General features: G+C 70.8%; 52 protein-coding genes (2 of these 52 running past the window's edge). 27 read left to right on the top strand and 25 right to left on the bottom strand.

Annotated elements, in window-relative coordinates; all coding sequences use genetic code 11:
* A protein-coding gene (locus tag QUC20_RS01905; protein ID WP_289330764.1) for an endo-1,4-beta-xylanase crosses the window boundary here: on the top strand, nt 1-1888 show its 3' portion. Its footprint begins 1700 nt before the window's first position; only the last 1888 of its 3588 coding nucleotides appear in the window; its start codon lies beyond the left edge, outside the window; the stop codon is at nt 1886-1888.
* A gap of 139 nt (nt 1889-2027) precedes the next feature.
* On the opposite strand, the gene QUC20_RS01900 is transcribed toward QUC20_RS01905, so the two are convergent.
* The gene (locus QUC20_RS01900; protein ID WP_120263613.1) at nt 2028-3416 is read right to left on the bottom strand and encodes a glycine--tRNA ligase; all 1389 of its coding nucleotides are present in this window, start codon (nt 3414-3416) and stop codon (nt 2028-2030) included.
* Nucleotides 3417-3556: 140 nt separating this feature from the next.
* On the opposite strand from QUC20_RS01900, the gene QUC20_RS01895 reads away from it, so the two are divergent.
* A complete protein-coding gene (locus tag QUC20_RS01895) occupies nt 3557-4963 on the top strand; it encodes an SPFH domain-containing protein (protein WP_289330763.1) in 1407 nt (468 codons plus the stop codon).
* A gap of 153 nt (nt 4964-5116) precedes the next feature.
* Complete coding sequence (locus QUC20_RS01890; protein ID WP_120263615.1) at nt 5117-5923, top strand: SDR family oxidoreductase; 807 nt, start codon at nt 5117-5119, stop codon at nt 5921-5923.
* 101 nt (nt 5924-6024) lie between these two features.
* Here QUC20_RS01890 and QUC20_RS01885 read toward each other — a convergent pair whose 3' ends face one another.
* Nucleotides 6025-6756: a GNAT family N-acetyltransferase gene (locus QUC20_RS01885; protein ID WP_183045313.1), complete on the bottom strand. Its 732-nt coding sequence runs from the start codon at nt 6754-6756 to the stop codon at nt 6025-6027.
* A gap of 75 nt (nt 6757-6831) precedes the next feature.
* Here QUC20_RS01885 and QUC20_RS01880 point away from each other — a divergent pair, with 75 nt between their 5' ends.
* The 6 genes from QUC20_RS01880 (at nt 6832) to purU (ending at nt 13145) form a co-directional block, all read left to right on the top strand.
* Complete coding sequence (locus QUC20_RS01880) at nt 6832-8229, top strand: MFS transporter (protein ID WP_120263616.1); 1398 nt, start codon at nt 6832-6834, stop codon at nt 8227-8229.
* A gap of 20 nt (nt 8230-8249) precedes the next feature.
* Nucleotides 8250-9743, top strand: coding sequence for a peptide MFS transporter (locus tag QUC20_RS01875; protein ID WP_289330762.1), 1494 nt, complete (start codon nt 8250-8252; stop codon nt 9741-9743).
* A 17-nt stretch (nt 9744-9760) separates the two neighbouring features.
* On the top strand, nt 9761-10030 hold the full coding sequence (locus QUC20_RS01870) for a hypothetical protein (protein ID WP_120263618.1): 270 nt from the start codon (nt 9761-9763) through the stop codon (nt 10028-10030).
* Nucleotides 10031-10132: 102 nt separating this feature from the next.
* Nucleotides 10133-11326 (top strand): cobalamin-independent methionine synthase II family protein, encoded by a 1194-nt coding sequence (locus tag QUC20_RS01865; RefSeq protein ID WP_289330761.1) that lies wholly within the window; start codon nt 10133-10135, stop codon nt 11324-11326.
* 168 nt (nt 11327-11494) lie between these two features.
* On the top strand, nt 11495-12130 hold the full coding sequence (locus QUC20_RS01860; protein ID WP_289330760.1) for an alpha/beta fold hydrolase: 636 nt from the start codon (nt 11495-11497) through the stop codon (nt 12128-12130).
* 142 nt (nt 12131-12272) lie between these two features.
* Entirely contained in the window at nt 12273-13145 is an 873-nt protein-coding gene (gene purU, locus QUC20_RS01855; RefSeq protein ID WP_094261075.1) for a formyltetrahydrofolate deformylase, read from the top strand.
* A 33-nt stretch (nt 13146-13178) separates the two neighbouring features.
* Here the strand turns inward: purU and QUC20_RS01850 are convergent, their stop codons facing one another.
* Genes QUC20_RS01850 through QUC20_RS01830 form a run of 5 tightly spaced genes read right to left on the bottom strand, consistent with a single transcriptional unit; the run spans nt 13179 to nt 19749 of the window.
* Nucleotides 13179-14051 carry a hypothetical protein gene (locus QUC20_RS01850; protein ID WP_289330759.1) on the bottom strand — a complete coding sequence of 291 codons (873 nt, stop codon included), beginning with the start codon at nt 14049-14051 and terminating at the stop codon, nt 13179-13181.
* 31 nt (nt 14052-14082) lie between these two features.
* Nucleotides 14083-14880 carry a MerR family transcriptional regulator gene (locus tag QUC20_RS01845; RefSeq protein ID WP_289330758.1) on the bottom strand — a complete coding sequence of 266 codons (798 nt, stop codon included), beginning with the start codon at nt 14878-14880 and terminating at the stop codon, nt 14083-14085.
* A 58-nt stretch (nt 14881-14938) separates the two neighbouring features.
* Nucleotides 14939-15862, bottom strand: coding sequence for a serine hydrolase (locus QUC20_RS01840; RefSeq protein WP_120263622.1), 924 nt, complete (start codon nt 15860-15862; stop codon nt 14939-14941).
* Between the two features lie 46 nt (nt 15863-15908).
* On the bottom strand, nt 15909-17906 hold the full coding sequence (locus QUC20_RS01835) for a M13 family metallopeptidase (RefSeq protein ID WP_183045315.1): 1998 nt from the start codon (nt 17904-17906) through the stop codon (nt 15909-15911).
* 46 nt (nt 17907-17952) lie between these two features.
* A complete protein-coding gene (locus QUC20_RS01830; RefSeq protein WP_289330756.1) occupies nt 17953-19749 on the bottom strand; it encodes a lipase family protein in 1797 nt (598 codons plus the stop codon).
* 127 nt (nt 19750-19876) lie between these two features.
* Between QUC20_RS01830 and QUC20_RS01825 the strand changes: the two genes are divergently transcribed.
* Nucleotides 19877-21193: an MATE family efflux transporter gene (locus QUC20_RS01825; protein WP_120263625.1), complete on the top strand. Its 1317-nt coding sequence runs from the start codon at nt 19877-19879 to the stop codon at nt 21191-21193.
* A 112-nt stretch (nt 21194-21305) separates the two neighbouring features.
* The gene (locus tag QUC20_RS01820; RefSeq protein WP_289330755.1) at nt 21306-21812 is read left to right on the top strand and encodes a hypothetical protein; all 507 of its coding nucleotides are present in this window, start codon (nt 21306-21308) and stop codon (nt 21810-21812) included.
* A gap of 16 nt (nt 21813-21828) precedes the next feature.
* On the opposite strand, the gene QUC20_RS01815 is transcribed toward QUC20_RS01820, so the two are convergent.
* Nucleotides 21829-22470 (bottom strand): TrmH family RNA methyltransferase, encoded by a 642-nt coding sequence (locus tag QUC20_RS01815; RefSeq protein ID WP_120263627.1) that lies wholly within the window; start codon nt 22468-22470, stop codon nt 21829-21831.
* Between the two features lie 38 nt (nt 22471-22508).
* On the opposite strand from QUC20_RS01815, the gene QUC20_RS01810 reads away from it, so the two are divergent.
* Nucleotides 22509-23147: a metal-dependent transcriptional regulator gene (locus QUC20_RS01810; protein WP_120263628.1), complete on the top strand. Its 639-nt coding sequence runs from the start codon at nt 22509-22511 to the stop codon at nt 23145-23147.
* Between the two features lie 15 nt (nt 23148-23162).
* Here the strand turns inward: QUC20_RS01810 and QUC20_RS01805 are convergent, their stop codons facing one another.
* Entirely contained in the window at nt 23163-24125 is a 963-nt protein-coding gene (locus QUC20_RS01805) for an SDR family NAD(P)-dependent oxidoreductase (RefSeq protein WP_120263629.1), read from the bottom strand.
* Nucleotides 24126-24167: 42 nt separating this feature from the next.
* Here QUC20_RS01805 and QUC20_RS01800 point away from each other — a divergent pair, with 42 nt between their 5' ends.
* Nucleotides 24168-24977, top strand: a complete 810-nt coding sequence (locus QUC20_RS01800) for an HAD-IIA family hydrolase (protein WP_120263630.1) — start codon at nt 24168-24170, stop codon at nt 24975-24977.
* A 109-nt stretch (nt 24978-25086) separates the two neighbouring features.
* Entirely contained in the window at nt 25087-25272 is a 186-nt protein-coding gene (locus QUC20_RS01795) for a hypothetical protein (protein ID WP_259455269.1), read from the top strand.
* Nucleotides 25273-25654: 382 nt separating this feature from the next.
* Here the strand turns inward: QUC20_RS01795 and QUC20_RS01790 are convergent, their stop codons facing one another.
* From QUC20_RS01790 to QUC20_RS01780, 3 genes are all read right to left on the bottom strand, one after another.
* Nucleotides 25655-26746, bottom strand: coding sequence for an alkene reductase (locus QUC20_RS01790; RefSeq protein WP_289330754.1), 1092 nt, complete (start codon nt 26744-26746; stop codon nt 25655-25657).
* Nucleotides 26747-26986: 240 nt separating this feature from the next.
* Complete coding sequence (gene pyrE, locus QUC20_RS01785) at nt 26987-27565, bottom strand: orotate phosphoribosyltransferase (protein ID WP_120263634.1); 579 nt, start codon at nt 27563-27565, stop codon at nt 26987-26989.
* A gap of 40 nt (nt 27566-27605) precedes the next feature.
* Entirely contained in the window at nt 27606-28100 is a 495-nt protein-coding gene (locus QUC20_RS01780) for a metallophosphoesterase family protein (protein WP_120263635.1), read from the bottom strand.
* A gap of 218 nt (nt 28101-28318) precedes the next feature.
* On the opposite strand from QUC20_RS01780, the gene QUC20_RS01775 reads away from it, so the two are divergent.
* The 3 genes from QUC20_RS01775 to QUC20_RS01765 are packed head-to-tail and all read left to right on the top strand — an operon-like array spanning nt 28319 to nt 31191.
* On the top strand, nt 28319-29158 hold the full coding sequence (locus QUC20_RS01775; protein ID WP_289330753.1) for an exodeoxyribonuclease III: 840 nt from the start codon (nt 28319-28321) through the stop codon (nt 29156-29158).
* A 57-nt stretch (nt 29159-29215) separates the two neighbouring features.
* Complete coding sequence (locus tag QUC20_RS01770; RefSeq protein ID WP_120263637.1) at nt 29216-30502, top strand: sensor histidine kinase; 1287 nt, start codon at nt 29216-29218, stop codon at nt 30500-30502.
* Nucleotides 30503-30552: 50 nt separating this feature from the next.
* Nucleotides 30553-31191 (top strand): response regulator, encoded by a 639-nt coding sequence (locus tag QUC20_RS01765; protein WP_120264432.1) that lies wholly within the window; start codon nt 30553-30555, stop codon nt 31189-31191.
* 8 nt (nt 31192-31199) lie between these two features.
* Here QUC20_RS01765 and QUC20_RS01760 read toward each other — a convergent pair whose 3' ends face one another.
* Both QUC20_RS01760 and QUC20_RS01755 read right to left on the bottom strand, forming a co-directional pair.
* Nucleotides 31200-32531 carry a hypothetical protein gene (locus QUC20_RS01760; RefSeq protein ID WP_289330752.1) on the bottom strand — a complete coding sequence of 444 codons (1332 nt, stop codon included), beginning with the start codon at nt 32529-32531 and terminating at the stop codon, nt 31200-31202.
* A gap of 73 nt (nt 32532-32604) precedes the next feature.
* Nucleotides 32605-34416, bottom strand: a complete 1812-nt coding sequence (locus QUC20_RS01755; RefSeq protein ID WP_289330751.1) for a glycoside hydrolase family 15 protein — start codon at nt 34414-34416, stop codon at nt 32605-32607.
* A gap of 129 nt (nt 34417-34545) precedes the next feature.
* On the opposite strand from QUC20_RS01755, the gene QUC20_RS01750 reads away from it, so the two are divergent.
* The 5 genes from QUC20_RS01750 to QUC20_RS01730 all read left to right on the top strand — a co-directional run bounded on the left by QUC20_RS01750 (nt 34546) and on the right by QUC20_RS01730 (nt 39504).
* Nucleotides 34546-35589, top strand: a complete 1044-nt coding sequence (locus tag QUC20_RS01750; RefSeq protein ID WP_220700904.1) for an ABC transporter substrate-binding protein — start codon at nt 34546-34548, stop codon at nt 35587-35589.
* The gene (locus QUC20_RS01745; RefSeq protein WP_289331548.1) at nt 35559-36617 is read left to right on the top strand and encodes a FecCD family ABC transporter permease; all 1059 of its coding nucleotides are present in this window, start codon (nt 35559-35561) and stop codon (nt 36615-36617) included. Before QUC20_RS01750 ends, QUC20_RS01745 begins: the two co-directional genes overlap by 31 nt.
* Nucleotides 36614-37378 (top strand): ABC transporter ATP-binding protein, encoded by a 765-nt coding sequence (locus tag QUC20_RS01740; protein WP_289330750.1) that lies wholly within the window; start codon nt 36614-36616, stop codon nt 37376-37378. The genes QUC20_RS01745 and QUC20_RS01740 overlap by 4 nt, the downstream gene beginning before the upstream one ends.
* 144 nt (nt 37379-37522) lie before the next feature.
* Nucleotides 37523-38419 carry an ABC transporter ATP-binding protein gene (locus QUC20_RS01735; protein ID WP_120263640.1) on the top strand — a complete coding sequence of 299 codons (897 nt, stop codon included), beginning with the start codon at nt 37523-37525 and terminating at the stop codon, nt 38417-38419.
* Nucleotides 38416-39504 carry an ABC transporter permease gene (locus QUC20_RS01730; RefSeq protein ID WP_289330749.1) on the top strand — a complete coding sequence of 363 codons (1089 nt, stop codon included), beginning with the start codon at nt 38416-38418 and terminating at the stop codon, nt 39502-39504. Before QUC20_RS01735 ends, QUC20_RS01730 begins: the two co-directional genes overlap by 4 nt.
* Before the next feature lie 44 nt (nt 39505-39548).
* Here the strand turns inward: QUC20_RS01730 and QUC20_RS01725 are convergent, their stop codons facing one another.
* Nucleotides 39549-39938: a VOC family protein gene (locus QUC20_RS01725; RefSeq protein ID WP_120263642.1), complete on the bottom strand. Its 390-nt coding sequence runs from the start codon at nt 39936-39938 to the stop codon at nt 39549-39551.
* Between the two features lie 135 nt (nt 39939-40073).
* On the opposite strand from QUC20_RS01725, the gene QUC20_RS01720 reads away from it, so the two are divergent.
* From QUC20_RS01720 to QUC20_RS01705, 4 genes are all read left to right on the top strand, one after another.
* A complete protein-coding gene (locus QUC20_RS01720) occupies nt 40074-40655 on the top strand; it encodes a nitroreductase family protein (protein WP_289330748.1) in 582 nt (193 codons plus the stop codon).
* A 159-nt stretch (nt 40656-40814) separates the two neighbouring features.
* Nucleotides 40815-42047: a type III polyketide synthase gene (locus tag QUC20_RS01715; RefSeq protein ID WP_289330747.1), complete on the top strand. Its 1233-nt coding sequence runs from the start codon at nt 40815-40817 to the stop codon at nt 42045-42047.
* The gene (locus QUC20_RS01710; RefSeq protein ID WP_289330746.1) at nt 42038-42736 is read left to right on the top strand and encodes a methyltransferase domain-containing protein; all 699 of its coding nucleotides are present in this window, start codon (nt 42038-42040) and stop codon (nt 42734-42736) included. Before QUC20_RS01715 ends, QUC20_RS01710 begins: the two co-directional genes overlap by 10 nt.
* The gene (locus tag QUC20_RS01705) at nt 42729-43886 is read left to right on the top strand and encodes an FAD-dependent oxidoreductase (protein WP_289330745.1); all 1158 of its coding nucleotides are present in this window, start codon (nt 42729-42731) and stop codon (nt 43884-43886) included. Before QUC20_RS01710 ends, QUC20_RS01705 begins: the two co-directional genes overlap by 8 nt.
* 4 nt (nt 43887-43890) lie before the next feature.
* Here the strand turns inward: QUC20_RS01705 and QUC20_RS01700 are convergent, their stop codons facing one another.
* From QUC20_RS01700 to QUC20_RS01680, 5 genes are all read right to left on the bottom strand, one after another.
* Nucleotides 43891-44715 (bottom strand): UbiA family prenyltransferase, encoded by an 825-nt coding sequence (locus QUC20_RS01700; protein WP_289330744.1) that lies wholly within the window; start codon nt 44713-44715, stop codon nt 43891-43893.
* A gap of 608 nt (nt 44716-45323) precedes the next feature.
* Nucleotides 45324-47549 (bottom strand): ATP-dependent Clp protease ATP-binding subunit, encoded by a 2226-nt coding sequence (locus QUC20_RS01695; RefSeq protein ID WP_289330743.1) that lies wholly within the window; start codon nt 47547-47549, stop codon nt 45324-45326.
* Nucleotides 47550-47613: 64 nt separating this feature from the next.
* On the bottom strand, nt 47614-48612 hold the full coding sequence (locus tag QUC20_RS01690) for a helix-turn-helix domain-containing protein (RefSeq protein ID WP_289330742.1): 999 nt from the start codon (nt 48610-48612) through the stop codon (nt 47614-47616).
* A gap of 261 nt (nt 48613-48873) precedes the next feature.
* Complete coding sequence (locus tag QUC20_RS01685) at nt 48874-49980, bottom strand: glycosyltransferase family 4 protein (RefSeq protein ID WP_289331547.1); 1107 nt, start codon at nt 49978-49980, stop codon at nt 48874-48876.
* A gap of 2 nt (nt 49981-49982) precedes the next feature.
* Nucleotides 49983-51131, bottom strand: coding sequence for a glycosyltransferase (locus QUC20_RS01680; RefSeq protein ID WP_396652162.1), 1149 nt, complete (start codon nt 51129-51131; stop codon nt 49983-49985).
* 243 nt (nt 51132-51374) lie between these two features.
* Here QUC20_RS01680 and QUC20_RS01675 point away from each other — a divergent pair, with 243 nt between their 5' ends.
* Nucleotides 51375-51968 (top strand): hypothetical protein, encoded by a 594-nt coding sequence (locus tag QUC20_RS01675; RefSeq protein ID WP_120263653.1) that lies wholly within the window; start codon nt 51375-51377, stop codon nt 51966-51968.
* Nucleotides 51969-52074: 106 nt separating this feature from the next.
* Here the strand turns inward: QUC20_RS01675 and QUC20_RS01670 are convergent, their stop codons facing one another.
* The 5 genes from QUC20_RS01670 to dnaK form a co-directional block, all read right to left on the bottom strand.
* The gene (locus QUC20_RS01670) at nt 52075-52959 is read right to left on the bottom strand and encodes a DUF559 domain-containing protein (protein ID WP_289330741.1); all 885 of its coding nucleotides are present in this window, start codon (nt 52957-52959) and stop codon (nt 52075-52077) included.
* A gap of 260 nt (nt 52960-53219) precedes the next feature.
* Nucleotides 53220-53669 (bottom strand): heat shock protein transcriptional repressor HspR, encoded by a 450-nt coding sequence (locus QUC20_RS01665; protein WP_289330740.1) that lies wholly within the window; start codon nt 53667-53669, stop codon nt 53220-53222.
* A gap of 93 nt (nt 53670-53762) precedes the next feature.
* Complete coding sequence (locus QUC20_RS01660) at nt 53763-54767, bottom strand: DnaJ C-terminal domain-containing protein (protein ID WP_120263655.1); 1005 nt, start codon at nt 54765-54767, stop codon at nt 53763-53765.
* Between the two features lie 11 nt (nt 54768-54778).
* Nucleotides 54779-55405, bottom strand: coding sequence for a nucleotide exchange factor GrpE (locus QUC20_RS01655; RefSeq protein WP_289330739.1), 627 nt, complete (start codon nt 55403-55405; stop codon nt 54779-54781).
* Nucleotides 55406-55407: 2 nt separating this feature from the next.
* Nucleotides 55408-57239 carry the 3' portion of a molecular chaperone DnaK gene (gene dnaK / locus QUC20_RS01650; RefSeq protein WP_120263657.1) on the bottom strand. 37 nt of this gene lie beyond the right edge of the window, so only the last 1832 of its 1869 coding nucleotides appear in the window; its start codon lies off the right edge, out of view — the gene reads right to left on this strand; it ends in the stop codon at nt 55408-55410.

Genomic DNA, 57239 nt, shown 5'->3' with positions numbered 1-57239 from the left:
GGCCCTCGTCGGCCGGATGCTGGACGCGGGCACGCCGCTCGACGGGGTGGGCCACCAGTTCCACGTCTCGATCAACACGCCCGTCAGCGCTCTCGCGAGCACGCTCGACCGCTTCGCCGGGCTCGGGCTCATGCAGGCGGTCACCGAGCTCGACGTCACGGTCAACCCGGCGACCACCGCGAACCTCGCGCGCCAGGGGTACTACTACCGCGACGCGTTCGACGTGTTCCGCGGGTACCACGCCGCGGCCCCGGCATCCGAAGGTCTCTACTCGGTCACCGTGTGGGGGCTGACCGACGCCCGCTCGTGGCGCTCGGAGCAGGCGCCCCTGCTGTTCGCGGGCGACCTGAGCGCGAAGTCGGCGTTCTTCGGTGCGATCGGCCAGGACGACGGCCTGCCGCCGCTCCTGACGACCGCCGATGTGTTCCGCGGCGACGTCGACCTCGACGGTGCGATCGTCGATGCTGCCGAGTGGCGCAATCTGCCGGAACACCCGCTCACCGGCGACGCCGGCGGCTTCCAGACGCGCTGGAGCGACGACCATCTCACGGTGCTCGTCCGCTCGAGCACGCGTCCGGAACGGATCGAGTTCACGTATCGGAACGAGCAGTCCGTCTTCGGAACCGATGGTGATCTCACGGGCCGGACGGTCGAGGTCGACGGCGCGTTCTACTCCGTCATCCAGCTGCCGCACGAGGCCCCGAGCGTGGGCGCGACGGCCGCGTTCGACGTCCGTGTCTTCGGCGCAGACGGACTCTCCGGCGCCTGGAACTCGGCGGGCGCGACCGGTCAGCTGACGTTCTACGAGGAGCTGTCGTACCTCGAGGTCCCGCGCGCCGAGGGGCTCACCGTCGACGCGGTCGTCGACGACGCGTGGGCGGCTGCCCCGCGGATCGAGACCGCCAAGCGCGTCGAGGGCGACGCGAGCGGCGCCACGGCGACGGTCCGCACGCTCTGGCGCGACAACGTCCTCTACACGCTGTTCGAGGTCGTCGATCCCGAGATCGACACAACGAACAGCGATCCCTGGAACCGCGACGGCGTCGAGATCTTCCTCGACCTCGGCAACACCAAGAGCGGCGCCTACGGACCCAACGACACGCAGATCCGCATCACCGTCGACGGCGACGTCACCTTCGGCACCGGCAACGAGGCCCTCCAGCGCTCACGGCTGCTGGAGAGCGCGACCGCGCGCACGGCCGACGGCTACATCGTCGAGGCGGCGATCGACCTCGTCGGTCAGTCGGGCGGGCAGAGCGACGTGCCGCTCGGCGGCGCCGGAACCTTCCAGGGGTTCGACGCGCAGGTCAACGACGCCCGCGGCGGCTCGCGCTTCGCCGTGCACACGTGGGCCGAGCCGACCGGCACCGGCTACCAGACCACCTCGCGGTGGGGTGTGATCCACCTCTCCGATTCGGTGACCACGCCCGGCGAGCCCGGCGGTCCTGGCGAGCCCGGGGAGCCCGGGGAGCCCGGGGAGCCCGACGCGTGGGCGACGGTCGACATCGGGGACGGTCGCGTCGCCCAGGGCGGATCGCTGCCCGTACGGGTCTCGGGCCTCGAGCCCCAGCAGCGGATCGGCGCCACGCTCTACAGCGATCCGATCGTCGTCAACGGCATCCCCGCGGCCGACGCGTCGGGCGAGGTGCGCTTCGCCGTCGCGATTCCCCGCGACCTCGAGATCGGAGAGCACACCCTCGTGGTCGCGTCGCCCGGGTTCGACGACATCCGCGTGGCCGTGACCGTCGTGAGCGGCGGGGCGGGCAGTGGCGCGGGCAGCCTCAGCGCGACCGGCGGCGAGCTGCCGTGGGGCGCCGCACTCGCGGCCGCCGTGCTCCTGACCGCGGGCGGCCTGTTCATGGCGCTGCGCCGACGCCGCACCCTCTGACGCGCGCGCCCGACCTCGGGCGCGAACATCGGAGAAAAGCGCGAACCTCGGAGCCCATCACACGATGGCTCCGAGGTTCGCGTCATTCTCCGCCGGACGACCGGGGTGGGAGGCGGGAGGCGGGATGCGGCGACCTGCGTCAGGCGCCGCGCAGGCGCTCGGCGAGGTAGCCCTCGAGCGCGTCGAGCGCGATGCGCTCCTGGGCCATCGTGTCGCGGTCGCGGACGGTGACGGCGCGATCGTCGAGCGAGTCGAAGTCGACGGTGACGCAGAACGGCGTACCGACCTCGTCCTGACGGCGGTAACGGCGCCCGATCGCGCCGGCGTCGTCGAAGTCGATGTTCCAGCCGCGGCCGCGGAGCGTGTCGGCGACCTCGCGCGCCAAGGGCGACAGGCGCTCGTTGCGGCTGAGCGGCAGCACGGCCACCTTCACGGGCGCCAGGCGCGGGTCGAGGCGCAGCACAGTGCGGGTGTCGACGCCGCCCTTCGCGTTCGGCACCTCCTCCTCGTCGTACGCGTCGACGAGGAAGGCCATCATCGCCCGCGTCAGACCGAACGACGGCTCGATGACGTACGGCGTGTACTTCTCGCCGGACGCCTGATCGAAGTAGGTCAGCGACTGACCGGATGCCTCGGAGTGGCTGCCCAGGTCGTAGTCGGTGCGGTTCGCGACACCCATGAGCTCGCCCCACTCCTTGCCGGGGAACCCGAAGCGGTACTCGACGTCGATCGTGCCGGCGGAGTAGTGGGCGCGGTCGTCCTCGGGCACATCGAATCGCCGCATGTTGTCGGCGTCGATGCCCAGCTCGATGAACCAGTTCCAGCACGCCTCGACCCAGTGCTCGAACCACTCCTGCGCTTCGGCGGGCGGCGTGAAGAACTCGATCTCCATCTGCTCGAACTCGCGGGTGCGGAAGATGAAGTTGCCGGGCGTGATCTCGTTGCGGAACGCCTTGCCGACCTGACCGATGCCGAACGGCGGCTTCTTACGGCTCGCGGTGAGCACGTTCGAGAAGTTCACGAAGATGCCCTGCGCGGTCTCGGGGCGCAGGAAGTACAGCCCGGTCTCGTCGTCGACGACGCCGAGGTAGGTCTTCACCAGGCCCGAGAACGACTTGGGCTCGGTGTACTGGCCCTTGGTGCCGCAGTTCGGGCACGGGACGTCGCCGAGGCCGTTCTCGGCCTTGCGGCCCTTGCGCGCCTCGAAGTCCTCGATGAGGGTGTCTTCGCGGAAGCGCTTGTGGCACTGCAGGCACTCGACCAGAGGGTCGGTGAACGTCGCGACGTGGCCGGAGGCCTCCCAGACGCGCTTGGGCAGGATGATCGACGAGTCGAGGCCGACCATGTCGCCGCGACCGCGAACGAACGTCTGCCACCACTGGCGGCGGATGTTCTCCTTGAGCTCCGTGCCGAGGGGGCCGTAGTCCCACGCGGAGCGCGAACCGCCGTAGATCTCCCCCGCCTGGAAGACGAACCCGCGATGGCGGGCAAGGGCGATGACTTTGTCGAGGCGGGACTGCTCGGCCACAGGTGGCTCCTCATGGTCGTTTTCGGGATGCGCCGGCGGCGCGGATGCCGCAGACAACGGCATCCTCGATTCTAGTCGCGCCGCGCACGTCGACCCCGATACGGTCGAAGCACACATCGTTACGTACGGGAAAGGTCAGCATGGAAGCTCTATTCGCCGGAGGCGCGCTCGTGATCGGCGGCATCGCCGTGGTCGCCGTCATCATCCTTCTGATCTTCCTGCTGATCATGGTGCGGGCCTGGTACAAGGTCGCCAAGGCCGACCAGGCGCTCGTCGTCGTCGGCCGCAATCAGAAGAACGCCGCGGGCGACTCGTCGCGCATCTCGATCATCACCGGCGGCGGCGCCCTCGTGAACCCGCTGACGCAGCGCGCCGAGATGATCTCGCTGCGTGCCCGGCAGATCAAGATGGAGCCGACGGCGCAGGCATCCAATGGCGTCACCGTCTCGGTGGCGGGCGTCGCCCTCGTGAAGATCGGCTCGGACCCCGAGTTCGTGCGCCGCGCGGCCGAGCGATTCCTGTCGCAGGACGGCGCGATCGAGCAGTTCACCACGGAGCAGCTCGAGGGCGCGCTCCGCGGCGTCGTCGCGACGCTGACGGTCGAGCAGCTCATGAAGGACCGTCAGAAGCTGTCGGACCAGATCGCCGAGGGAATCAAGAGCGACCTGCTCGCCCAGGGACTCATCCTCGACTCGTTCCAGATCCAGGGCATCACAGACAAGAACGGCTACATCGACGCCCTCGGCGCGACCGAGGTCGAGCGCGTGCGCCGCGAGGCCGACGTCGCCCGAATCAACGCTGCCCGCGAGGTGCGTGCCCGTCAGCTCGCGACCGACGAGGCGAACCTGATCGAGCAGACCGCGTACGACAAGAACTCCGCCGCCGCCTCCGCCGAGGTCGGCCGCGCACGCGCCGAGGCCGAGCAGGCCGAGGCCCTGGCCCGCGCCCAGCGCGAGCAGGACGTGCTGCTGCAGGCCGCCGAGAACCGGCAGGCCCAGCTCGACGCCGACATCAAGAAGGTCGCCGACGCTTCGCTCTACGAGCGTCAGCGCAAGGCCGACGCCGACGCGTACGCCGAGGTCAAGGCCGCCGAGGCCCGCGCGCAGATCGCCGCCCAGGAGGCCGAGGCCACGCGCCTGCGCGCACAGGCCGAGGCCGACGCCGTGCGCCTGGCCGGTGAAGCCCGCGCCGAGGCGATCGAGGCCGAGGCCGCCGCCATCGCGCAGAACCAGGAGGCGCTGCTCGCGCAGCGCGCGATCGAGGCCCTCGTGCCGCTGATGACCGAGTTCGCCCGCGGCTTCGACAAGGTCGGGTCCATCACGGTGCTCGGCGGCGACGGCGCATCGAGCCACATCGCTTCGGAGAGCGCGTCGAGCATGCGCGCCACCTTCGACGCCGTGCAGGCCACGACCGGCATCGACCTGCGTCAGATCATCCAGGGTCAGGCCACCGGCCGCGGCGTCGCCCAGGGCCTGCGCGCGGACGACGCGGCCGCGGCGCCGGCTCCGGCGACGGCGACGGCTCCGGAGGGCACCTCCGCGGAGTGACCCCGCGCTAACTCCTCAGATCCGACGACGCCCCGTCTCACCTCTCGCGAGATGACGGGGCGTCGTCGTTCGCGGGCTCGCAGATCCGAGGAGTTGCCGCGCGCCCTTGTCAACCGGGTGCGTCGCGGCGTCACGGGTTCGTAGCGTCGGGGCATGACGTTCACTCCTCGCCGTGCCATCGTGACCGCTTCCGACTCGGGGATCGGCCGCGCGACCGCCCTCGCCCTCGCCGACGCCGGCCTGGATGTCGGCGTCACGTGGCACTCCGACGAGGAGGGAGCGAACGAGACCGCCGAGGGCGTCCGAGCGCGCGGACGCAAAGCGGTCGTCGCGCAGTTCGACGCGACCGAGTTCGACAAGGTCCCCGGTGTCATCGAGCACCTCGCCGCGGAGCTCGGTGGCCTCGACGTCTTCGTCAACAACGCCGGCGGCGGCACCGGTGGCCCCGTGCTCGATCTCGACCTCGACGGCTGGCGGACGGTCGTCGCGCTGAACCTCGACGGCGCCTTCCTGGGAATGCAGACGGCCGCGAAGCTCATGGCGGATGCCGGCGACGGCGGGCGGATCATCGCGGTGACGAGCGTCCACGGCTCGCAGCCGCGCGTCGGCTCCGCCGCCTACGTCGCCTCCAAGCACGGGCTCGAGGGCCTCGTGAAGACGATGGCGCAGGAGCTCGGCCCCCGCGACATCACCGTCAACTCCGTCGCCCCCGGCGAGATCGCGACGCCCATCAACGACATGGAGGGCGACGAGGCAGAGAAGACCCACCGCCCCGGCATCCCGATCCCCCGCCCGGGCAAGCCCGAGGAGATCGCCGCGGTCGTCGCTTTCCTGGCATCGCCGGCGTCGTCGTACGTCACCGGCGCGACGTGGGTCGTCGACGGCGGGATGCTGCAGATGGGGCCGCAGGCCGGGTCGCACATGGAGTCCGACGACTGGCGCGACGCCGGCGCGGAGTAACCACGCCCACACACCCCGAGGTCCCACTTGGGCCGGTTATGCAGAGCTCATACCCGGCCCAAGTGGGACCTCGCTGGGTTTTCCGGGGTGGGGGCAGGGGGTTACGGGCGGACGAGGAGGTATCCGCGCTCGTCGTCGAAGCCGCCGACCGTGAGCCCGGCGGCGAAGTGCTCGAGGAACTGCGTGCGCACCCGGTCGCGCCAGGCGTCGGCCTCGTCCGGTGAGGCCGCCCGGATGGCATGGATGTCGTCGGGCACCTCGATCGTCGCGACGACCCGGTCATCGGACGGACGCTCCTGCGGCGGCGCGGCCAGGGGCCAGGTCACCATGAGCCGGTCGGTGACGTCGCCGCGGTTGATGCCGTCGTCCATGAGGCCGTACTGGTCGACGAGGTAGTCGCTGATGCGGGCTCCGAGCACCTGCAGGTTGAAGTGCGCGTTGCGCGCGAACAGCGGGTCGAACGTCCACGTGATGGTGCCGACCTCGCGGGCGAAGGCCCACGCACGCTGGTGCTGCTTGAGCACGCGTCCGAGCCCCTGCTGCTGGTACTCCGGCAGCACGCCGGTCACGTGCGAGTGCATCGACCGCGCACCGGGTTCGGCGAAGAAGGCCACCGATGCGCCGACCACCCGGTCGCCGTCGAAGAGACCGACGACGTAGTTGCCGGAGTACGCCAGCGCGCGCATGAGGTTCGTGGGCACCGAGTCGCGGTCGCCGCCCCACACCTCGCGCAGCACCGCGGCGCCGGCGAAGATGTCGGCGACGGTTTCGAGGGGGCGGATGTCGATCCCCGCGGGCACGTCGGCTGGGATCGGGGGAACGCTCTCGCTCATGAGCCCACCCTACGCCGCCGCGGATAGCCTGAAGGGATGGCATCGGGCGACGGCGGACGACGAAGACTCACCCGGATGCCGCGGCAGGGCGCGATCGTCGCCGTGCTCGCGATCGCGGGGCTGGCCTCGTCGTTCATGTTCACCCTGGTCGTGCCCATCCAGTCGAAGCTGCCCGAGCTGCTCGACGCGAGCCGCGAAGACACGGCGTGGGTCGTCACGGCCACCCTCCTCGCCGCCGCGGTCTTCACCCCTATCGCGGGTCGACTCGGCGACATGTACGGCAAACGCCGCATCGTGCTCGTGCTGCTCGGGCTGCTCATCGTCGGGTCGATCGTCGCGGCCCTGTCGACCGACATCATCGGCGTGATCGTCGGGCGCGCCCTGCAGGGCGCGGTGACGGGCGTCGTGCCGCTGGGCATCTCGATCATGCGCGACGTGCTGCACGAGAACCGGGTCGACGCGGCGATCGCGCTGATGTCGGCGACCCTCGGCGTCGGCGGCGCCGTCGGCATGCCCGTCAGCGCCCTCATCACCGAGACGAGCGACTGGCACGTGCTGTTCTGGATGTCGGCGGGCCTCGGGGTGGTCGTCCTCGTCCTCGTCGTGCTCGTGGTGCCTCCGAGCGTGCTGCGAACACCCGGTCGCTTCGACATCCTCGGGGCGATCGGGCTCGCGATCGGTCTGACCGGACTGCTCCTGGCGGTCTCGCGTGGCAACACGTGGGGCTGGACCTCGGCGGCGACCCTCGCCTGCGGCCTCGGCGGCGTCGTCGTGCTGCTCGTGTGGGGCTGGTTCGAGCTGCGGATCGCCGACCCCCTGCTCGACCTGCGCGTCGCCGCCCGCCCGGCGGTGCTGCTGACCAATCTCGCGTCGGTCGCGATCGGCTTCTCGCTCTTCGCCTCGAATGTGTCGTACCCGCAGATGCTGGAGCTGCCCGAGGCCGTCGGCGGCTTCGGGCTGACGCTGCTGCAGGCGAGCCTCATCATCATGCCGGCGGGCCTCGTGATGATGGTCCTCTCCCCCTTCTCGGGTCGACTCGCGCGCACGGTCGGCCCGCGGCTGCTGCTCGTCCTCGGCTCGGTCGCACTGATCCTCGCCTACGGCTTCTCGCTGCTGTGGGCCTCCGAGGTCTGGCACCTGCTCGTGGCGAACCTCCTCATCGGCGTCGGCATCGGCTTCGGCTACGCCGGCATGCCGATGCTGATCATGCGCTCGGTGCCGCCCACCGAGACCGGCGCGTCGAACGGACTGAACGCCCTGTTCCGCTCGCTCGGGACGAGCACGGCGGCCGCCCTCGTCGGCGCCGTACTCGCCGCGTTCTCGCTCGAACGCGACGGGGTGACGGTGCCGACCCCGACCGCCTTCCAGGTCTCGTTCGCGCTCGGTCTGGGCGCCGCCGTCATCGCACTCGCCGTCGCGCTGTGCATACCGCAACGGCGCGACCCGCACGAGACCCGTCCGTCGCTGCCCTGAGCGGCGTATCGTCGGCATCCATGAGCAACGAGGACGCAGCCTCCACCGCATCCCGTCATCGCGACGCCGACCACAGCAGGAACGACACCCGCTTCTTCGGGCAGCCGTGGGCGCTCACGCACATCTTCGGCGTCGAGCTGTGGGAGCGGTTCAGCTTCTACGGCATGCAGATCGTCCTGGTCTACTACCTCTACTTCTCGGTCTCCGACGGCGGGGCGGGCCTGCCGCAGGCGACGGCGGTCGGCATCGTCGGCGCGTACGGCGGAGCGGTGTACCTCTCGACGATCCTCGGCGCCTGGGTCGCCGACCGCCTGCTGGGCTCCGAGCGCGTGCTGTTCTTCAGCGCGATGATCATCGTCGCCGGTCACGTCGCTCTCGCCGTGCTTCCGGGGCTGCTGTCGGTCGCGGTCGGACTCGTCCTCGTCGCTCTCGGCTCGGGAGGACTGAAGGCCAACGCCACGGCGGTCGTCGGCACCCTCTACTCCGAGCACGACCCGCGGCGCGACGCCGGCTTCTCGCTGTTCTACCTCGGCATCAATCTCGGGGCCTTCGCGGGCCCGCTGCTCACCGGCTTCCTGCGCACGAGCCTCGGGTTCCACTGGGCCTTCGGCGCCGCCGCCGTCGGCATGACCATCGGCCTCGTCCAGTACGCGATCGGGCGCCGGTCTCTTCCCGAGGCGGCGCGCCGCGTTCCCAACCCGCTGCCGCGGTCGCGCTACCCGCTGGTCATCGGTGTCGCGGTCGCGGCCGTCGCGGCGATCGCACTGCTGGTCGCCCTGGGCGTCATCCGCGCCGACAACCTGTCGCTCGTCGTGGTCGTCGTCGTCATCGCCGCGACGATCGCCTACTTCAGCGTGATCATCTCGAGTGCCCGGATCACCGCGACCGAGCGGTCACGCGTGTTCGGCTTCATCCCGCTGTTCATCGTGAGTGTCGCCTTCTGGTCGCTGTACCAGCAGCAGTTCACCGTCATCCCGATCTACGCGGAGAAGCGGCTCGACCTGAACCTCTTCGGCTGGCAGATGCCGCCCGACTGGGTGCAGTCCATCAACCCGGTGTTCATCATCATCCTCTCGGGCGTCTTCGCGACACTGTGGACGAAGCTCGGCACACGGCAGCCCTCGACACCGATCAAGTTCGCCGCGGGCGTCGCCGTCATGGGTGTGGCCTTCCTGCTCTTCCTGCCGTTCGCCTCCGACGGACCGTCCGCGACACCGTTGCTCGGCATCGTCGGCATCCTGTTCGTCTTCACCGTCGCCGAGCTGCTGATCTCGCCCGTCGGGCTGTCCGCGGCCACGAAGCTCGCTCCGGCGCGGTTTCAGACGCAGATGGTCGCGCTGTTCTTCCTGTCGGTCTCGTTGGGAACGGCCATCTCGGGACTGCTCGCGCCCTTCTACGACCCTCAGAACGAGGTGCCGTACTTCTCGATCCTCGGCGCCATCGCGATCGTCCTGGGCATCGCGCTCGCGGCGGCCCGCAAGCCCGTGCTCGCGCTGATGCGCGGCGTGCGCTGACACGAGAGGATGGGGACATGTCTTCTTCCGCCGTGCGCCGTTCCAATCCCACCGCCTGGGCCGCCTTCTGGATCGGCCTGCTCGGGCTCATCCTGATGCCGATCCCTCTCTTCATCGGGCTCATCCTCGGCGGCGGGCTCTCGCTCGTCGCGGCCGTTCTGGTCGTCATCGCTCTCCTCAAGGGCCTCGCACGCAGCGGCACGGGCATCGCCCCCGTCGTCTTCGCCGCGATCTTCGTGCTGCTCACCTGGGGCGGCATCTCGCTCGGCGGCGGCATCGTCTGGTGACGCGTCCGACGGGCGGCTTCGTCACACGATGACGGACGGATGCCGGGCCGGCGCGGGCCCGGCGTTAGAGTCGCGGGCGCACCCGATGAGAAAGCGACGCTCATGACCGAGATCACCACCACCACCGCCGGCAGCCTCCCCCGCACGCAGGCCCTGATCGACGCGAACCGCGTGCGCTCCTTCGCCGACGACGGTTTCACCCTGACCTCGACCCCCGAGTTCGACGAGCTCACCGCACAGGCCGTCGCCGACGTGGTCGCGCGTCAGCGCGAAGCCGGAGTGACACAGGTGGGCGACGGCGAGTTCGGAAAGGCGATGTCGAACGCCATGGACTACGGCGCATGGTGGTCGTACTCGTTCCAGCGCGCGAGCGGCCTGTCGCTGACCGAGGTCAACGCGTTCAACGAACCGCCCGTGCGGTCGGAGCCGGGTCGCATCCGTCTGACCTCGTTCCTCGACCGGCGCGACCGGCAGCTCTTCCCCGCCGTGTACGCCGAGGCCGTCGAAGCGGGCGCGACCGCGACGGCGTTCCCCACCACGACCGGACCGATCGCCTACCGCGGGCACGCGGCCGTGGCATCCGACATCGCCAACCTGAAGGCGACGCTGCGCGAGGGCGAGCAGGGATTCCTCACCGCCATCGCACCCGGATCGGCATCGCGCGTTCGCAACGAGTACTACGCCACCGATGAAGAGCACATCTTCGCGTGGGCCGAGGCGCTGCGAGAGGAGTACAAGGCGATCACCGACGCCGGGCTCATCGTGCAGCTCGACGACCCCTCGCTCGCCGAGAACTTCGACCAGATCAATCCGGAACCCGCCGTCGCCGACTACCAGGCGTTCACGCGTATCCGCGTCGAGGCGATCAACCACGCCATCGCAGGGCTCCCGAAGGAGCTCGTGCGCCTGCACCTGTGCTGGGGCTCGTGGCACGGACCCCACACCACCGATGTCGCACTCGCCGACATCCTGCCCGTCGTGATGGAGGCGAACGTCGGCTCGATCTCGTTCGAGGCCGGCAACGTCCGGCACGAGCACGAGTCGGCAGTCTGGGCCTCGGCTGCCGTCCCCGACGACCTCGTGCTCGTGCCCGGCGTCGTCAGCCACGCCACGAACGTCGTCGAGCACCCCGAGCTCGTCGCGCAGCGCATCGAGCGTTTCGCCGGCATCGTCGGAGCCGACCGGGTCATCGCCTCGACCGACTGCGGCCTCGGCGGCCGCATCCACCCCGACATCGCCTGGGCCAAGCTCGCCTCGCTCGGCGAGGGCGCCCGCATCGCCGGCTCGCGCCTCTGACTCGTCTTCGCACGGGCGTCGCGTCCGGGATGCAAGCAATCGCGGCCGACACCCCGGGTCGCGGCATCCGCCGTCGGGGTGTCGGCCGCGATCCCTGGCATCCGCGCCCGCGGGCGTTCAGCGGATTCGACTAGCGTGAAAGACCGCAGGACACCGCGAGAGGGAGCCATGACCGATACACAGCCGCAGATCTTCGAGCCCGAGGGCCGCGCCATCCCCTACGTCGAGGATGCCGGCAGCGAGCCCGTCCTGGTGCTGATCCCGGGGTACAGCAATGTCGCCGCGCTCGGGACGCTCGCCCACGTGCTGGCCGAAGAGGACTTCCGCATCCTGCGGGTCGGCTACCGCACGGCGCAGACCGAGGGCGTGACCCTCCACGACCTGGCGCAGGATGTCGTCGACGTCATGGACCACGTCGGGCTCGGTGACGCCTGGATCGGCGGTCACGCCTTCGGCGGCGCCGTCGCGCGCACGGTGTCGATCGACCACACCGACCGCGTCGACGGCGTGCTGCTGCTCGGCGCTGAGGGTGACGAGCCCCGCACCGACCTCGAGCCGCTGCAGGCGGCGGCTGCGGCCTCGGTCTCGGCGGAGGAATGGCGCGCCCTCGCCCCCACGGTCCCGGTCATGCTCATCCAGGGCGCCGACGACGACGTGCTGCCGCCCGCGAACGGCGAACGCCTGCAAGCGGCCGCTCCCGGCCTGGTGAGCCTCGTGACCCTCGAGGGCGGCGGACACCTCTTCCCGGCGACGCACGCCGGCGAGGCCGCCTTCGTCATCGAGGACTACCTCGACGTCGACTGAACCCGCCTCCACTTCCCCCCAACCCCCACCCTCCGTCGACTCGCCACGAATCGCGGATGCCGCCCCGCCGCATCCGCGGAATCTGGCGAGTCGACGGCCTGAACGTGCCGGGAGCGCCCGTCGGACAGGGCAGAATCGAAGGATGACCGACTCCGCGCTGCACCCCGCCCACGCCTGCCTCATCGTGCACGGGCAGGACCAGCCGGGCATCATCGCCGCCCTGTCGGCGATGGTCACCCGCGTGGGCGGCAACATCGTCGCGTTCGACCAGTACTCCGACGACCCGACGGGCGGCGCCTACTTCTGCCGCGTGGTGTTCCACCGGCCGAACTTCGCGGTCGACCGGCCGTCGATCGAAGCGGAGATCGGCGAAACCCTCGCAGGGTTCGATCTGCAGTGGTCGCTCACCGACCAGTCCGTTCCCAAGCGCATGGCGATCCTGTCGTCGAAGCAGGACCACTGCCTGCTCGACCTGCTCTGGCGGCACCGCCGCGGCGACCTGCCCGTCACGGTGCCGATGGTCGTGTCGAACCACACGACCTCGGCCGAGGACGTGCGGTCGTTCAACGTGCCGTTCTTCCACGTGCCCTCGACGCCCGGCCCCGACAAGTCGGCGTCCGAGGCCGAGATCCTGAAGCTGCTCGTCGGCAACGTCGACTTCGTCGTCCTCGCCCGCTACATGCAGATCCTGTCGTCGGACTTCCTCGAGAAGCTCGGCGTGCCCGTGATCAACATCCACCACTCGTTCCTTCCCGCCTTCATCGGCGCCGAGCCGTACAAGAAGGCCAAGGAACGCGGCGTCAAGCTCATCGGCGCGACGAGCCACTACGTCACGACCGACCTGGACGAGGGGCCGATCATCGAGCAGGACACGATCCGCGTGACTCACGCCGACACCGCGGCCGAGCTCGCCCGCCGCGGCGCTGACGTCGAGCGCCAGGTGCTCTCGCGCGCGGTGCTGTGGCACGCGCAGGACCGCGTCATCCGACACGGCAACCACACGATCGTCTTCTGACCGCGGGCGGGGTCTCAGCTCGCGGGCGGGGTCTCAGCTCGCGGGCTGCACCGGCTCGAAGTCGTCGGGCCCCGTCGCACCCGTCGGCGAGAGGAAGATGCGCGTCGTGTCACCGGGATCGGCGGGGTCGAACACCAGCGGACGCGTGTCGCCGACCGCCGGCACCTCGCGCGGCGCGATGAGCACCATGGTCGTGACCCAGCGATCCGTGCCGACGGCGTCGGTGAACTTCGCCACCAGCGATGCGGTCATCCGCGACGCGTCGTGCGCGGGCAGGGGCGCCTCGACGATCTCCGCGTCGACGCGCGAGCCGGAGGCCAGAAGGCGCGAGATGACAGTGTTGTTGCGGCGGCGCGTCGCGAGGGCGCGCACGCGCGCGATGTAGCTGAGGACGGCGAGCAGCGCGAAGAGCCCGGGAAGCCACCACTGACCCGCGTACAGGATCCACTCGCCGACGCCCCAGGGCTCGTTGCCGCCGAACGTCGGGTCGACGGCGACGCCGACCGCGTCGGGCGCGAGCCACATCGTCGTCGCCACCCATGTGCCGATGGCCAGCCCGGCCAGGATGATCGTGAGCGGACCGATCGCCGCGTAGCCCTTCTCGCGTGCGCTGAACCGGTGGTTCCACTTGCCGTACTGTCCGATGCAGACGAGAAGCAGGAGGATGCCGACGGGCAGGCCCCATCCGCGGACGGCAACCGGGATGCCGGTGTCCCAGGTGCCGAACACGCTGTTGATGTTCACGGCCCGGAGCTGCTCGAAGATGCCGCCGATGGCGAAACCGACGACACCGGCGGCGGCGACCGAGAGGATGCCCCAGATCACCGTCGCGGCCAGGGCGGAGGTGGTCCCCCGATACTTGGCCTGTTCACGTCGTGCGGCTTCTCGGGGGTCCAGCAAACTCACTCCCCCAGGCTAGCGCGGCCCGCGCCGGGGTTCAGGACACGGGCTGCTGCAGATCGACGACCCACCGCTCGCCGTCGTAGGGCGTCTGCAGATACACCTCGCGGCACGCGCCGTCGAATCGCAGCCCGCGGCGCTCCGCCTCGGCGACGAGCGCCTGCCACGCGCTCTGGATGCCGGCCAGATCGGGCGCCTCGTAGCGGAGGGTGAGCGCCCGCGGTTCGGCCGCGACGACCGCCCGCTCGAGGCAGTCAGGCACCGGCGCGTCACCGATCTGCTCGGCCGCGGCGGCGATCATGCCGTCACCTGTTGTCGTGTAAACCGCGACGCCGGGGCCGACCCGCTGCGCGCCCGCGGCCTCGATGCGGTCGTTCACGCGCTGGAACATGACGCTGATCTCGTCTTCGATCTGCGCCATCTCGTCGATGCGGACCGAGAGCTGAGTGAGGGTCAGCTCGGGCAGCGCGGTCTCGATGAATGTGGACACGGGTATCTCCTTCTCGATCGATCGGAGTCTCGCCTCGACCTCGTTCAGCCGCCGACCGTCTGCGGCGATCTGGCCGCTCAGCTCGGCCCTCCGCTCCCGCAGGAGCGCGGCCACCGATGCCGACGACATACCGTCGTCGAGCAGTCGGCCGACCTGTTCGAGGGTGAAGCCGAGGTCCTTCAGCGCGATCAGCCGGTTGGCCCGATCGAGTTGCGACGCGGTGTACGAGCGGTAGCCCGAGGCCGGATCGACGCGATGCGGACGCAGCAGACCGAGCTGGTCGTAATGGCGCAGCATCCGCACCGATACGCCGGCCAGGCGGGCGAACTCTCCGATACTCAACATGGTGATCCCAGCCGACAGCCTGACACGGTGTGAGGGTCAAGCGCATGCCGGGATCGGATCAGAAGACGTACTCCATGAGGTCGAGGCCGAACGCCCGGAACGCCTCGTGAGCCCGCAGGCGGTCGCTCATCGACAGGTCGTCGAACCCGACCAGGAGCGCGTACGACACCCCGGCACGGGGGCCGGCGAGCACGCCCGCCTCGGTACGGATGCCGTCGGCCCGGCCGGTCTTGTTCACGAACAGCAGCTCGTGCTTGTCATCGTCGTGAGCGAAGGGGTCGAGCCCGGTCACCGACCCGACGAGCGAGAGATCGTGGTTCAGGCTCAGCCATTCCGAGACCTGAGCGCTCACGCCGGGTGAGACGACATCGGTGTTGACGAGGGCGGCGAACATCGCGGCCAGCTCGCGAGCCGTGCCGAGGGCGTAGTGCGGGGCATCGTCGGGCCCGCGGTCGTCGCGGAATCGGTCGAGCAGCGCCGTGCGCGGCATCCCCAGGCTCCCCAGCCGTGCCCGCACGGCGTCGAGACCGACCCGGCCGAGGAGAGCGTTGGCGGCGAGCGCGTCTCCTGTGGCAGCGGCGAGCACCGCGAGGTCGCCGAGCGGCAGCGCCGGGGCCATGAGGTGACGCCAGATACCCGCGACCGAGACGTCGTCGACACTCGACCGCTCGACGATCTCGAGCGGGTCGAGGGTCCCGGCGTCGAATCGTGCCGCCACCTCGATCAGCAGCGGGACGATGCCCATGCCCGCGACCGGCAGTGTGACGAAGTCGTCGCCCGCGAGAACGGGCGTGCCGCGATCGAGGTCGCTGACGCGCACCGACACCCGCGCGCCGGATGCGGCGAGGGCATCGAGTGCCTTCTCGGTCGATGCGAACCCCCGGCGCGGCGCACCGGAACGACGACGCGGTCGCGGACCGGTGCGCCGCTCCGCGCGCGAGCGGGCGGTCCCGGAGGAGGACTCGGATCCATCCACCGTCATGTTCTCGTCTCCGTCGGAGTAAGCCTGAGCGATTCGGTTCGGGTGATCACCAGATCGTGACGCGGCGCTCGGGGGCGAGCCAGAGCTCGTCTGCCTCGGTGACGCCGAATGCGTCGTAGAACGCATCGATGTTACGGACGATCTGGTTGCAGCGGAACTCGTTCGGTGCGTGCGGGTCGATCGTCAGCAGCCGGATGGTCTCGGCGTCACGACCCTTCTGCTGCCAGATCTGACCCCAACTGAGAAGAAGCCGTTGCACCCCCGTGAAACCATCGATCACCGGGCCGTCGGGGGCCTCGGCGAGCTCCTCCGCCGACATCGTGGCGGCGAGGTGCAGCCGGTACGCCTTCAGGGCGATGCCGAGGCCGCCCAGGTCGCCGATGTTCTCACCGATCGTGAGCGCGCCGTTGACGGTGTGCTCGTCACCGAGACCCCGCGGAACGAGCGCGTTGTACTGATCGATCAGTGCGCCCGTGCGCTCCTCGAAGGCGGCGCGGTCGGCGTCGGTCCACCAGTCGTTGAGCGCACCGGTGCCGTCGTACGCACTGCCCTGGTCGTCGAACCCGTGCCCGATCTCGTGTCCGATGACCGCGCCGATGCCGCCGTAGTTCGCCGCGGCGTCGCGCTCGGACGAGAAGAACGGCAACTGCAGGATGGCCGCGGGGAAGACGATCTCGTTCATCAGCGGGTTGTAGTAGGCGTTGACCGTCTGCGGAGTCATGTGCCACTCGTCGCGGTCGATCGGCTGGCCGAGCTTCGCCAGCTGACGCTCGTACTCCCACTCGGTCGAGCGCAGCACGTTGCCCAGGAGGTCGGTGGGGTCGATCTCGAGAGCCGAGTAGTCCTTCCACCGATCGGGGTAGCCGATCTTCGGCGTGAAGGCCGCGAGCTTCTCGAGCGCACGCTCACGGGTGGCCGGCGTCATCCATTCGAGCCCCGTGATCGACTGCCGGTACGCCTCGATGAGGTTCGCGACCAGCGCATCCATCTCGACCTTGGCCTGCGGCGGGAAGTGCCGCTCGACGTAGATCTCACCGATCGCCTCGCCCAAAGCGGCCTGCACGATGCTCACGCCGCGCTTCCAGCGCTCGCGGTTGACGGGCACGCCCGTGAGCTGCGTGCCGTAGAACGCGAAGTTCTCGGCGACGAAGGCGTCCGGCAGGAACGGTGCCGACGCCCGGACGACCTGCAACCGCAGCCAGGCCTTCCAGTCGTCGAGGTGCTCGTCGGTCAGCAGTGCGCCGAGCCCCGAGAGGAAGCTCGGCTGGTTGACGTTGATCTCGGCGAATCCGTCGCGGTGACGGGGCGCGAGGCCCTCGAGCCACGGGTCGAGGTCGACACCGGCGAGGGCTCGCACGTCGTCCCAGCTGTGCAGGTTGTAGGTCGCGACGGCGTCGCGGTTGCGGACGTTGTCCCAGTGGTGCGCGGCGAGCTCGGTCTCGAGCCTCGCGATGCGCTCGGCCTGACCGGCGGCGTCGTCGATGCCGGCGAGCTCGAGCATGCGCTCGGCGTAGCCGCGGAAAGCGGTGCGCGTCGCCTCGAAGCCGTCGAGGCGGTAGTAGCTCTCGTCGGGAAGCGAGAGGCCGCCCTGCACGAAGAACACGACATAGCGCTCGGGGTTGCCGGGGTCGGGCTCGATGAACGTGCCGATCATGCCCCCGATGCCCTCGCGCTCGAGCTCGCCGACGGTGCGCAGCAGCGCCGGAATCGAATCGATCGCGTCGACGCGTGCGAGCTGGGGGCGCAGCGGCTCGGCGCCGAGCTCGTCGATGCGCGCCGTGTCCATGAAGCTCGTGAACAGGTCGCCGATCTTGCGTCGGACCGTTCCCGGCTCAGCGGTCGTCGCCTCGTCGATGATCGCGCGGACGTCGCTCTCGGCCTGCTCGGCGATGAGGTGGAACGATCCCCAGCGCGCTTTGTCGTCGGGGATCTCGGTGCGCTCGAGCCAGCTGCCGTTGACGTGCCGGAACAGGTCGTCCTGCGGTCGGATCTCGGGGCTCAGTTCGGCGATGTCGATACCGGAGGGGAGGACGGGGTCGGTCATGGCACCCATGCTAGGCCGACCGGACGACACGAACTTCCGAGGGCATTCAGCGTTCCGTGGTGGTACATCCCTCGGCAACCGGGATACCGGCGAAACGGTCTCTCGTCCAGTCGAACAGCTCGTCGATGAGAGGCGACGGCCGCTCGACGACACCCGCGTGCTCGAACCCCGCGTAAGTGCGGAAGTCGACGTCCTGCCCGGCCGCGCACATCCGATCGACGAAGGCGGCCTGGGTCTGCACCGAGATGACGCTGTCGGCTCCGCCGTGCGCCAGCAGCACGGGTGCAGTGGAGTGCAGCGGCGCCGTGTTCTCGCGCAGATGGCGCCCGAGCACCCCGGATGCCGGCGAGCGCGAGAACAGCGCCGGATCGCGGCTCATCCCGAGCGCCGCGGCGACCGAGAGCACGATCGTCGGGTCGGACAGGCACCGCTCCGACATCTGACGCAGCACCGTCTCGGCGCCGGGCCGCACGTAGTCGCGGTACTCGATCTCGGGGTAGATCGCCGAGAACGAGGCGAACGCGTACGAAGCGAAGATGCTGCCGCCGGTCACGCTCGAGATGCCCTGCACGAGGGCGGCGGGGTCGCTCGCCGGGGCGAGGGCGGCTACGCCCCGCACCCAGACCTCGGGCGCGTACTCCCGGGCCACGGCACCCGTCCACAGCGCCGCCGCGCCGCCCTGCGAATGCCCCCACACGACCGTGCGCGCACCGAGGTCGGCCTCTTCGAGCTCGCGCGCCGCCCGCACCGCGTCGAGCGAGGCATGGGCGCTCGGCAGACCGACGAGGTACGGGTGCGGACCCTCGGTGCCGAGCCCGATGTAGTCGGTGCCGACGACGGCCCATCCCTCTTTGATCGCTCGCGGCAGCATGTAGAACGCGCCCGCCCACAGTCCGCGGGGCTGCAGCGACGGCGCACAGTGCTGCGCGAAGCCGGTGGTGCCGTGGTTCCAATCGATCACCGGCCACTGCCCATCGCCCTCGCGGGGCACTGCGACGATGGCGCTCGCGACGCGGACGTTCCCGTCGACGCCCGTCGTGGTGTACAGGATGCGCCACCCCTGGGCGCTCGCCGGGATGCCTGCCTCGAAGGGCTCGGCACGCACGAGGCGCCCGGGCTCGTCGGGCAGGTCGCGCGGCGCCGCGTAGAAGTCGTCGACGACGGTCGAGCCGTCGCGCAGCGGCGCCGTCACGATCGTCGTCGTGACGGCGAGGGCGACCGAGGCGATCGCGACGACCGTGCGCCCCCAGCGTCGGCGCGGCCGCCCGTCGGCCCCCGATCGCTCGGCGGCTCGATCGTCGCGACGACGTCGAAGCCTGGTCCAGAGATCGACGACGCCGCTCATGATGAGGCGGGCGCCGAACACGACGGCCGTCACGAGCAGGGTGATGTCGGGCCAGAACAGTGCTAGCGCGCCGAAGATGACCCCCGATGCCCCGAAGGCCGCGTCGGCGATGCGCGCGTCCCAGGTGCGGCCGCGCCCGAAGGCCGCGAGGACCCCGAGGATGCCGCCGCCGAGAAGCAGGATGCCGACGACGACGGCGACCACGCGCACGGTCAACCCCGGCGCGAGGAGGACGATCGCGCCGCCGAGCAGCCAGGCGACACCGGTCGCGGTGCGCCAGCGCGGCCGGTGCGACTCCCCCTCCCGGCCGGTGAGCTCGAGCAGGCCCGTCAGCGCCATCCCGCCGCCGATCAGCCAGGCGAGGACATCGAGTGCGGTCGTGGGACGGATGACGATGACGACGCCGAGCACGACGGCCGCCGCGGCCACGACGACACGGACCCACGTCGGCAGACGCGCGTGCAGGCGCGCGATCGCCAGGCGTTTGAGCAGCCGCATCCGGCGTCCTCCCCCTCCGGTCGATGATCAACGGTAACCGGGGAAGCGGTGGCGCTCGGCGCGCTCGACAGCGACCGGGCCGCTGTGCAAGACCGAGCCGCCGGCCTCGCGCCTCTAGGCTCGTCTCATGGCGCCCACGCTCAACCGCGAGATCCTGCGGCTGGCCGTTCCCGCCCTCGGCGCCCTCATCGCCGAGCCGATGTTCCTCATCGTCGACGCCGCACTCATCGGCCACCTCGGTGTCGTGCCGCTCGCGGCGCTGGGAATCGCGGGAGCGGTGCTGCAGACGATCGTGGGGCTGATGGTCTTCCTCGCCTACGCGACGACACCCGCGGTGGCCCGCCGTTTCGGCGCGGGTGACTCGACGAGCGCCGTGAGCGCGGGAATCGACGGGCTGTGGCTCGCGCTCGGCCTCGGCGCGGTGCTCGCCGCTGTGGGTTCTCTCGCGACCCCGTTGCTGGTGGGCATGTTCGGAGCGGGCGAGGCGGTGGCGACCGATGCCGAGACCTACCTGCGCCTGTCGATGTGGGGCCTTCCCGCGATGCTCATCGTCTTCGCCGCGACGGGACTGCTGCGCGGGATGCAGGACACCGTCACCCCTCTGTGGATCGCCGGCCTCGGGTTCGGCGCCAACGCGTTGCTGAACGTCGTGTTCATCTACGGCTTCGGCTGGGGCATCGCCGGGTCGGCCCTGGGCACCGTGATCGCCCAGTGGGGCATGGTCGGCGCCTACGTGGTCGTGATCGGGCGCCTCGCCCGCCGGCACTCGGCCTCGCTTCGACCGCGAGCCGACGGCATGCGCGGGTCGGCGCGTCTGGGCGGCTGGCTGTTCCTGCGCACGGTCTCGCTGCGCGCGGCCCTGCTGGCGACCGTCGCGGTCGCGACGGGGCTGGGAACGAGCGAGCTCGCCGGCTGGCAGGTCGCCTTCACGATCTTCTCGACCGCGGCCTTCGCGCTCGATGCCCTGGCGATCGCGGCGCAGGCGCTGATCGGGCGCGGACTCGGAGCCGGAGACGAGAGCTTCGTGCGGCGCGTCCTCGGGCGGACGGTCGCGTGGGGCGCATGGTTCGGGGTTCTCGTCGGAGGCCTGATCGCTGCCACGTCGGGAGTCATCGGGCTTCTGTTCACGGGAGATTCCGACGTCGCCGCGCTGGTCCAGCCGGCCCTGCTCGTCCTCGCCGTCGCCCAGCCCGTATGCGGCATCGTCTTCGTGCTCGACGGGGTGCTGATGGGTGCCGGCGATGCCCGCTATCTCGCCCTCGCGGGCGGACTCAACCTCGTTCCCTTCGTGCCCGCGCTGCTCGTGATCGGGGCTCTGCACCCGGAGGGCGCGGCGGGCCTGGCCTGGCTCGCGGCGGCATTCTTCGGCGTCTACATGATCGCCCGCCTGCTCACGCTCGGCTGGCGCGTGCGCCGCGGCGCGTGGCTTCACGTCACCGTCTGAATCCGCACCGTCTGAAGCCACACCGCCGGAACCCGTGGCGCCGGGGCGAACTGTGATCGGGGTGAAACCTCTCTCACGTGCGAACCTCAGCCTCGGCCCGTACCGTGGCGGCATGCCGAAGCTCACGTCCGTCGCAGCCGGCATCGCCGTGCTCGCGGTCGGGGTGCTCGCTTCCGGCTGCGCGCAGCGCACGCAACCGGTCGAGATCCCGGCTCCATCGGACGATACGCGCACGCTGCCCCGCCCCACCGCGAACGACGCCCAACGCTGGGCCGATGCCGTGATCCCCGAGAACGCGCTCGGCGGCGCCTCCTGGACCCAGCGCGAAACGGGCGTTCTCGAGCCCGGCGGCGAGCCGATCATCTCGGTATCGGCGGGCGAGGCGCCCGCCGTCGTGACGATCGCCTGCGTCACCGGTTCCGGCAGCCGGCTGAGCTACGCGGTCAGCGCCGGCGGCGAGACTCTCGAGAGCGGCGAGGTGACGTGCGCCGCGGTCGACGAGAACGCCGAGGCGCACCCCATCCGCGACGTTCCCGCCGACGCGACGGTCGAGCTCACCGCGTCGGCGACGGGACTCTTCGTCTACGCCGTCACTCCGGACCGGCACCCCGAAAGGTGACGGCGGCGGAGCGCGGTCAACGCGCCCAGCGCCGGCACCACTCGTACATGACGACGGCGCCCGCGGCCGACGCGTTGATCGACCGCGTCGAGCCGTACTGCGTTATCTCGACGACGACGGATGCCGCGGCCACGGCCTCGGCCGAAAGCCCCGGCCCCTCCTGACCGAACATCAGCACGGCCCGCTCGGGCAGATCCGCCCGGTCGACCGGCACCGACCCCGGAACGTTATCGACCGCCACGATCGGGAGGCCGTTCTCGCGAGCCCACGCCGCGAAGGACGCGACATCCTCGTGGTGGCGGACGTGCTGGTAGCGATCGGTCACCATCGCGCCGCGGCGATTCCACCGCCGACGTCCGACGATGTGCACCTCTGCTGCCCCGAAGGCGTTGGCGCTGCGCACGATCGACCCGATGTTCATGTCGTGCTGCCAGTTCTCGATCGCAACGTGGAACGGATGCCGGTGCTCGTCGAGGTCGGCCACGATCGCCTCGAGCCGCCAGTAGCGATAGCGGTCGACGACGTTGCGCCGGTCGCCGTCGGCGAGCAGCTGCGGGTCGTACCGGGGGTCGTCGGGCCACGCCTCCGGGCCGCCCGGCCACGGCCCCACACCCACCGGGAGCTGCGGTTCCGCGTCGTCGGAGTCGGGGCGGTTCACCGAGACAGGCTATCCCGCCGCCGCGGATAACCTGGAGTGTGCCCTCCCCCGCCGTCGACGACTATCTGAAGACGATCTACCACCACACCGAATGGCAGCCGTCGCCCATCACCCCGTCGCAGCTCGCGGCGATGCTCGGGCTCGCCCCGTCGACCGTCACCGAGATGGTGCGCAAGCTCGCCGCGCAGGACCTCGTGTCGCATCGCCCGTACGGCCCGGTGGCGCTGACCGAGACGGGCCGCCGGCGCGCGGCATCCATCATCCGCCGCCACCGACTCATCGAGACGTGGCTCGTCCGCGAGTTCGGGTACGCCTGGGACGAAGTGCATGACGAGGCCGAGGTGCTCGAGCACACCATCAGCGACCGGCTGCTCGCGGGCATCGCCGAACGGCTGGGTGATCCGCGATTCGACCCCCACGGCGACGCGATTCCCGACGCCGACGGCGAGGTGCATCGCGAACCCTTCGTGCTGCTCGCCGAGGCCACGATCGGCCACGAGGGCCGCATCCTCCGCGTGAGCGACCGCGACCCGGGGCTCCTGCGAGCGCTCGAGGAACGCGGCATCGACGTCGGCCACACCCTGATCGTCAGCGGGCGCGACAGCGTGCAGCTCGACGGCGGCGGCTCCGTCATGCTGCCGCCCGGCGCCGCCGCGGCCATCTGGGTCACCGCCTGAGACCGGCCGGCGCGATCAGTTCTTCGCGCGGGTGCGGCTCGCCTTGAGGTACGGCCAGGGCGTCCGGGTGGTGTGCTCGCAGTACGACCACAGCCGCGCGGCGATCTCCGGGTCGCGCGTGATGGCCGCGGGCGTCGCGACACGCGGCTCGCCGCGCAGCACGCCCGCCGGGCCGTAGAACTCGCCGCCGGCGGCATCCGGATCGACCAGAGCCCGCACGAGCGGCCAGGCACCCCGTTCCTTCGACTGCGTGACGGCGACCTGCAGGTTGTCGGTGAAGCGCGTCATGCGCGTGGGCTCGTTGATGCCCACGATGCCGCGGGTGCGTCCGCTCGTGGAGTAGCCGGGGTGGGCGACCAGGCTCTGCACGGGCACGCTCGCCGCCCGCAGGCGCTCATCGGCCTCGAGGCCGAGCGAGGTCGTCGCGACCTTCGACTGCACGTATGCGCGCCAGGGCGAGTAGTCGCTCTCGAGCTCGATGTCGGTCGGGTCGTACTTCCAGATCGAGGTCGACACCGACCCCACCCAGACCATGCGACCGCGGCCGGCGGCCAGGGCGATGAGCAGCTCACCGGCGAGCGCGTAGTGACCGAGCACGTTGGTGGCGAAGACCAGCTCATGACCGTCGGGCGTCGTGCGGCGCTGACGCGGCGGGTGCACGACCCCGGCGTTCAGGAGCAGGCCGTGCAGGGGTTTGCGCCCGCGCGCGGTCGCCGCCGCCGCCCGGACCGAACCCAGGTTGCTCGTGTCGAGCAGCAGCGTCTCGACCGAGCCCACCCCTTCGGGAAGCGCCCGGCCGACGGAGGCGCGCGCGGTCGCGAGGCGCTGCGGGCTGCGCCCGGTCATGATGACGTGGGCCCCGGCGGAGGCGAGCTGAAGCGTCGCGAAATAGCCGAGTCCCGCGTTGGAACCCGTGACGAGGTACCGCTTGCCCGACAGGTCGGGCAGCTTGCGGGGATTCCAGTCGTCGTGGGCCACGAGTGAAGACTACGGCCGGATCGCCACGGCTAGGCTGGGACCATGCGGACACGCGCCGATATCGAGTGCTGGCTCACGGACATGGACGGCGTTCTCGTCCACGAGAACCACCCCATCCCGGGGGCGGCGGAGCTGCTCGCGCAGTGGCGCGAGACGGGCACGCCGTTCCTCGTGCTGACCAACAACCCCTTCTTCACCCCCCGCGACCTCAGCGCGCGTCTCGCGCGGTCGGGGCTCGAGGTTCCGGAAGACCGCATCTGGACGTCGGCGCTCGCGACGGCCGACTTCCTGCGCTCGCAGCATCCGGGCGGCTCGGCGTTCGTGATCGGCGAGGCGGGGCTCACCACCGCCCTGCACGAGGCCGGATACATCATGACCGAGACCGACCCCGACTACGTCGTCGTGGGCGAGACCCGCAACTACTCGTTCGACGCCATCACGAAGGCGATCCGGTTCATCAACGCCGGAGCGCGGTTCATCATCACCAACCCGGATGCCACGGGCCCGACGCCCGAGGGCGTCGTCCCGGCGACCGGATCGTTCGCGGCCCTCATCTCGCATGCGACGGGCAAGAGCCCGTACGTCGTCGGCAAGCCGAATCCGATGATGTTCCGCTCGGCGATGAACCGCATCGGAGCGCACTCCGAGAACACCGGCATGATCGGCGACCGCATGGACACCGACGTCGTCGCGGGCATCGAGGCGGGCTTGCACACCGTGCTCGTGCGCACCGGGATCTCGGACGACGCCGAGATCGAGCGCTACCCGTTCCGTCCCGACGAGATCCTCGACTCCGTCGCCGACCTGCTCGACGCGGAGCCGTACGAGACCGAGGACCCGGGCATCCTGTGAACGAGTTCGAGCAGAACCTGCTGCTGATCAGCGTCGCACTCATGCTGACGACCACCCTCGTGGTCGTCATCGTGCAGCTCGTGCGGAGACGCGGCGGGGACGACGACTGATGTCGATCGTCCTGGCGCTCACCGGCCTCGCGGTGCTGCTCATCGCGCTCGTCATCTTCGTGCGCAACCAGCGGATCGGCACCGACGGCACCAACCGCGGGTCGACCCGGCGCGGCATCATCCTGCTGACGTTCTTCGGCCTGCTGCTGGGCCTCGCCTCGCAGCTGCCCGTCTTCCGGGGCTGAGCCCGGGGCGGTTCGGTCGAGGACCGCGGTCGCGGGTACCCGCTCTCGTCTGCCATCGGGCCGCAACCCGCGTCGGGCTCGGCGTGCCGATAGGCGTGCCGTGCCGATAGGCGTGCCGCCAACAGGCTCACAGCCATCGGATGCGGTCTCGGAGCGCGCGACGTCCCCTTCATCCTGTGGACGGAACAGAGACGACCGCCCGTGCGGCGTGGAGCCCGGCCGCCGGCCGGCCGCGCGCCGCACCGACATCGGCACCCACATCTGACCCGAGGCCCGGCCTTCCCGTTCCGCGCACAGGCTCAGCGGCATCCGGAAACTCCCGGGCCCGCAGGCCTCGCTGCTGAGCCTGCGCACGGGACGGGCAGGACGAGCCTGCGGCCGCTCAGACCGCGCCGGCGCGCACCTCGTCGAGGAACGGGTAGTCGATGTAGCCCTCAGCGGTCGACCCGTAGAACAGCTCGGGACGCGCCTCGTTGAGGTCGGCCCGCTGCTCCCACCGTGCCGCGAGGTCGGGGTTGGCGATGACGGGGCGGCCGACGGCGACGGCATCCGCCCAGTCGGCCGTCACGAGCGTCTCGGCCTCTTCGCGGGTCGTCGGCGACCCGAAGCCGGAGTTGAGGATGAAGGGGGCTCCGGCCGTGCGGCGGAGGTGCTGCACGAGCTCGCCCATCGGGTCGGCGCTCAGCACATCGACGAACGCGAGTCCGAGCGGGGCGAGCCCCTCGGCGACAGCGGCGTAGGTCGCGTGGGCATCGGCGTCGTCGTGCTCGAGCACGCCCTGGATGTTGTGCTGCGGCGACAGCCGGATGCCGGTGCGGTCCGCTCCCGCGGCGGCGGCCACGGCCCGCGTGACCTCGATCGCGAAGCGCGCACGGTTCTCGGGCGACCCGCCGTAGCGGTCTTCGCGCACGTTCGAGACGGGCGAGAGGAACTCGTGCACGAGGTATCCGTTCGCGCCGTGCACCTCGACACCGTCGAGCCCGGCCGCGCGGGCATTGCGCGCCGCCTGCGCGAACTGCTCGACGACCTCGGGGATCTCCGCCTCGGTCAGAGCGTGCGCGATCGGCATGTCGGCCTTGCCCTTCGGCGTGCGGGTCTGCCCGGGGGCCGCCAGTGCGCTCGGGCCCACCACCCGGTCGGCGCCGGTGATGTCGGGGTGCGACACGCGGCCGCCGTGCATCAGCTGCATGACGATCGTCCCGCCGGCCTCATGCACGGCCTCGGCGATGCGCCGCCAGCCCGCGATCTGCTCGTCGGTCTGAATGCCAGGCTGGCCGGGGTACGACTTGCCTTCGACGACGGGCCAGGTGCCCTCCGTGATGATGAGGCCCTGCCCCGCACGCTGGCGGTAGTACTCGACCATGACGTCGGTGGGGACGCCGTCCTCGCCCGCGCGGGTGCGGGTCAGCGGCGCCATCACGACGCGGTTCGAGAGGTTCAGGGCACCGAAGACGGCGGGCTCGTACAGGCTCATACCTGACCGCAACCGCCCCGACCCCGCGCGCTATTCCTCAGCGCGCTGGTTCGCGCACCGGTTCGCTTGGCAGCTCCCGCCCCGTCGCCCGGGCGGCACGCTGGTTCGCTTGGCAGCGCACGCCCCATCACCCGGTCGGAAGGGGCGGATGCTGCCAACACGAGCACGCAAAGGGGCGGATGCTGCCAACACGAGCACTGCGGAGCACGCGAAGCGTCGCGCGAAGCGCGGCGGAGCCGGCTACTGCGGCGCGAGACCCAGGTCGTCGAGGTCGATCGCGGCGAGCCACTGCAGGCCTGCTGCCTCGACCGCAGCCTGCGCGCCGGTCTTGCGGTCGACGATGACGGCCACCGCGACGGGCTCGGCGCCCTCGCGCCGCAGGGCCTCGACGGCCTTGAGCGCGGACTGTCCGGTGGTCGAGGTGTCTTCGACGACGACGACGCGCTTGCCCGCGACATCCGCCCCCTCGATCTGGCGGCCGCGACCGTGGTCCTTCGGCTCCTTGCGCACGACGAACGCATCGAGGGGATTCCCCGCGCGAACCGACTCGTGCATCACGGCGTTCGCGATCGGATCAGCGCCGAGCGTGAGCCCGCCGACGGCGACGACGCCGTCGATGTCGGAGATGAGGTCGAGCATGATGCGGCCGATCGCAGGCGCAGCACGGTGGTCGAGCGTCAACCGGCGCATGTCGACGTAGTACGTCGCCTTCTTGCCGCTCGAGAGGGTGAAGTCGCCGTGGAACACCGCCTCGTCCTTGATCAGCCGGATGAGGTCCTGGCGGTCGGCTTCGAGCTCGGGCGTGCCTGCGACGGTCATGCCCCCGATTCTACGAGCGGAGCGGCCTCACCCCCGCAGCTCAGACCACGACGAGGTCGACGTCGCGCAGCTCGCCCGCGTCGACCGTGAGCGTGATCAAGGTCTTGTGCGGCTGGCGGCGCCGGTCGGTCGGTGAGCCCGGGTTGAGCAGCCGGAGTCCGCGCGGGGTCGTCGTGTCCCACGGGATGTGGCTGTGACCGAAGACGAGCACGTCGTCATCGGGGTAGGCGGCATCCATCCGTCGCTCGCGACCCGTGGCGGCGCCGGTCTCGTGCACGACCGCGAACCGCACCCCTTCGATCGTGCGCCGAGCCACCTCGGGCAGCCGGGAACGCAGGTCGGCGCCGTCGTTGTTGCCCCACACGCCGAGCACCTCGCCGTGCCGTTCGAGCTCGTCGAGCACGGATGCCGCGACCCAATCGCCCGCGTGCACGATCAGGTCGGCTGCGTCGGCCGCCGCGAGCACCGCATCCGGCAGCATCCGCGCCCGTCCGGGGACGTGCGTGTCGGCGATGAGCAGCAGTCGTGTAGCCATGCCCCGACGGTATCCCCCGGATGCCGGATGCCGGATGCCGGATGCCGGGATGCCGGGATGCCGGGATGCAAGGGATCGTGCGGGACGCGCCGCGGCGAGAGCCTCCCCGCCGGGGTGTCGGCACGATCCCTTGCATCGCGGCACAGGGCACAGGGCACAGGGGACAGGGCACAGGGCACCGGGCGAGTGAGGTCCGGGGTGCCGAATAGGCTGGAGGCATGCGTCTTGCCACCTGGAACGTGAACTCGATCCGCGCTCGCGTCGACCGCATCGTCGGCTTCGCCGTGAACGAAGACATCGACGTCCTGGCGATGCAGGAGATCAAGTGCAAGCCCGAGCAGTTCCCGATGGAGCAGTTCGAGGCGGCCGGCTATCACGTCGAGCTCCACGGCCTGAACCAGTGGAACGGTGTCGCGATCGCCAGCCGTGAGCCGATGACCGACGTGCAGATCGGGTTCCCCGGCATGCCGGGCTTCCTGAAGGGCCACGAAGGCCCCGACGCGCCGCTGGAGGCGCGGGCCATCGCCGCGACGGTCGGCGGCGTCCGCGTCTGGAGCCTGTACGTCCCGAACGGCCGGTCGCTCGACGACCCGCACTACGTCTACAAGCTCCACTGGCTGCAAGCGCTCGAGCAGTACACCCGCGACACGCTCGCCGCCTCGCCGGGTCTGCCCCTGGCCCTCACCGGCGACTTCAACATCTGCCCGACGCCCGAGGATGTCGGCGACCCGACCCTCGTCGAGGGCGTCACGACCCACGTTTCTCCGGCCGAGCGCGCAGCGTTCCAGGCTCTGCTCGACGCCGGGCTCGCCGACACGGTCCGCCCGCTGGTTCCCACCGGATTCACCTACTGGGACTACAAGCAGCTGCGATTCCCCCGCAACGAGGGGCTGCGCATCGACTTCATCCTCGGCTCGCCGGCTTTCGCCGACGCCGTCACGGGTGCGGCGATCCACCGCGATCAGCGCAAGGGCGAGGCGCCGAGCGATCACGTGCCTGTCGTGGTCGACCTCGACCACGACGGCGACGACGATGACGACCGCCCGATGATCTTCTGACCGGCTCCCCCGCTCGGGGGATGCTACGGATCCCGGGCGGGCCGTAGCGTGGAAGGCATGTCCGTGGCCACCTCCGTTCCCGACGAGCGTCTCGCTCCGACTCCCGAGCAGCTGCGAAACGACCTCTGGCTCGCCGCTGCGCTGCTCGTGAGCGCGATCCTCAGCACCTGGCTCGGCAGTGTCGCGCGGGTATGGGGCGACGATTCGCCGCACCTCGGCTGGGGCCTGGTCTACTGCGCCGCACTCACGGTTCCGCTCGCGCTGCGCCGCCGTCTGCCCGAAGTCGCACTGATCGTGGTCGCGATCGTCTACTTCGTCGGCATGTCGGTGCACATCCCCGAGATGTACGTGGGCAGTATCGCGCTCTTCATCGCGATGTACTCGGTCGGCGCGTGGGTCGTGGACCGCCGGCGAGCCATGATCGTGCGCGTCGTGGTGATCATCGGCATGTTCTTCTGGCTGCTGGCGGCGATGTTCCAGGCGGCGAGCGAGCAGGGCAGCGACAGCGCCGCGGAGTTCTCGCTCTTCTCCCCCGTCGCGGCGATGATGATGCTGCAGTTCCTGTTCAACGTCGTGTTCTTCGCGGGCGCCTTCGCCTTCGGCGAGCGGGCCTACGCCGAGGCGCTCAGCCGCGAGGAGCTCGAACAGCGCACGCGCGAACTCGAGCGGGAGCGTGAGATCACCGCGGCTCAGGCGGTCGCGCTCGACCGCGTCCGCATCGCGCGCGAGCTGCACGATGTCGTCGCGCACCATGTCTCGGCAATGGGGGTCCAGGCCGGGGCCGCCCGCACCGTGCTCGACCGCGACCCCGACGCGGCGCGACGCGCGCTGACCGTCGTCGAGGAGTCGGCCCGGGCGTCATTGACCGAGCTGCGTCAGCTGCTCGAGACGCTGCGGACCCCGGATGCCGTTTCCCCGCACGACTCCACGCTGCGCCTCGATGCGATCGCCGAGCTCGTGCGGTACTCGGAGGAGAACGGGATGCCGACCACGTTCAGCGTCGTGGGAGAGCCCGTCGCGGCATCCGAGGTCGCTCAGGTGAACCTGTACCGCATCGCGCAGGAGGCGCTCACGAACGCCCGCCGCCACGGGGGGCCGGAGGCTCGCGCCGATGTCCGCCTGCGATTCGACGGCGACGAGATCGAGCTCGAGGTCGCCAACGACGGCCGCGTGCGGTTCGGAGCGACTCCGGGGCTCGGACTCGTGGGCATGCGCGAGCGCGCAGCCGCATCCGGCGGCTGGCTCGAGGCGGCGCCGCGGCCGCGCGGCGGGTTCCTCGTCCGAGCGCGGGTTCCCGTCGGTGCACGGTCGCCGGAGCCGAGCGTCGAGGGGGTTCTCGCGTGAACGACAGCGCCAAGTCAACCTCCGTGGTGCTCGTCGACGACCATGCCGTCATGCGGGCCGGCTTCCGCATGATCCTCGAAGCGAGCGGCGACATCGCCGTCGTCGGCGAGGCGGGCGACGGCGCCGAGGCGGTCGAGACGGTCGCCCGCCTGCAGCCCGACGTCGTCTTCATGGACGTCCAGATGCCGATCCTCGACGGGCTCGAGGCGACCCGTCGCATCGTCGCCGACCCTCGCAACTCCAGCGCGGTCGTCGTCGTGACCACCTTCGACCGCGACGACTACCTGTTCCAGGCGCTGCAGGCCGGCGCCAGCGGGTTCCTGCTGAAGAACGCCGGGCCCGAAGAGCTCACCGCAGCCGTGCGGGTGGCCGCCGCCGGCGATGCCCTCCTCGCTCCGGAAGTCACGCGCCGGGTCATCGAGCGCTTCGCAGGCGGCCCGACCGACCCGACGTCCACGGTTCGCGAGGCGCCCGCCGCACCGCCGTCTCCCGCCGACCACGGCCTGACCGAGCGCGAGGCCGAGGTGCTGCGGCTCCTCGCGCGGGCGCTCAGCAACGCCGAGATCGCCCGCGAGCTGTTCATCGGCGACGCGACGGTGAAGACGCACGTGTCGAACATCCTCATCAAGCTCGGCGCACGCGATCGGGTGGCGGCCGTGGTCCTCGCGCACCGCAACGGCTGGGCCTGACCGCCGCGTCAGGCGGGGTCGGACACGGGCGAGAGCGAGGGGCGCGGCAGCGGAACCGAGATGTTCCGCGCGGCGCGTGGCACCGCGACACGCCAGAGCGCCTGGATGCTCCAGACGAACAGGGCGACCAGAAGCACGTTGCGGGCGAGGAGCAGACTCGCCGCGAACGGATCTGCGTGGACGAGCGGCATGTAGAAGATCGGGAAGACGAGGGTCGTCAGGAAGCTCGTCACCGCCATCCACTTCGCCGGCGTCCGCCACCGATCGGGGTCGACGAGCAGGCCGACGACGACGATCGGAGCGAGCCACAGCATGTACTGCGGTGAGCCGACCTTGTTGAAGACGATCAACGCAGCCGTGAGGGCGAAAGCCCCCAGCACCACGAGGCGCCCCTCCGCGAGCTCGGCGCGCTGCGCGCCGGCCACCCACGTCATCCGGGCACGCACCAGCAGCAGGGCGATGGCGGCGAACGCCGCGATCATCAGCCACCCGACGACCTCACCGGCGGCCATCGCCCCGTGTCCGATCACCTCACGGGTCGCGAGCTCGTAGTTCTGCTGGATGCGTGCGCCGGGCATCTCCCAGATCGTCGCCCACACCCAGGGGGTCGCGACGGGCGCTTCGAGCTGCGGCGCGCGGGTTCCCTGGATGGTCAGGAAGCTGAAGAGGTTCGAGGCTCCCCCGGCGAGGACGACAGCGATCATGATGACGGCGCTCGCCGCGATGCCGCCCAGAGCGACCCACCAGCGGCTTCGGCACACCGCGACGACGGCCGCGGCGATGGCGGCGGGCCAGACCTTGATCCAGGTCGCCAACGCGATGAGCGCTCCGGCGACGACGGGACGTCGCGCCACCCAGACCAGACCGGCGATGGCGAGGGGCGCGGCGACCCCCTCCAGGCGCAGCATCGACACGGGCGCCAGGAGCAGGATGCTGAGCAGCCAGTACCACGCAGCCGGGTACGCGGAGCGCCGTTGCAGCCGGCCGCCGGCGATCGCGGCGAGCGCAAGCCAGTTGGCCCCCGCGAGCATGAGCAGCCAAAGGAGCTGATACAGGTAGGGGCCGAGTGCGATGGGGGCGACGATCGGCAGCAGCGCGCCGGCCGGGTACACCCATTCGAAATCGATGATGGGCCACGTGCCCTGCACGGCATCCTGCGCCCACTGCCGATACAGCGGCAGATCGCCTTCGGTGCCGCCGGCGATGATGAGCGGCAGGAGGGCCAGGATGTAAGCCGCGTGGAAGGCCACGAAACCGGTGACGAGACCTCGACGGGTCCGTCCGAAGGCCGCCAGCCGCTGGCGACGGGTCAGGCGGGGGGATGCCGGGAGAGACGTCACCCGGGCATCATAGGCCCCGCGCATATCCGCACGATGAACGATCTCGCGCCGTCCGTCGGCGGCCCGGTTCGGGTCAGCGGCGGTGCGCGGCGCGGCCGCCGTGGCCCGCCAGCGCATCGGCTGCACCGACGAGCGCGAGGTGCGAAAGCGCCTGAGGCGTGTTGCCCGCCTGCCGCCCGACCGTGACGTCGTACTCCTCGGAAAGCAGCCCGACGTCGTTCGCGAGCCCGCACAGCCGGTCCATGAGCCGCGTCGCGTCGTCGGTGCGGCCGGTCGCGGCGTACTGCTCGACGAGCCAGAACGAGCAGGCGAGGAAGGGGTGCTCGGTTCCGGCGAGGCCGTCGACTCCGGCTTCGGTGCGGTAGCGCATCACCAGACCCTCGCGCAGCAGGGTGCTCTCGATGCGTGCGACGGTCGCGAGCATGCGCGGATCGTCGGGAGCGCAGAATCCGACCGCCGGGAGCAGCAGCAGCGAGGCGTCGACCTCGTCGGTGCGGAAGTGCTGCGTGAAGTGACCGCCGGCGGCATCCACGCCCCGCTCGTCGATCTCGGCGCGCACGCGGTCGCGCAGGGTGCGCCACGTGGCGGGGTCGCCGGCGAGCCCGTGCTCCTCCACGGCGCGCACGCCGCGGTCGAGGGCTGCCCAGATCATCGCGCGCGAATGGGTGAACATCTGCGGCTCGCCGCGGATCTCCCAGATGCCGTGGTCGGGGCGATCGAGCCAGGCGACGACCTGATCGAGCAGCGCCCGTTGCAGCGCCCACGAGAACGAGGTCTCGGTGACACCAGCGAGGCGCGCGGCTTCGAGGGCGACCATCACCTCGCCGATGACGTCGGCCTGGTACTGGTCGACCGCACCGTTGCCGACGCGCACCGGCGCGGATCCCGCGTAGCCGGGCAGGCTCTCCAGCTCACGCTCGGGCAGGTCGCGCTCCCCGGCGATGCCGTACATGATCTGCACGTCGGCGGGATCGCCCGCCACCGCCCGCAGCAGCCAGTCGCGCCAGCGCGCGGCTGCCTCGAGGTACCCGTGCGAGATGTAGGCCTCGAGGGTGAGGGCGGCGTCACGCAACCACACGTACCGGTAGTCCCAGTTCCGCGAGCCGCCGAAGTCCTCCGGCAGCGAGGTCGTCGCGGCGGCCACGATGCCGCCCGTCTCGGCGTGGGTGAGGGCCCGCAGCACGAGCATGGAGCGCAGCACGCGGTCGCCCCACCGGCCGCCGTCGCGGATGCGCCGCGCCCAGGTCGTCCACCACGCGTGTGTGCGGTCCCGAGCGTCGTCGACGTCGAACGGCTGGGGGACGTCGCGGTACGACGGCTCCCACCGAAGCACCGAGTCGATCGTCCGCCCGGCTGTGACCCGGAAATCGCCGCGGTGCATGGTGTCGTCGGCGACGAGTCGGGGGCCGCGGAGCGTGACCGCATCGGGGCCGGCCACGGCGAGCAGAACACCCATCGGCAGGGCGTCGGAGGTGTTCGCGGCGCCGATCTGCCGCACCCAGGGCACGGCCCGCGCGTAGTCGAACCGCAACCGCACCTCGCTGACGAAGGCGACCTCTCCGGTGATGCCGACGACGCGGCGGACGACCGCATCGACACCGTCGAGGATCGGCATGAACTCGTGGACCTCTGCGACGCCGTCGGCGCACTCCCACCGGGTCACCAGGACGAACGTGTCGCCGTCGTATCGCCGCGTCGCGGTCGCGCCCGGGTCACGCGGCCGCAGGCTCCAGCATCCGTGCGAATGGTCGCCGAGCAGCGCCCCGAAGATCGAGCCCGAGTCGTAGCGGGGAAGACACAGCCAGTCGAGATCGCCCGTGTCGGAGACGAGGGCGGCGCTGCGGCAGTTGCTGAGGAGGGCGTAGCGCTCGATCGGTGCGGGCATCCTCGCATCTTCGCGCCCGGGCGGCCGATCCGCCAACACGGCGATTGGCGGTCGCTGGTTAGGCGAGGCTATCCTTCTGCCGTCCCCCGTGTCCCGAACCGGCGGATCCCCCGAACGAAAGAGTCACTCGTGCGTCATCGTCTCCTCGCCTGCCTCGCCGCCGTTCCGCTGGCCGCTCTCGTCCTCGCGGGATGCGGCGCGTCGGAGGTCGTCCCGGCCGGCGCGGCCGCCTCGGACGGGAACGGTGAGACGGCCTACCCCCTGACCATCGAGAACTGCGGTCGCACCATCACCGTCGACGCCGCACCTCAGCGCGTCGTCTCTCTGGATCAGAACTCGACCGAGATACTGCTCTCCCTCGGCCTCGAGGACCGGATCGCGGGCACAGCCTCGTGGACCGATCCGATCCTGCCGTCGCTGGCCGAGGCCGATGAGACGGTGCCGCGCCTGGCCGACAACGCTCCGACCTACGAGGTCGTCCTCGGCGCCGACCCCGACTTCGTCACCGCCTCGTTCGGACGCCACTTCAGCCAGGGCGGCGTCGCGACTCGCGACCGGTTCGACGAGACCGGGATCGGCAGCTACCTCTCGCCGACCGATTGCGACAACGGGGTCAGCATCAACGGAGGCGGCACCCGCACGACCGCGCTCACCGTCGACGCGCTCTACCAGGAGATCAGCGAGCTGGGTCGGATCTTCGATGTGTCCGATCGGGCCGAGAAGCTCGTCGACGATCTGCGGTCGCGGGCGGAGGCGGCGACCGCGGGCATCGACGCCTCGGGAGCGAGCGTGGCCTTCTGGTTCGCCGACACGAAGACCCCGTACGTCGCGGGCGGGCTCGGATCGGCGGAGCTGCTCGCCTCGACGACCGGGTTCACCAACGTCTACGACGACCTCGACGACGACTGGCCCGCCACGACGTGGGAGGACCTCGTCGACCGCGATCCGCAGGTGCTCGTCCTCGGCGACCTGCAGCGCGACCGGTTCCCCGGCGACCGGCTCGACGACAAGATCGCGTTCCTCGAATCCGATCCCCTGACCCGGACGATCGACGCGGTGCGCGGTCAGCGCTACATCGCACTTCACGGCGCCGAGCTGAACCCCTCGATCCGCTTCGTCGACGGCCTCGAGAAGATCAGGCGCTGGCTGGACGAGCACCGGGACGAGCTCTGAGCGCGCGCACCCGCGGCCCCCTCGCCACGGCGACGCTTCTCGTCGGCGGCATCCTGCTGCTCGTCGTCTCCGTCGGCGTCGCGATCACCCTCGGCCCGGCCGACATCCTGCTCGTCAACGTCCGCGACATCGTCACCAACCACCTCGGCCTGACCGACATCCCCGTCAAGGCAGCGAAGGACGCGATCGTCTGGGAGGAGCGGCTGCCGCGCGCGCTCGTCGCCGCGACATGCGGCGCGGGTCTCGGGCTCTGCGGCGTCATCATGCAGTCGCTCCTGCGGAACCCTCTCGCCGAGCCGTTCATCCTCGGCATCTCTTCGGGCGCCTCGACCGGCGCCGTCGCGATCGGCGTGCTCGGTCTCGGCGGTGCTGCCCTCGGCCTCTCCGGGGGCGCGTTCATCGGCGCGCTCGTCGCCTTCGCGGTCGTCCTCCTGCTCTCACGCCTCGCCGGGGGCGGCAACGACCGTGTCGTCCTGGCCGGTGTCGCGAGCACGCAGCTGTTCTCCGCGCTCACCTCGCTCGTGATCTTCGCGTTCGCCGACGCCGACGAGACGCGCGGGGTCATGTTCTGGCTGCTCGGATCGCTCGAGGGCATCCGCTGGGACGACGTCGTGCTGTGCGCCGTCGTCGTGGCTCTCGGCTCGGTGCTGTGCCTGCGCTACGCCTCGGCGCTCGACGCCTTCGTCTTCGGCGACGAGGTCGCGGCCTCCCTGGGCATCCACATCGCGCGCACGCGCGGCATCCTCCTCGTCACGACGGCGCTGATCACGGCCACACTGGTGAGCGTCGCCGGAGCGATCGGCTTCGTCGGACTCGTCCTGCCGCACATGGCGCGCCTGCTCGTCGGGTCGCGCCACGGGCGCCTCATCCCCACCACGATCGTCGCGGGTGCGGTCTTCATGGTGTGGGTGGATGCCGGCTCACGGGTCGCCTTCTCGCCGACTCCGCTGCCCGTCGGCGTCGGCACGGCCCTCGTGGGCGTACCCGTCTTCATCGCCCTGCTCGCCCGCCGGAGGAACCGCGCATGACCCTCGCCGCACGCGACCTGTCGTGGACGCGCTCGGGCACCCTCGTCGTCGACGGCGTCAGCGTGCGACCCGAGCCGGGGAAGACCCTCGGACTGCTCGGACCCAACGGCTCGGGCAAGTCTTCGCTCCTGCGGCTGCTGCACGGTCTGGTCCGGCCCGACGCCGGTCTCGTCACCCTCGACGATCAAGACCTCGCCTCGCTCGGCCGGCGTCACGTGGCGCGCGCCGTGGCCGCCGTGACGCAGCACGCCGATACGGAGGTCGACATCACCGTGCGCGAAGTCGTCCGCCTCGGCCGCATCCCCCACCGAACCGCGTTCGGGGGCGACCCTGCGGCCGATGACGCCGCGATCGCCCGCGCCCTCGAGCACGTCGGCCTCGCCGATCGGGCCGACCGACTGTGGCACACCCTCTCGGGCGGTGAGCGCCAGCGTGCGCAGATCGCCCGCGCGCTGGCGCAGGAGCCGCGGGAGCTGTTGCTCGACGAGCCCACCAATCACCTCGACATCCGTCATCAGCTCGAGCTGCTCGAGCTCGTCTGCGACCTGCCGGTGACGTGCATCGTCGCGATCCACGACCTGAATCTCGCCGCGATGTACTGCGACGCCGTCATGGTGCTGCGCTCGGGTCGGGTCGTCGCGGCCGGCTCCCCCGCCGATGTGCTGACCGCCGAGCTCATCGCCGACGTCTACGGCGTAGCGGCCGAGGTGCACCCGGACGCCCGTACGGGGCGTCCGGTCATCACCTTCCTGCGCCGCTGACCGAGCACGCTAGGGTGGCGCCCGCCCCGTCGCCCCGCGCGGCTCCCCCGCCGGGCGGGGCCCGTGCCGCCACGATCCGCCGTACGGGGGATCCGCGCACCCCCGGCCGCTCCCTAGCGTGGAGTCATCGGCTAAGGAGGCGGAATGCTCGAACTGAGCGGCATCACCAAGAACTACGGCACGCACCGCGTGCTCGACGACGTGGGTTTCCGGGTGCCCGACGGGCGCCTGACGGGTTTCGTCGGCGGCAACGGAGCCGGCAAGACCACGACGATGCGCATCATGCTCGGCGTGCTCTCGCGTGATCGCGGCGAGGTGACCCTCGACGGATCACCGGTGACCGCCGCCGACCGCCGCCGCTTCGGGTACATGCCCGAGGAGCGCGGGCTCTACCCCAAGATGAAGGTGCTCGAGCAGATCGTCTACCTGGCACGACTGCACGGTTTCTCGAAGGCGGATGCCACAACGCGCGCTCGCGCCCTTCTCGAGGAGCTCGGACTCGGCGAGCGCCTGAACGACAACATCGAGACGCTGTCGCTCGGCAACCAGCAGCGCGCGCAGATCGCCGCCGCCCTCGTGCACGATCCCGAGGTGCTCATCCTCGACGAGCCGTTCTCGGGCCTCGACCCCCTCGCCGTCGACGTCGTGGCCGATGTCCTGCAGACCCGCGCCGCGCAGGGCGTCGGTGTGCTGTTCTCGTCGCACCAGCTCGACGTGGTCGAACGCCTCTGCGACGACCTCGTCATCATCGCCCGCGGCACCATCCGCGCCGCCGGCACGCGCGACGGGCTGCGCCGCGAGCACCAGGGCCACCGCTACGAGCTCGTCTCGACCGGAGACGCCGGCTGGATCCGCACCGAGCCGGGTGTCGAGGTCGTCGAGTTCGACGGCGGCTACGCCCTGTTCGACGTCGATGCCGACGAGACCGCGCAGCGCGTGCTGCGCCGTGCCGTCGAGCACGGCGACGTCGCGAGCTTCACGCCGCGGCATCCGTCCCTCGCCCAGATCTTCACCGAAGTCATCCAGGAGGTCGCCCCGTGAGCGCCGCATCCCCCTCATTCGCCCAGAGCACCTGGCTGGTCGCCGAGCGCGAGATCAGCTCGAAGCTCCGCAGCAAGTCGTTCGTCATCTCGTTCGCCATCCTCTTCCTCGGAGCGCTCGCTCTCGTGATCTGGGGTGGCTTCTCGGCGGCGAACGACAGCGGCTCCCCTGTCGCCGTGACCCCCGACGCCGCCTCCTACGTCCAGAACGCCCCCGGGCTCGACGTGAAGGATGTCGCCGACCGTGCGGCCGCCGAGAGCGCGGTGCGCGACGGCGACGTCGACGCCGCGATCGTCGCTGACTCGTCGGCCCCCACCGGCTACGTCGTCATCGGCGACACGTCGGTGTCGAACAACATCCTGCTGTCGCTCGCGCAGCTGCCGAAGGTCGAGCTGCTCGACCCGTCCGGCGACGCCGGGTTCCTCGGCTACATCGTCGCGATCGGCTTCGGCGCGATCTTCTTCATCTCGGCGCAGACCTTCGGTGCGACGATCGCCCAGTCGGTCGTCGAGGAGAAGCAGACGCGCGTCGTCGAGCTGCTGATCTCGGCCGTGCCCGTCCGGGCGCTGCTCGCGGGGAAGGTGATCGGCAACACGGTGCTGGCGATGGGGCAGATCCTGATCCTCGCCGCGGTCGCCGTGATCGGTCTCACCGTGACCGATCAGACCGCGTTGCTCACCGGCATCGGGGCGCCCATCGCGTGGTTCGCGGTGTTCTTCCTGTTCGGCTTCGTCCTGCTCGCCGCTCTCTTCGCCGCCGCCGCCGCGATGGTCTCTCGTCAGGAGGACATCGGGGCGACCACGACGCCGCTCATCCTGCTGGTCATGGCGCCGTACTTCCTCGTGATCTTCGCCTGGAACAACCCGCTGATCCTCGGGATCATGTCGTACGTGCCGTTCTCCGCACCCGTCGGCATGCCGATGCGTCTCTTCTTGGGCGACGCGCTGTGGTGGGAGCCCCTGCTGTCACTGGTGATCCTCCTCGTGACCTGCGTCGGCGCGATCCTCGTCGGCGCGAAGATCTACGAGAACTCGCTGCTGCGGATGGGTGCCCGCGTCAAGCTCGGCGAGGCCCTGCGCCGCTGAACCGGCGCGGCGCCGCCGCGCCGTCGCATCGCCGTCCTCCGGTCTCAGGCCTGGAGGACGGCGATGACGTTCCCGGCGGGGTCGCGGAACCAGGCGATGTCGGGACCGCCGCCCCCGCCCCGGACGATACCCCGCTCGTCGGAGGGGAACACCTCGTCGGGATAGATCTTCGTGTCGACGCCGCGCTCACGCAGCTCATCGACGGCGGCGTCGATGTCGTCGACCGGGAAGTTCAGGATCGTGAAGCTCGCGGGCGTGTGTCCGGGCTTGTCGTAGACCAGGATGCCGCCGCCCGAGGCCAGCCGGATCTCGAGAAACCCCATGGGATTGGTCTCGACATCGAGACCGAGAGTGTCGGCGTAGAACGATCGGGCCGCGTCGATGTCGTCGACGCTGAACCCGCTGAAGGCCCCGTCCGGGGTGAATGCGCTCATGCCGACAGGTTCACCCCGCCCGGAGGCTCGCGCAAGAGGTTTCTCGTGACGGGGAATGTCGGCGAGCGCGCCGTGGTTCGCACGTGACGGGACGATGGAGTCCGACGCCAGTCCACTGAATCATCGGGAGAACCCATGTCCCTCATCGAAGAGCGCGTCGCCGAGACCGACGCCCCCGTCCTCGACATCCTCGCCGCGCGCTGGAGCACCCGTCTGTATGACGATGTCTCGCCCGTCGATGAGGACGCCCTCGCCAGCGCCCTCGAAGCGGCGCGCTGGGCACCCTCTGCCTTCAACGCGCAGCCCTGGCGTTTCGTCGTGGCCCGCCGCGGCACCGAGACCCACGAGAAGGTCGTGTCGACCCTCGTCGAGTTCAACCAGGCCTGGGCCGGCCCGGCAGGCGCCCTCATCGTCTTCATCGCGCAGACCGAGAACGACGGCAAGCCCGTACCCACCGCGCTCTACGACCTCGGTCAGGCCGCTGCGCACTTCACCGTCCAGGCCCACGCCGATGGTCTCTACACGCACCAGATGACCGGATTCGATGCCGCGAGTCTCGCCGACAAGCTCGGCATCGAGTCACCTTTCGTTCCCGTCACCGTCATGGCCGTCGGAGACCTCGGAGACGTCGACGCCGCCCCCGCGGCGGTCCGCGAGCGCGAGCTGTCGCCCCGCACGCGCCGTCCGGTGGCCGAGTCCGTCGTCATCGACGACTGAGCCCGCCCCGCCTCAGCGCCCCGCCGTGCCCCGTGCCGGCGGGGCGCGGTCGTTCGGGATGGCGACGACACCCCCTCTCGACGGCCGCGCACCATAGACGAGGCCTGTGAGGTGCGACACCCCCGCGCCTCGGGGCGCGTCCTCCGGTTATCGTCAAGCATGACCGCCCGCATCCTGTCGATCGGCACCGCGGTGCCGCCGGCCGTGATCCACCAGAACTCCGTGCGCGACCTCTTCGCCGCGCAGCCCGGCATCGGGCGGCTGTCGCAGCGCCTGGTCGGCGCAGCGTTCGACGCCTCGGCGATCGAGACGCGGCACACGGTGCTGACCGACCTCGCCGACGCCCTCGCCTCCCGGGCCGCGGGAGGGAATGCTGCGCGAGCGGATGCCGCAGAGGCGGATGCCGCCGACCCGGCATCCCTCCCCGTCATCTCCGGCGACGGCGCCCTGCTGTCACCCTCGACCCGAACGCGCAACGACGCCTACATCGCGCTCGCCCCCGAGCTGTCGGCGCGCGCGGCCCGCGAGGCCCTGTCGGCGGCATCGGTCGACCCGGCCGACGTCACGCATGTGGTGACCGTGTCGTGCACCGGGATGTACGCCCCCGGCCCCGACTACCGACTCGTCCGAGATCTCGGCCTGCCGACATCCGTCGAGCGCTACCACCTGGGGTTCATCGGCTGCGCTGCCGCTGTTCCGGCGCTGCGCGCGGCGGCCCGCATGTGCGCCGCGCAGCCCGACGCGGTCGTGCTCGTCGTGTGCGCCGAGCTGTGCACGCTGCACTTCCGCGTCGCGGACGATCCCGACCAGATCCTCGCCGCGTCGCTGTTCGCCGACGGCGCCGCGGCGGCCGTCATCAGCGCCGACCCCTCGCGACGCGCTGACCGCTGGCTCGATCTCGACCGGTTCGCGACAGCCGTGACCGACGACGGCGAACGCGACATGACCTGGACGATCGGCGACGCCGGTTTCGAGATGGTGCTCACGGCCGAGGTGCCGCGGATCATCGGACGGGAGATCCGCGGCGCGGTGGCCGACGTCGTCGGCGATGCCCACGTCGACGTCTGGGCTGTGCACCCGGGTGGCCGTGCCGTCCTCGACCGCGTCGAGTCGGGGCTCGATCTGGCGCCCGATGCCCTCGCGCAATCGCGCGCGGTGCTGCGGGACTACGGCAACATGTCGAGCGCGACGATCCTCTTCATCCTCCGCTCGCTCCTCGCGGGCGATGCTCTGCGCGATGGTCAGACGATCGCGACGCTCGCCTTCGGGCCGGGCCTCACGATGGAGGCCGCCCTCCTCACCGCGGGAGTCGCCGCCGCGCCCGACGCCGCTGCCGGTGAGACCGTGGCGAGGGATGCCGCACGGCCGGAACCCGTCGCATCGTGGACCTGAGGCACCGCGACGTCGACCTGCGGGAGCTGATGGACGACCCCGGCTGCGACCCGGTCGCCCTCGCGCAGACGCTCCGCCGCTTCGACGTCGTCAATCGCGCCGTGAGCGGTTGGGGAACGGTGTGGCGGCGCCACCTGCGGCCCGCCCTCGCGCGGCTCGATCGTCCCTCGCGGGTCCTCGACATCGGTTCGGGCGGCGGCGACGTCACCGCCCGACTGGCGCGGCTCGCCGAGCGGGACGGCCTCGACGTCAGCTGGGTCGGGATCGATCCCGACCCGCGCGCTCTCGCCGTCGCCCGTGAGCGCGGCCGGCCCGACCTCGAGTTCCGCAGCACCGACTCGACCACCCTGCGCGCGAGCGGCGAACGTTTCGACGCCGTCATCTCGAACCATGTCCTGCATCACCTCGGCGAGAGCGAGCTCGACGCCTTCGTCGGCGACTCGCTCGCCCTGTCGCGCGGCATCGTGCTGCACGCCGACATCGAACGCGGGCGGGCCGCCTACGCGCTCTATGCCGCGGGCATCACGCCACTGCAGCGCGGGACGTTCCTGCGCACAGACGGACTGCGCTCGATCCGCCGCAGCTACCGCGCGCCCGAGCTGCGGATGACGCTCGCCGACCGCGGCGAATGGCACGTCGTGCGGCCGGCACCGTTCCGCGTGCTGGCCGTGGGAGCAGGGCATGCCTGACGTCATCGTCGTCGGCGCCGGCCCGGTGGGGATGCTGCTGGCCGCCGAGCTCACACGGCGGGGCGTCGACGTCACGGTGCTCGAGAGACGTGAGCGCAGCGGCGACGGATCCCGCGCGATCGGGCTCCACGCCCCCGTGCTCGCAGCGCTCGAGGCGGGCGGCGCGACCGACCGCATCCTCGCCGACGCCGTCCGCGTCTCGCAGGGCGAGGCGCGCAGCGACGGCGAGCTGCTCGGCGTCGTGCGCTTCGACCGCCTGCCGGCTCGGCATCCGTATGTCGCGACCCTCCCCCAGGCGCTCACCGAGCGTGCGCTCGCGCACGGCGCACCGCCTCCGCTGCGGGGCACCTCGGTCACCCGCGTGACACCGCGACCCACCGAGGTGCGGCTCGAGACGGCGGGCCCACGGGGGCACGGCGAGCTCTCGGCGCCACTCGTCGTGATCGCGGGAGGCGTCGGCGCGCGTGAGCTGGTGTTCCGGCCGGAGGCCCTGCGCCGCACGAGCTACCCCGACCGATATCTCATGAGCGACGCGGACGTGCCCGGTAGAACCGACGCGGAGGTCGCGGTCGTGCACCTCGCGGCATCCGGCGTGCTCGAGTCGTTCCCCCTGCCCGGAGACCGTCGCCGGTTCGTCGCCTGGGACGCCCCGCCCGCGCGGGAGGACGGCGGTTTCGACGAGCCGGAAGCCCGACTGCACCGGCTGCGCGCGGCGATGCGCGAACGCGGCGAGACGGATGCCGCGGACGCGATCACCGACGCGACGGGCTTCCGCGTGCGGCGCGTGCTCGCGGCGCAGCTCCGTCGCGGCCGGGTCGTGGTCATCGGCGACGCGGCGCACGAGATCAGCCCGATCGGCGGACAGGGGATGAACCTCGGCCTCCTCGACGCGGCGACCCTGGCTCCGCTGCTCGCCGACTGGATCCGCAGCGGGGCCGAGCCCGCCGCCGCCCTCGCCATCTGGGAACGCGACCGCCTGCGCTCGGCCCGCACCGCCGGACGGCTGGCCGCCGTCAACATGCGGCTCGGACGCCCCGTGAGTCCCGTGACGCACGCGATACGCACGCGTGTACTCGGGCGGGTGCTGGCCGCGACCGGGTCACTCGTCCCGAACGCCTACGCGATGGGCCTCGACGCCGCCGCCCGGTGACGCATCAGCGCAGCGACCCTGCGGCCACCACCAGTTGGGCCGCCAGCACGAGGGCCGCGGCCATGACCAGACGGAACCCGGTGCGATCGGGACCGCGCAGCCGCATCCGCACCACGACGGCGATCGCGAGCGCCAGCACCGCCCCGAAGAACAGCCACGGCAAGACGCCGTCGCTCCGTCCGCCGATGAGCACCGCGATCGCGGCCACGACGATGCCGGCCACCGCGACGACCACCGAAATGGGTGCTCCGAGGCGGTGCGGCAGCCCGCGCACGCCCGTGTCGCGGTCGTCGTCGAGGTCGGGCAGGACATTCGTCAGGTGCACAGCGGCCCCGAGCGCCGCACCCGCGACCGCCGCGAAGGGTGCCGCGAGCGTCGGGTCGGAGGAAGAAAGGGTGGCGAGAGAGGGGAAGAGCCCGAAGCTCACCAGAAACGGCACGACCGACAACGGTGAGGATTTCAGCCCCAGGTTGTACGACCAGGCCGACACGATCGTGACGGCATGCGCGAGCAGCATCCCCCACCCGAGCACCGCCGACAGAGCCAGCGCGATGACGACCGAGCCCGACGCCGCGATCCACGCCGAACGGTTCGAGACCTCACCTCGGACGAGGGGCTTGTCGGTCCGGCCGACAGCGCGGTCGCGCTCGCGGTCGATCGCGTCGTTGGAGATGCCGATCGAGAGCTGACCGAACAGCACGGACGTCACGAGCACCGCCAGCCGCCACGGCTCGAGCCCGGCCGCGAGCCCGAGCGCCAGAGCGAGGGCCGTCACGACGACCGATGGACCCGGGTGTGAGGCGCCCCACAGGGCCCGGACCGTGCGCATAGCCTCAACACTCTCACGCCGCCGCCGCCCGCCCCGCGTGGCTTGCGCGCGCCGGCCCGGCCGCTTCGCGGCCTGCCGCGCCGCGCCGTGCCGGGGTCGGGCCGTGCCGTGTCGGGCTGTGCCGTGTCAGGCCGTGCCGGGCCGAGCGGGGGGCCGCCAACAGGCTGGATGAGATCAACCGCCACGGGAAACACCCCCACGCGAGGCTCAGCCTGACGACGGGACAGCAACCCACGCCGACCACCGGCCACCGGCCGCCCGCCGCCCGCCGCGCGCAGCTCGACCCGCTCCGGTCCGGCCACCGCCCGGCCAGCTGTGCCGCCAACAGGCTCAACGGCCTCCGACACCGCGGGAAAGCTCCCCATGCGAGGCTCAGCCTGACGACGAGATAGCAACCCACGCCGACCACCGGCCACCCGCCACCCGCCGCGCGCAGCTCGCCCCGCTCCGGTCCGGCCACCACCCGGCCAGCTGTGCCGCCAACAGGCTCAACGGCCTCCGACACCGCGGGAAACACCCCCCACGCGAGGCTCAGCCTGACGACGGGACCCAACACCCAACACCCAGCACCCAGCACCCAGCACAGCCGCCGCTCGCGGCACCGGGGATCAGTCGTCGAGCAGCTCGGCCTCGATCACGTCGTCGTCTCCTCCGGCACCTGCCGGCGCGGCGGGCTCCGCCGCGCCGGCGCTGGTGAGCACGAGCGTGGAACCGTCGGCGGCGACGTCGACTCGCACGATGTCACCGTCGTGCACCCCGCCCGAGAGGATGGCCATCGCGAGGCGGTCCTGGATCTCGGACTGGATGAGGCGGCGCAGCGGCCGGGCCCCGAACACGGGGTCGTAGCCGCGCTCGGCGAGCCAGGCGCGCGCGTCGGGCGTGACGGCGAGCGAGAGGCGCCGGTCCTTGAGCCGCCGCTGCAGCGCGTCGACGGACAGTTCGACGATCTGCGCGAGGTCGTCCTGGCTCAGCGCCTCGAACATGACGGTGTCGTCGAGGCGGTTGAGGAACTCCGGACGGAACGCCTGGCGCAGCAGGATCTGCACCTGCTCGCGCTTCTGCTCGAGGCTCAGCGTCGGGTCGATGAGGATCGGCGAACCGAGGTTCGACGTGAGGATCAGGATGACGTTGCGGAAGTCGACCGTGCGGCCCTGGCCATCGGTGAGGCGACCATCGTCCATGACCTGCAGCAGCACGTCGAACACCTCGGGGTGCGCCTTCTCGACCTCATCGAGCAGCACGACCGAGTACGGGCGCCGCCGCACGGCCTCGGTGAGCTGGCCGCCCTGCTCGTAGCCGATGTATCCCGGAGGGGCTCCGACGAGCCGCGAGACCGAGTGCTTCTCGCCGTACTCCGACATGTCGATGCGCACCATGGCGTGCTCGTCGTCGAAGAGGAATTCTGCGAGGGCCTTCGCGAGCTCGGTCTTGCCGACGCCGGTGGGGCCGAGGAAGAGGAACGAGCCGGTCGGACGGTTCGGGTCGCTGATGCCCGCACGCGAGCGTCGCACGGCGTCGGCGACCGCCTTCACCGCGACCTTCTGACCGATGAGGCGCTTGCCGAGCTCGGACTCGAGTCGCACGAGCTTCTCGGTCTCGCCCTGCAGCAGGCGTCCGACGGGGATGCCGGTCCACGCGGCGATCACGGCGGCGATGTCCTCGTCGGTGACCTGCTCGTTGACCATGCGTTCGGGACCGTCGACGGCGGTCTCGGCGCGCTCCGCCTCGACGACCTCGCGTTCGAGCGCGGGGATCTCGGCGTAGAGCAGGCGCGAGGCCTTCTCGAGGTTGCCCTCGCGCTGAGCGCGTTCGGCTTCGACACGAGCGGCGTCGAGGCGCGTCTTGAGGTCACCGACGCGGTTCAGGGATGCACGCTCCCGCTCCCACCGCGCCTGCAGGTCGTCGAGCTTCTGCTGCTCGTCCTTGAGGGTCGCCCGGAGGGCTTCGAGACGCTCGCGCGAAGCGGCATCCTTCTCCTTCTTCAGCGCGAGCTCCTCGAGCTTGAGCCGGTCGACGTGGCGGCGCAGCTCGTCGATCTCGAGCGGCGCCGAGTCGATCTCCATGCGCAGGCGCGAGGCGGCCTCGTCGATCAGGTCGATCGCTTTGTCGGGCAGCTGGCGGGCCGGGATGTACCGGTTGGACAGGGATGCCGCGGCCACGAGGGCGCCGTCGGAGATCGCCACCTTGTGGTGGGCCTCGTAGCGCTCCTTGAGTCCGCGGAGGATCGCGATGGTGTCCTCGACGCTCGGCTCGCCGACGTAGACCTGCTGGAAACGGCGCTCGAGGGCGGCGTCCTTCTCGATGAACTCGCGGTACTCGTCGAGGGTTGTCGCACCGATGAGCCGGAGCTCGCCGCGGGCGAGCATGGGCTTGAGCATGTTGGATGCGGCGACCGACCCTTCACCGCCGCCGGCACCCATGAGGACGTGCAGCTCGTCGATGAAGGTGATGATCCGGCCGTCGGACTCGGTGATCTCCTTGAGCACGCTCTTCAGGCGCTCCTCGAACTGGCCGCGGTACATGGCGCCGGCCACGAGCGCGGAGATGTCGAGCGACACGAGCTCTTTGTTCTTCAGGCTCTCGGCGACGTCACCGGCGACGATGCGCTGGGCGAGGCCCTCGACGACGGCGGTCTTGCCGACGCCGGGTTCGCCGATGAGGACGGGGTTGTTCTTCGTGCGTCGTGTGAGCACCTGGCTGACGCGGCGGATCTCGCTGTCACGTCCGATGACGGGGTCGAGCTTGCCTTGCCGGGCGCGGTCGGTGAGGTTGATCCCGAACTGCTCGAGGGCGCTCTGCGCCTCCTCCTGTCCGGGCTGTTGCGTGGCGTTCATATCTCTCCTGAAATCTCTCGGCTCAAACTTGAGCCTGTGTGACTCAAGTTTATCACCGTGTTGCTCAGGACGCTACGGCCTCCGGCGCGACACCGGCCACCGAAGCGGCCTCGGGCGTGCAGGCGAAGCGAGCGCGGTATGCCGATGGGCTCACCCCCAGGGCGCGGGCGAAGTTCTGCCGCAGGACGGACGCGGAACCGAAGCCGCTGTCGGCCGCGATCTGATCGAGGCCGAGATCGGTCTGCTCGAGCAATCGCTGCGCGCGCAGGATCCGCTGCCGCCCGAGCCACGCCGCCGGGGTCGTCCCGTAGTCGGCCTTGAATCGTCGGGCGAACGTCCGCGGCGACATGTGCGCGCGCGAGGCGAGCAGATCGACGGACAGATCGAGGTCGAGATTCGCGATCATCCAGTCGGTGATCGGCGCGAGCGACAGCGACGACGCCTCGGGAAGGGGACGGGCGATGAACTGGGCCTGTCCGCCGTCGCGGAGGGGCGGAACCACCATCCGTCGGGCGATGGTGTTCGCCGCCTCGGCGCCGAGCTCGATGCGCAGCAGGTGCAGGCAGGCGTCGAGGCCGGCCGCCGTGCCCGCCGAGGTGATGATCCGGTCCGACTGGACGTACAGCACGTCGGGATCGACCTCGATGCGCGGGTACATGCGTGCCATCGTCTCGGCGTAGCGCCAGTGGGTCGTCGCGCGCTTGCCGTCGAGCACACCGGATGCCGCCACCACGAAGGCTCCACTGCAGACGGTGAGCACCCAGGCGCCGCGCTCGACTGCGCGACACACCACGGCCGTCACCCGCTCGTCGACGGCATCCCAACTCTCGCGCGGGATGGGTGTGATGATCACCAGGTCGGCCTCGTCGGCGAACTCGAGGCCCGCGTCGACGTTGAGCGAGAACGCGAGGTTGGCCGGAACCACGCCGGGATCGGGCGTCACGACACGGAAATCGAAGTTCGGGATGCCCTCGTCGGATCGGTCGAGGCCGAACGCCTCGCACGCGAGGCCGAACTCGAATGGCGCGAATCCGGGCTGGACGACGCAGGCGACCGTGTGCATGGCAGGATTCCTCCGAATACCGTCTCGTCCGCCAGTGTCGGCAGGATGACGCCAATCGTAGCGTTTCTGCCATGGATTCCGACTTGCTTCTCGTCGCCGTCATCGTCGCTGTCGTCGCTGCGTCGATCGCCACCCTCGCGGTCGTCGCGCACGACGGTTACCGCCGTGTGCCCACCGACGCGTCGCGCCTACCTCGGCCGGCGGAGGTGGCCCCGGGGCCTCGCGACGGCGGGCGCCCCGCGAAGAGGATCGCGGCGGACGTCAGCGAGCGCGGAGCGCGCGGGCGCGACGGGATGCCGCGAGCAGTCGCGACGCCGATTCCACCCAGGTGAACCGCGCGATGTGGGCGCGGCCCGCCGCCACGAGCCCCGCACGGGCAGCGTCGTCGTCGAGCGAGACGACGGCCGCCGCGAAGGCACGCGGATCGCGCGGCGGCACGTAGAGCGCCCCGTCGCCGCCGACCTCGTGGAAGATCTCCATGTCGCTCACCACCGCGGGCACTCCGAGCGCGAGCGCCTCGGCGATCGGCAGCCCGTAGCCCTCGTCCAGGCTCAACGTCGCGAGCATACCGGCGTCGGCGAGGAGCGCCGCGTACTCGGCATCCGTCACCCCGCCGTGGAAGACGATGCGGGCGTCGGCGGGCGCGAGCTTCTCGAGCTCGGCGCGCCGGCCGTCCGAGATGCGGCTCAGCAGGTGCAGTGTGCGACCCGGCAGCCACTGCATCGCCCGGACGAGCGTCTCGACGTTCTTGTAGGGCATGAACGAGCCCATGTAGACGATGTTCCGCGGCTTGGCGGCCCCCGGCATCGCCGTCGCCGGTGCGAGGTCGGCCAGACGCTGCGGAGCGTTGGGCAGCACGACCACCTCGCGCTTGGTCAGCTTCACGTCGGCGAACTGCCGCTTGCTCGTCTCGCTCACCGTCGCGACGAGGTCAGCGGCGTTGAGCGTCGCCCGCTGCGGCGCGTACGAGAGGTGGAAGAGGCGCCATCCCAGACGGACGAACCACGGCAGGTCGCGCGGAGGTGTGCGGTGCCGGTAGTAGATCGTGTCATGGAGCGTCAGGATCAGCGCGAATCGGCGACCGAGGGCACCGATGGTCTGCATCGGCGAGTAGACCACGTCGGGACGGTGACGGTTCAGACGCAGGGCGGCGAAGGGCTCGAGCATCGAGGTCGGTGCGTGCAGCACGACGTGGGGGGCTCCCTCGGGCAGGAACGCGATCTGCGCGGGGTCGTGCACGATGAACGTGACCTCGACGTCCTCGGCGGGCGCCGCCGCGAACACCGCGTGCGCGAGCTCGTGCGAGAACCGGCTGATGCCGTCGTGGAAGTCGGTGCGGATGTAACGCGCGTCGAAGAACAGCCGCATCGTCACGCGTCGAGCGGCTCGCCGCGGTAGAGCTTCTCGAAGGTGTCGAGAGTGCGCTCGATGTCGTGGATCTCGACGCCGTCGAGCGAGGCCTGCTGCATCCGCAGGTACTCCTCGGGCGATGCGGTGAGCACCCGACGCAGCTTGTCCGCGAGATCGTCGACGTCGCCGGGTTCGAAGAGGTAACCGTTGACACCCGACTGTACGAGGTGGGGCAGCGCGACGGCATCCGCCGCCACGATCGGCAGCCCCGAGGCCATGGCCTCCATCGTCGCGATCGACTGCAGCTCGGCGATCGACGCGATCGCGAACACATCCGCCCGCGTGTACGCGGCACGCAGGTCGGCTTCATCGGTGCGCCCGAAGAACGTGACGCGATCGCTGATGCCCAGCTGCTGCGCGGTCTGCTCGAGGTTCCGACGCTGGTCGCCGCCGCCGACGATGTCGAAGTGGACGTCGAGCTCGGGCGCGAGCTTGGCGACGGCCTTCAGGGTGACCTCGACATGCTTCTCGGTCGTGAGGCGACCGACGAACAGGATGCGACGGTGCTCGCGCGGGGTGAGGTCGGGGGTGTAGTTGCGCTTGTCGATGCCGCAGCTGATCGGGATGACGCCCGAGATGTCGATCGTGTCCTCGAGGAACTCCGCGGCCTTGCGCGTGGGGGTCGTCACGGCGCGCGACATCAGGAACGTGCGCTTGGCGTCGTCCCAGCAGAGCTTGATGATGATCTTGTCGAGGAACGGCGGGAGCGTCGTGAAGTCGATGACGTTCTCGGCCATGACGTGGTTGGTCGCGACCACCGGGATGCCGCGCTTCCTCGCCTCGCGGGTGAGCCCGCGGCCGATGACGATGTGCGACTGGCTGTGGACGACGTCGGGCTTGACCGAGTCGAGGATGCGCCGCGCGTAGTGCTTCGAGCGCCACGGCAGCACGAAGCGCAGCCAGTCGTGCGGGTACCAGCGCCATCCGGGGAGGCGATGGACGGTGAGGTCCGCGCCCTCGATGTTCTCGGTGAAGACGCCCGACTGCGAGTGCTTCACGCTCGGCGTCACGACGTGGACATCGTGACCGCGAGCGGCGAGGCCGGCGGAGAGCCGCTCGGCGAAGCGGGCGGCTCCGTTGACGTCGGGGGCGAAGGTGTCGGCGCCCATCACGATGGTCAGAGGTGCGCGCGAGCTGGCGGCGGGAACACCCTCGTTCGTCGTGGATTCGGTCACGGGTCAGGCCCAATCTGTACGGCGGAGTGCCGCCGGCTGTGGCCGACGCGGCGGCCCCGAGCTTACCCGAGCGGTCTTGACGCTTCCGGGAGGCGGCCCGGCGTTGAGGCAAACCGGCCGCACGGGCTGCACGGCGGGCGGACGCGGGAACCCCGGCGGCATCCCTAGGCTGGGGTCATGGCCCGACTCGAAGCCGATGCCGATCCCGCCCGCTGGGTTGCCGTCACCGAATCGTTCGGATTCTCCGGACGCCGCGCCCGCAAGCGCGCGATCGGGATGCTGCTGAGCCAGGCCAACGCCGCGATCGGCGCCGCGCCGCGCCCGGGCGGGCGGTTCGCCGCGTGGGCCGCGAGCCAGGCGGTGCCGATGCTGATGCGACGCGCGAACGGCCGGGTGCGGGCCTGGATGTGGAAAGCCGACCCCGAGCTGCTGGTCGTTCTCGCGCAGATGCAGGAGGCGACGGCGCAGGTGCGGGCGGCGCGGGCGATGATGCCGATGGAGTACGACGACACCGAGGACTTCCGCTCCCCCTACCTGGGGGTGGGCGAGAAGCTCGTGATGACCCTGCCTCCCGATCCGAGGACGCCGCCGTTCGTGTCGTACACGTGGGACACCGGCACCCACCTCGTGACGTTGTCGGCCGTCTGCAGCGACCGCGAGCGCGTGGGAACGGTGCTCGACGAGCTCGATCATCTCGCCCGCTCGCTGCGCGTCGTCGACGATCTGACCCTCGACGAGTCCGCCGGCACCCTGCGCCTTCCTCCCGCCTGACCCCCTCCGCCCCCTCCGCCCCTGCCCGATCGCCGACCCGACGCAAAAGGTCGCCGAATTCCGGCCGGAGCGACCATTCGTGTCGGGTCGGCGAGGGGTTGGGGGGTCAGCTGGTCAACGCTTCGCGCGCACGGAGGAGGACGGCGCGACGCCGCGCGCCGCAGTGGGTTCTGTTCACGCGGATGACGCGCCAGCCGAGACGTGCGAGGTCGTCGAGGCGGTCGACGTCGCGGCCGTACTGCGCGTCGTCGAGCCGATGCTGCTGACCGTCGTACTCCAGGAGCACGCGCCGCTCGGCGTCGACGAGGTCGCCATAGGCCACGAAGTGCCCGGCCTCATCGCGGATGACCGCGTTGACCTCGAAGGTGGTCATCCCGAGGTCCTCGGCGTCGAGACGCAGCTCCGTCTCCGCAACGGAGTCGGTGCGTTCCCGACAGCGTTCGTGCGCGAGTCGGAGTGCACGTACGCCGCGCCGGCCGGACCACGCCGCCACCGCCCCGCCGAGCTGCTCGATGGACAGGACGGGATCATGCCTGCGCATGAGGGAGTCTGCCGCGATGACGAGCTCGCGTTCGCCCATGAGCTCGGCCGATTGGCACCAGGCGACGGCCGGATGCTCGATCGGAACGGGTCCGAACCGCCACCGACTCGCCGCGGCGGCTTCGTGCCCGCGCACCCCCGCACCCCGGGCGCGCCCGAGCGGTCGCGGCGCCGCGACGTCCACCTGCGTGCGCAGCCGCTCTGGAATCCAGCCGCCGACGAGAGCCACTGCCGTGGCATGGCTGATGTGCTCGCCTGCGCGCAACTTCGGCAGATAGGCGGTCACCAGCGCGCGCACGTCCGTCACGGGTGCACGCGAGCGGATGCCGCGGAAGGGCACGGCCAGGTCGGCGGAACGAAGTCTGCCCCGCGTCACACCGGTCGCGCGCGCGGTCCCAACCGTGAAGGCACCCGGCAGCGCCTCGGGGAGCTCAGCAGGAATGCGTGCCACCCGTCCAGACTGACGCTCTCTCGCCCTCTCCTGCGATATCCCCAGCCCGTTCACCATCCGGTCTCCCCCACCCTCGCCTGTGCAGGAACCCCGCCCACCCCGCCCCACCCCCGCCCCACCCTGAACCGACCCGAATGGCCGCTCCGCACGCCGGATAACGACCCTTTGTGTCGGGTCGACGGGGCCGGCTGAGGCTGCGGGGCCGGCTGAGGCTGCGGGGGCGGCTGAGGCTGCGGGGCCGGCTGAGGCTGCGGGGGCGGCTAGGACTGCGGGGCGGTGGGCGGGGCGGCGGGGCGGCGGTAGAGCACGACCTCGGTCGCGCGGCGGACGCGCGCGCCGTGGCGCAGGGTCACGACGGCGCCGGTCGCACCCGCGGCGAACACCCGCGCACCGGGGCGCTGCTGCATCTCGTCGCGAAGACGCTGCTCGAGGTCTCGCACCTCACGCCGAAGGCCCGCGACCTCGTTCTCGAGCTCGAGGATGCGCGCGATAGCGGGCAGGCTGATGCCCTCCGCCGACATCCGAGCCACCTCACGCAGCTGACGGATGTGCCGCAGCGAGTATCGCCGCGACCCGCCCTGCGTGCGCCCGGGCACCACGAGCCCCAGCCGGTCGTACTGCCGGAGGGTCTGCGCGTGCATGGCGGCGAGCTCCGCCGCGGCAGCGATCGCGAAGATCGGGGCGTCCTCGTCGATGTCGTCTTCAGCCATGGTTGGTCACCTCCTGGACGTCGAGATCGTCGTCATCCGGCCCGCCGCACCAGTCCCGTGGCGAACGGGTGCGGCGGGTCGACGACGGGTGTGTCAGCCGCGCGCCTTGTTCATCAGGTCGGCACGCGGGTTCTCGCGGGGTTCGACCTCCGCGAAGCGCTCGAGGGCCGCCCGGGCTTCCTCGTCGAGGTGCGCAGGAACGGCGACCTGGACCTCGGCCAGCAGATCGCCGGTGCCCTTGGACGTGCTCACACCGCGACCCTTGACCCGCAGGACGCGACCCGACGGCGTGCCGGGCGCAACCCGGAGCTTGACGGGGTCGCCGCCGAGCGTCGGAACCTCGATCGTGGCGCCGAGGGCGGCCTCGGTGAAGGTCACCGGAACCACGACGCGCAGGTTGAGCCCATCGCGCGTGAACACCGAGTGCGGGCGGACCGTGACGGCCACGACGATGTCACCCGGCTCGCCGCCGTCGGGCGAGGGCCGCCCGCGGCCGCGCAGCCGGATCTTCTGGCCGTCCTTGACGCCTGCGGGGATCTTCACCTTGAACGGCTTGCCGTCTTCGCCCTGGAGCGTGACGGTGTCGCCGCGCACCGCCGTCGCGAAGTCGAGCGTCGTCCGAGCTGTGACGTCGGCGCCGCGCTGCGGGCCGCCGAAGCCCTGGAATCCGCCGGTCGAGCGGCCGAAGCCGCCCGTCCCGAAGCGGCTGGATCGGCCGGACTGCTGGTTGAACATCGCGAAGATGTCGTCGAAGTCCGCGCCGCGCGCTCCGGCGCCGCCTCGAGCCCCCTGGTTGAAGGCGCTGAAGACGTCTTCGAAGCCACCCGCGCCCTGGCCACCCGCGGTGAAGCGGGCGCTGCCCGACCCCATCGCTCGGATCTGGTCGTACTCGGCGCGCTGCTCCTTGTCGGAGAGCACGGAGTACGCCTCGCTGATCTCCTTGAACTTCGCCTCGGCCGCAGCATCGCCCTGCGTCGAGTCGGGGTGGTATTTGCGCGCGAGCTTGCGGTAGGTCTTCTTCAGGTCGCTGTCGGAGACGTCCTTGGAGACGCCCAGCACCTTGTAGAAGTCCTTATCGAACCAGTCCTGACTGGCCATGTCGTTGCCTCCTATTCGGCCGGCACGGCGACGACGACCTTCGCCGGACGCAGCTCGATGCTGCCGAGGCGGTAGCCGACCTCGACGACCTCGAGGATCGTCGGCTCGGCCGTGCCCGGGGTGGGCGCCTGGAAGATCGCCTCGTGCTGCTGCGGGTCGAACGCGTCGCCCGCGGCGCCGTAGGACTCGACACCCAGTCGCGCCACGACCCCGCGCAGCTTGTCCGCGATCACCGCGAGCGGCGATCCCTCGACGAGGTCGCCGTGCTTGTCGGCACGGTCGAGGTCGTCGAGCACGGGCAGCAGACCCTTGGCGACCGAGCCCTTGGCGCGCTCGATCTCGACCTCGCGCTGCTCCTCGGTGCGCCGACGGTAGTTGGCGTACTCGGCCTGCACGCGCTTGAGGTCGAGCACGAGGTCGTGCTCCTCGGCAGGCGCTTCGGCGACGGCGGCCTCGTCGGACTGCGTCGCGCCGAGGATGTCGTCGATGGTCAGTTCGTCGTCCGCAGCCGCGGCGTCCGCGGCATCCGTTGCTCCGGTGGCCTCGTGCGCGTCGGGGCCGGACGCCTGGGCGTCCGACCCCTCCCCGCCGAGGACCTCGTCTTCGCCGTGCGGCTCTTCGAAGTCCTTGTTGGTCATGATTACTTCTTCTCGTCCTCGTCTTCGACGACCTCGGCGTCGACGACGTCCTCATCGGATGCCGTCGCACCGGCGTCACCGGTCGGAGCGTCGGTCGGGGCACCCTGCGCCTGGTCTGCCTGACCCTGCGCGTAGATGGCCTCACCGAGCTTGCCCTGCGATGCGTTGAGCTTCTCGAACGCGGTCTTCACGGCCTCGTCGTCATCACCAGCGAGTGCGGTCTTCAGCGCGTCGACGTCACCCTGCACCTCGGACTTGACGTCCTCAGGCAGCTTGTCGGCGTTGTCGGCGATGAGCTTCTCGATCGAGTACGACAGGGTCTCGGCCTGGTTGCGCACCTCGGCTGCCTCGCGGCGCTTCTTGTCCTCTGCCGCGTGCTCCTCGGCCTCACGCACCATGCGCTCGATGTCGTCCTTGGGCAGCGACGAGCCGCCGGTGATCGTCATCGACTGCTCCTTGCCGGTGCCCTTGTCCTTCGCCGAGACGTGCACGATGCCGTTGGCGTCGATGTCGAAGGTGACCTCGACCTGCGGGATGCCGCGGGGTGCCGGCGCGATGCCCGTGAGCTCGAACGTGCCGAGCGGCTTGTTGTCGCGGGTGAAGTCGCGCTCGCCCTGGAAGACCTGGATGGCGACCGACGGCTGGTTGTCGTCGGCGGTCGTGAAGGTTTCGCTGCGCTTGGTGGGGATGGCGGTGTTGCGCTCGATGAGCTTCGTCATGATGCCGCCCTTGGTCTCGATGCCGAGGCTCAGGGGGGTCACGTCGATGAGGAGGACGTCCTTGCGCTCGCCCTTGAGGACACCGGCCTGCAGGGCGGCGCCGACGGCGACGACCTCGTCCGGGTTCACGCCCTTGTTGGGCTCCTTGCCGGCTTCCTTCTTCACGAGCTCCGACACGGCGGGCATGCGGGTGGAGCCACCCACGAGCACGACGTGGTCGATGTCGCCGACCTTGATCCCGGCCTCGCGGATGACGTCTTCGAAGGGCTTCTTCGTGCGGTCGAGCAGGTCCTTCGTGAGGTCCTCGAACTTCGCGCGCGACAGCGTCTCCGAGAGCGACACGGGGCCCGAGTCGGTCAGCGAGAGGTACGGCAGGTTGATCGAGGTCGACTGCGAGCTGGAGAGCTCCTTCTTCGCCTGCTCGGCGGCCTCCTTGAGGCGCTGCAGGGCGATCTTGTCGCCCGAGACGTCGACACCGGTCGTGTCCTTGAACTGCTTGATGAGGTACTCGACGATGCGCTGGTCCCAGTCGTCGCCACCGAGGCGGTTGTCACCGGCCGTGGCGCGCACCTGGATCGTCGAGAAGTCGTCGTCCTTGCCCACTTCGAGCAGCGAGACGTCGAAGGTTCCGCCACCGAGGTCGAAGACGAGGATGAGCTCGTCTTCCTTACCCTTGTCGAGGCCGTAGGCCAGCGCGGCGGCGGTCGGCTCGTTGATGATGCGCAGGACGTTCAGGCCCGCGATCTCGCCGGCCTCCTTGGTCGCCTGGCGCTCGGCGTCGTTGAAGTACGCGGGCACGGTGATGACGGCATCCGTCACCGTGTCGCCGAGGTACTGCTCGGCGTCGCGCTTGAGCTTCTGGAGGATGCGAGCCGAGATCTCCTGCGGCGTGTACGCCTTGCCGTCGATCGCCTGGGTCTTCCAGTCGGTGCCCATGTGGCGCTTGACGGAGGTCAGGGTGCGGTCGACGTTGGTGACGGCCTGCCGCTTGGCGGTCTCACCGACGAGGACCTCGCCGTCCTTGGTGAATGCGACGACCGAGGGGGTCGTACGGAGCCCTTCGGCGTTGGCGATGACCTTGGGCTCGCCGCCCTCGAGGACGGCCACGACGGAGT

This window comes from Microbacterium arborescens (assembly GCF_030369635.1).
Classification (GTDB): Bacteria; Actinomycetota; Actinomycetes; order Actinomycetales; family Microbacteriaceae; genus Microbacterium.
This window is presented reverse-complemented; position numbering and strand designations above follow the sequence as displayed.

Coding starts and splice junctions, on each gene's coding strand:
- pyrE (WP_120263634.1), bottom strand. CDS start 27,565: ATGACCGTCGCAGGCACGCCCGAGCTCGAAGCCGACCGCCAGGACCTC.
- QUC20_RS01845 (WP_289330758.1), bottom strand. CDS start 14,880: ATGTTGAGTATCGGAGAGTTCGCCCGCCTGGCCGGCGTATCGGTGCGG.
- QUC20_RS01895 (WP_289330763.1), top strand. CDS start 3,557: ATGGAAGCTCTATTCGCCGGAGGCGCGCTCGTGATCGGCGGCATCGCC.
- QUC20_RS01775 (WP_289330753.1), top strand. CDS start 28,319: ATGCGTCTTGCCACCTGGAACGTGAACTCGATCCGCGCTCGCGTCGAC.
- QUC20_RS01725 (WP_120263642.1), bottom strand. CDS start 39,938: ATGAGCGCATTCACCCCGGACGGGGCCTTCAGCGGGTTCAGCGTCGAC.
- QUC20_RS01790 (WP_289330754.1), bottom strand. CDS start 26,746: ATGAGCCTGTACGAGCCCGCCGTCTTCGGTGCCCTGAACCTCTCGAAC.
- QUC20_RS01780 (WP_120263635.1), bottom strand. CDS start 28,100: ATGGCTACACGACTGCTGCTCATCGCCGACACGCACGTCCCCGGACGG.
- QUC20_RS01870 (WP_120263618.1), top strand. CDS start 9,761: ATGTCTTCTTCCGCCGTGCGCCGTTCCAATCCCACCGCCTGGGCCGCC.
- QUC20_RS01705 (WP_289330745.1), top strand. CDS start 42,729: ATGCCTGACGTCATCGTCGTCGGCGCCGGCCCGGTGGGGATGCTGCTG.
- QUC20_RS01825 (WP_120263625.1), top strand. CDS start 19,877: ATGGCGCCCACGCTCAACCGCGAGATCCTGCGGCTGGCCGTTCCCGCC.
- QUC20_RS01765 (WP_120264432.1), top strand. CDS start 30,553: ATGCGGGCCGGCTTCCGCATGATCCTCGAAGCGAGCGGCGACATCGCC.
- QUC20_RS01665 (WP_289330740.1), bottom strand. CDS start 53,669: ATGGCTGAAGACGACATCGACGAGGACGCCCCGATCTTCGCGATCGCT.
- QUC20_RS01655 (WP_289330739.1), bottom strand. CDS start 55,405: ATGACCAACAAGGACTTCGAAGAGCCGCACGGCGAAGACGAGGTCCTC.
- QUC20_RS01890 (WP_120263615.1), top strand. CDS start 5,117: ATGACGTTCACTCCTCGCCGTGCCATCGTGACCGCTTCCGACTCGGGG.
- QUC20_RS01755 (WP_289330751.1), bottom strand. CDS start 34,416: ATGCCCGCACCGATCGAGCGCTACGCCCTCCTCAGCAACTGCCGCAGC.
- purU (WP_094261075.1), top strand. CDS start 12,273: ATGACCGACTCCGCGCTGCACCCCGCCCACGCCTGCCTCATCGTGCAC.
- QUC20_RS01875 (WP_289330762.1), top strand. CDS start 8,250: ATGAGCAACGAGGACGCAGCCTCCACCGCATCCCGTCATCGCGACGCC.
- QUC20_RS01660 (WP_120263655.1), bottom strand. CDS start 54,767: ATGGCCAGTCAGGACTGGTTCGATAAGGACTTCTACAAGGTGCTGGGC.
- QUC20_RS01695 (WP_289330743.1), bottom strand. CDS start 47,549: ATGAACGCCACGCAACAGCCCGGACAGGAGGAGGCGCAGAGCGCCCTC.
- QUC20_RS01835 (WP_183045315.1), bottom strand. CDS start 17,906: ATGACCGACCCCGTCCTCCCCTCCGGTATCGACATCGCCGAACTGAGC.
- QUC20_RS01720 (WP_289330748.1), top strand. CDS start 40,074: ATGTCCCTCATCGAAGAGCGCGTCGCCGAGACCGACGCCCCCGTCCTC.
- QUC20_RS01830 (WP_289330756.1), bottom strand. CDS start 19,749: ATGCGGCTGCTCAAACGCCTGGCGATCGCGCGCCTGCACGCGCGTCTG.
- QUC20_RS01740 (WP_289330750.1), top strand. CDS start 36,614: ATGACCCTCGCCGCACGCGACCTGTCGTGGACGCGCTCGGGCACCCTC.
- QUC20_RS01715 (WP_289330747.1), top strand. CDS start 40,815: ATGACCGCCCGCATCCTGTCGATCGGCACCGCGGTGCCGCCGGCCGTG.
- QUC20_RS01860 (WP_289330760.1), top strand. CDS start 11,495: ATGACCGATACACAGCCGCAGATCTTCGAGCCCGAGGGCCGCGCCATC.
- QUC20_RS01680 (WP_396652162.1), bottom strand. CDS start 51,131: ATGGGCGCCGACACCTTCGCCCCCGACGTCAACGGAGCCGCCCGCTTC.
- QUC20_RS01700 (WP_289330744.1), bottom strand. CDS start 44,715: ATGCGCACGGTCCGGGCCCTGTGGGGCGCCTCACACCCGGGTCCATCG.
- QUC20_RS01865 (WP_289330761.1), top strand. CDS start 10,133: ATGACCGAGATCACCACCACCACCGCCGGCAGCCTCCCCCGCACGCAG.
- QUC20_RS01675 (WP_120263653.1), top strand. CDS start 51,375: ATGGCCCGACTCGAAGCCGATGCCGATCCCGCCCGCTGGGTTGCCGTC.
- QUC20_RS01800 (WP_120263630.1), top strand. CDS start 24,168: ATGCGGACACGCGCCGATATCGAGTGCTGGCTCACGGACATGGACGGC.
- QUC20_RS01770 (WP_120263637.1), top strand. CDS start 29,216: ATGTCCGTGGCCACCTCCGTTCCCGACGAGCGTCTCGCTCCGACTCCC.
- QUC20_RS01795 (WP_259455269.1), top strand. CDS start 25,087: ATGTCGATCGTCCTGGCGCTCACCGGCCTCGCGGTGCTGCTCATCGCG.
- QUC20_RS01685 (WP_289331547.1), bottom strand. CDS start 49,980: ATGCGGCTGTTCTTCGACGCGCGTTACATCCGCACCGACTTCCACGAC.
- QUC20_RS01735 (WP_120263640.1), top strand. CDS start 37,523: ATGCTCGAACTGAGCGGCATCACCAAGAACTACGGCACGCACCGCGTG.
- QUC20_RS01820 (WP_289330755.1), top strand. CDS start 21,306: ATGCCGAAGCTCACGTCCGTCGCAGCCGGCATCGCCGTGCTCGCGGTC.
- QUC20_RS01690 (WP_289330742.1), bottom strand. CDS start 48,612: ATGCACACGGTCGCCTGCGTCGTCCAGCCCGGATTCGCGCCATTCGAG.
- QUC20_RS01880 (WP_120263616.1), top strand. CDS start 6,832: ATGCCGCGGCAGGGCGCGATCGTCGCCGTGCTCGCGATCGCGGGGCTG.
- QUC20_RS01885 (WP_183045313.1), bottom strand. CDS start 6,756: ATGAGCGAGAGCGTTCCCCCGATCCCAGCCGACGTGCCCGCGGGGATC.
- QUC20_RS01840 (WP_120263622.1), bottom strand. CDS start 15,862: ATGACGGTGGATGGATCCGAGTCCTCCTCCGGGACCGCCCGCTCGCGC.